Source organism: Pseudomonas sp. UBA5706 (genome assembly GCF_002419965.1).
In the GTDB taxonomy this organism is placed as follows: Bacteria; Pseudomonadota; Gammaproteobacteria; order Pseudomonadales; family Pseudomonadaceae; genus Aquipseudomonas.
The window spans coordinates 175462-227634 of the sequence record NZ_DIHC01000028.1 but is presented as its reverse complement, the minus strand read 5'-3'; the positions used below and the strand labels follow the sequence as shown (position 1 = coordinate 227634).

Genomic DNA, 52173 nt, shown 5'->3' with positions numbered 1-52173 from the left:
AAGAGCTGAAGGTTGCCCAAGGCAGCCTTCAGCTATGACAAATTTTCCCCGGACACTAGTGACGCTCCGCGTGGTAACGGGAGCTGGATGCTCAATGTCCATATGTCCATGACGCTGAGCGTCAAAGGATGCATGCCCACGCAGAGCGTGGGAATGATCAGGGGCGGATGTGATTGTGAGATCGTTCCCACGCTCCGCGTGGTAACGGCGGCTGGATGCTCAATGTCCATTCCATGACGCTTAGCGTCAAAGATGCATGCCCACGCAGAGCGTGGGAACGATCAGGGGCGGGTGTGAGTGTGAGATCGTTCCCACGCTCCGCGTGGTAACGGCGGCTGGATGCTCGATGTCTATTCCATGATGCTTAGCGTCAAAGGATGCATGCCCATGCAGAGCGTGGGAACGATCAGGGGCGGATGTGATTGTGAGATCGTTCCCACGCTCCGCGTGGTAACGGCGGCTGGATGCTCAACGTCGATATTTCCATGACGCTTAGCGTCAAAGATGCATGCCCACGCAGAGCGTGGGAATGATCAGGGGCGGATGTGATTGTGAGATCGTTCCCACGCTCCGCGTGGTAACGGCGCCCGGATGCTCCGCGTCCATGCTTAACCGCAGGCTTATACGGTCTTGCTGGGCTATCAAGCCACATCCACCAATACAATTTCACTGTCCTCGATGGCTGTCACCCGCAACACCCGCTCATCCTCAACAGCCACACCATCGCGCGCTTCGGCACGCAAGCCGTTGACGTCGATAACGCCCGTCGCCGGCACCAGATAGGCCCGGCGGCCTGCATCCAGCGTGTACTCGGCCGTTTCCCCTGCCTTGATAGTTGCCGCCACCACACGCGCATTCGCCCGGATTCGCAGCTCGGTATCGTCATCCGCCTTGCCACTGGCCAGCGTCACGAAACCCTCGCGATGCCCCTTCGGGAATGGCTTGGCACCCCAGGACGGCGGCGCACCTAACTCGTCGGGCATGATCCATATCTGGAAGATCCGCGTTTCCTTTGACTCCAGGTTGTACTCGCTATGGGCCACGCCAGTGCCGGCACTCATGACCTGCACATCGCCCGCTTCGGTGCGGCCACGGTTTCCCAGGCTGTCCTCGTGAGTAATGGCGCCTTCGCGCACATACGTAATGATCTCCATATCCCGGTGCGGATGACGTGGAAAGCCGGTGCCCGCTTCGATCACGTCATCGTTCCAGACGCGCAGTTGACCCCAGTTCATGCGATTGGGGTCGTAGTAGTTGGCGAACGAAAAGTGATGGTGGGCATTCAGCCAGCCGTGGTCCGCGCCGCCAAGGGATGTAAAAGGACGAAGTTGCAGCATGATCGGTTCCTTCATTAACAGCGCCGGCCTAGGCAGCAGCGCCGCGGGTGATGACTGTGCAGTCGATGACGCGATGATCGCGCAAAGTCATATCGACAAAAAGCGTAAGTTTTGCGTTATTCCTATCAAGTTATCGAATGTTTAACGGTTCTGAAAGCTGCGCGATTACTTGCAGTTGATCGGCTAACCCCATGACCGATCTGCATTTCGCTGGAGCTTGAAGGCAAATGCGGCCACCATAGACGCCTTCTCGTAAACGCTGATAGACGGAGCCTGCGTGTCGCACGATTTCCCTGCCGAGCCACCTTTTGACCCCGCCGCTGATTTGCCTCCCGACCTGACGGTCCCCGAGCGCTTGCCGTTGTTCAAGCGCCTGCTGGCGCGGATGATCGGCCGGGGTCTGTCGCGCATGCAGGCGCAGCATGTGCCCTCATGGCGGCAGGGGCATGCCGACGGCTTTCTCAACGGTCATGCCGAGGGAATGAACGAGGGCTACGCCGAAGGGCATCTGGACGGCGTCGAGGAAGGCCGTCGGGTACTGGTGATCCGCGACACCCGGCCGCTGGAACATCGCGGGCCGCGGGTCGATGATCATTTGTTCGATGACTGGCGACTGCCGCTGAGCAACGAGCTGAAAAAGCGCATCAAGGCCGATGTTGCCGAAAAGCTGCCGGCCCATGCACAGCCCACCACCGCGCAATGGAAGATGATTTTCAGCGACACGCCGTCAACCTACGTTATCGCTGGGGCCGGGGCCGGCAAGTCGACCTCGCTGGTGCTGCGCGTGCTGTTGCTTAATCACTACCTGGGGTTCGAACTGGGTTCCATGACCGTGGTCACGTTCACGCGTGAATCGCGCAAGGATTTCATCAACAAACTCATCGAGATCATGGGCCTCTGGGGGCAGGACCTGACGCTGCGTCAGGCCCGTGACGTGGTGCGCACCTTTCATTCGCGCATTCTGCCCCTGGTCCGCAGCCTGCCGGGTTTCGAGCAGTTGCAGGCGTTTGAAAACCTGTCCAGTCAGCAGGGCGGCGATCTGTCCGGCGGCGCGTTGCTCGACGACGGCGCTGACAGCAACCCGTTCGACCTGCGCATCAACGATGCCCAGCGTCAGCAGATGAACCTATGCTACCGCGACCTCTATGCGGCCAACCCGCGTTTCCGCGAGGTGATGGCGCCGCTCTATCGCCATTCATTGCAGCTTAAGGAACTGGATCGCGATCACCCCGATGTGCAGAAACGCATCACTGTGATGGGCCTGTCGTCCCGGCGCGACGAGGAGTTGTGCGACGTGATCGAGGACCTGTGGATTCGCGCAGGCGCCTGGCCGATTCAGGGCGTGGAGCCGATGCGTCACACGGTTGAAGTCAGCGGCCTGACCTTTCACGTGCATGGTTACGCCGCTGAACTGGATGCGTGGATCGTGCTGGGTTTTGATCCGAGCGAGGACCAGCACCTGCGTCGTCCGGACGCCAAGTTGCCGGTCTGGGCCGAGTGGGTGATCAAGCGCACGCTGTTTCAAGCGTTCTGCCGAAAACCGGTCATCTGGCTGGAGAATTACGAGGCATCGCGGGGCATGATGCAATCGCTGTCCGGGGCTGCCGTGGCGGGGCCGGGGTTCGATTACAAGGTCAAGGGCGAGCTGAGCGCCGCGCCGTTGCTGGATTGCTTTGTCGCCGCCGCCGGGTTCATCGAAAACCTCGGCCTCGATGTGCCTGACGCCGTGTCGCAAATGAGCTTTTCCGACCAGGACCCGGACCGTTTCTTCTTCGAGGCCTTGAGCCTGTTCTGGAAAGCGTTCGAGGACCACCTGCTGGAGCAGACCCCGCCGGTGATGACTTATAACCGGATGTTCTCGCTGTTCGGCGAGAAGTCACCGGAGAACCTCAAACTGGTCAGCGATGACGGATTGCGCCCGCTGTCGCACTTGATGATCGACGAGTTCCAGGACGTATCACCGCAGATCGTCTCGTGGATTCGCGCCAGCCTGCGCGAGGTGCGCAGCCGTGGTCCGGCATTACACGTGGGACGTGGCGCGCAACGCTCGTCACTGCTGTGCGTGGGCGATGACTGGCAGTCGATCTACGGCTGGCGTGGCAGCTCGCCGAAATTCTTCATGGAGTTCCCCAAGGAGTTCTCGTCGCCGGCGACCACTAAAGTCATGCTCAGCGACAACTTCCGCAGCCATCAACACATCATCGATGCCGCCGAGCACATCGTCCGCGCGGCGCCGGCGATCAGCGGCAAGAAAGCCCGCGCCAGCGGTAACGAGCAGGAACTGTTACCGGTCACCGTGCTGGATCGGGATGACGACCGGCTGGTAGCGACCCTGATCGAGCACTATAACGCCGGGGATTCGGTGCTGTTGCTGTACCGCAAGGGCAGCGAGCGCAGCAAGTTGCCCGAAGCACTGCAAGCAGTGATGCAAGCCGATTACGCATTGCCAGCCCAGCAGCGGCGTCTTAAGGCGCTGACCTATCACAGCGCCAAGGGCTTGCAGGCCGACGCGGTGTTCCTGCTCGGTGATTGCCAGCACCTGACACAATCACCGTACAAGAATCAGGTGTATCAGTTGGCCGGACTGGGCAGGGAGGGCGATCTGGAAGCGTTCGACACCGCGCAAAAGGACGAGGTGTTGCGTCTGGCCTACGTCGCGATCACCCGGGCGGTGCGGCATTGCTACTGGCTCATCGAGGCGACGGGCAACGACGACGCGGCGGTGCCCAAAGCGTCGTCGAGGATTGCCGCGGACAAGGCATTTTTTGCGGACCAACGTGGGGCAGTGCTGGAATCGTCATGAAGGCTTCGAGTTGCACGGCTTGCCGACGATAACTTCCGGGCAAGCCTGCCAAAGGCTCAAGCCCGCTGCAGGTACAAGCTGCGCTGCGGCGAGAAGGTCTCCAGTTCAAGCTCGATCGCTTCGATGATGCGCTCCACATCCATGGCGTTCATCACCGTGGAGCAAGGGATCCCGGCAATCGCGATGACCGTCTCGCCGCTGGCACGGTCGAACAGGCGCGCGATCATGCTGCTGGGCGCATCCATGCTGGCTTCGAAGCCCACAGGATGAAAATGCCAGCGCATCAGCTGGCAAGCGTTGGGGAATGTGACTTTGTTCATGAGGCCCACCTCGTTTGATCGAGCAATGCCAAAGCTCCGCAGGGCAGGGAAAAGGTGTCCGACTACCTGTTTCGAGAACGGCACAGCACGCATGTCAGGGCACCGTGCAGCTTTATGTCATTCCGAGTGGGTCGAAGCATGGATCCGAAGACCGCGAGTGAGATAAAGGTAGCACCGACGTCTTACAAAAATGAGAAAAAAATCCTACATGAAGCAAGATTTCATGCATCCATGACCCATGTCATGGTTCGTAATCGCTAAACGATCTTTCTGTCATTTGCTAAATCGTTATTGGTTAATAAGCGCTCCACGCCGCCCGGCTTGTTCAGGGCGGCTCCTTTGACATCGGGGTCGTCGGCGAACCGTAGCCCTAAGGTCTTGGTGTCCAGGCCTGGGTGTTCACCAAGTCCTTGGGCTGTTCTCCAGCCAGTGCACTCAACATATTCTCCACTGCACACTGCGCCATGGCCTCGCGTGTTTCGAACGTGGCCGATCCCATGTGCGGTGTCGCCACGACGTTGTCCAGATGCCGCAAGGGTGAATCTGCCGGTAGGGGTTCGCGCTCGAACACATCGAGTCCCGCGGCGCGAATCTGCCTGCTACGCAGGGCTTCGATCAGTGCAGGCTCGTCCACCACCTTGCCCCTGGCAATGTTGATGAAAATGGTCTGCGCACGCATCAACGCGAATTGTTCGGCGCCGATCAAGCCTTCGGTTTCAGCCGTCAGAGGCAAGGTCAAGCAGACGAAATCAGCTTCCCGTAGCAGCGCCTCAAGGCTGCGGTACTGCGCATCGAAACGGGCGTCGACAGCGGGCTTGGGTGAGTGGCTGTGATAGATCACCGGCATGCCGAAGCCAAAGTGCCCACGCTGGGCCAGCGCTTCGCCAATGCGGCCCATGCCGATGATGCCCAGGGTTTTGCCATGCACATCCGTGCCGAAGTGCCGTGGCCCGATGTTTTCTTGCCACTGGCCGTCGCGGACCATGCTCGCCAGCTCCACCACGCGCCGCGCCGTGGCCATGATCAGCGCAAAGCCGGTGTCGGCGGTGGTCTCGGTGAGTACGTCCGGGGTGTTTGTCAGCAGGATGCCACGCTGGGTCAGGTAGCCGATGTCGTAGTTGTCGACCCCCACCGAGACGCTGGACACCGCTTCGAGCTTCGGCGCGAGATCGAGCAACTGCGCGTCCAGCTTGATGCTTGCGCCCAGCAGACCGTTTGCCTCGGGCAGGGCGTCGCGCAGGCGGGCCATGCCATCCGGGCTTTTCGGGTCTTCGATCAGTGTCACTTGAGCGGCCGCTTCGAGGCGCGCCATCAGTGGCGGCGAGAGTTTTTTGTAGAGAACCACATGCTTGTTCATTAAAGATCTTCCAGATCAGGGGTGCGCAGGGCTGCGACGAACGTCAGGGGCGTCGCCGACTGGCTTTGCAGTGGTGTCCGGCTTGAGCAGCAGCGTCAGCAGCACCGACACCAGCAAGGCGCCGCTCATGAACAGGTACGACGCGCTCAAGGTGCCGGTGACGCCATTGAGGTAGCCCACCAGGTACGAGCCTGCGAACGAACCCAGCGCGCCCAGGCTGTTGATCAGCGCCATGGCGCCGCCCGCGACATTGGATGGCAGGATCTCCGGAACGATGGCGAAGAACGGCCCGTAGGGCGCGTACATGCAGGCGCCGGCGAGCACCAGCAGTGAGTAGGACCACCAGAAGTGTTCGGTGCCCAGCGCATAGAAGCCATAGAAAGCAAACGCGGCCAGAAGCAACGGCGGCCAGACGAACAGTTTGCGCTTCTGCAGTTTGTCCGAGGCCCACGACACCAGCACCATCCCGATGACAGCGGCCAGGTACGGCATGGCCGACAACCAGCCGGCTTCGACCATGTCCATCTGCATGCCTTTTTTAATGATAGTCGGCAGCCACAGCACGAAGCCATAGACGCCGATGCTCCAGCAGAAATACTGAGCCGCCAGCAGCAACACCTTGGAAGAACGGAAGGCCTCGGCGTAGTTTTTCACCGGCTTGATGCCGACCTGTTCAGCCTCCAGACGGGCCTGCAGCTCGGTCTTTTCGTCAGCTGTCAGCCATTTCGCCTGGGCCGGGCGCTCGTCCACCAGACGCCACCAGATGAATGCCCAGATCACCGCAGGTATGCCTTCGACGATGAACATCCAGCGCCAGCTGAAATGCGCCACCAAATACCCGGACACCACCGACATCCAGAGCATGGTGGCCGGGTTGCCGAGGATCAGCACGGCGTTGGCCCGCGAGCGCTCGGCCTTGGTGAACCAGTAGCACAGGTACACCAGCATGGCCGGCATCACCGCGGCTTCGACCACGCCCAGCATGAAGCGGATGCCGATCAGCATGTAGGCGTTGGAGACGATGCCGGTCAGGGTCGCCAGGCCACCCCAGAGAATCAGGCTGACGAAGATCAGCTTCTTGACGCTTTTCTTCTGCGCGTAGAGGGCACCGGGTACCTGGAAGAAGAAGTAACCGAGGAAGAACAGTGCCCCCAGCAATGACGACATACCAGGGGTGATGTGCAGGTCTTCGGCCATGCCCGAGGCGGCGGCGAAGCCGTAGTTGGCGCGGTCCAGGTAGGCCAGGCTGTAGGTGATGAACACGATCGGCATGATCAGCAGCCAACGGCGTTTGAGGCCTGCGTGTTTCACGGTTTCGAGTAGCTTTTCCATGTCGGGCTCCCTGAGGATGTTGTTTTTGTCACAGCAGGTAATAACAACGGGCGTGTGTGTCTTTGATAGGGCGAGTGACTGCTCAGACGGTCTGTCGTCGTGAAGCCGAGGCCGACTCCGCCTCCCGGAGCGCTGTCAAGGTCGGCAGTCCTTCCATGTCACCGCGACTCTGCACCGCCTGGCTGCCTACCCAGTTGCCGCGGGCGGTGGCTTGGGCGAAATCGAGGTTTTCCAGCAACGCACTGATTACGCCCACGGCAAAACCATCGCCGGCACCCACCGTGTCGACGACCTTGGCCACCGGCACGCCTGGCACAAACGCTTGAGTAAGATGAGTGCGGTAATACGCGCCTTTCGCACCGAGCTTGATCACCACGGCTTCGACGCCCAGGTCCAGGTAAAACTGTGCGATGTCGGCCGGGGTGTCGAAACCGGTCAGCAATTCGCCTTCGGCCATGCCCGGCATCACCCAGTGGGCGAGGCTGGCAAGGTGATTCACTTCGCGGATCATCAGCGCCTGACTCGACCACAGCGAAGGACGCAGATTGGGGTCGAACGACACGCTGCGACCGGCGTCGCGCATCCGTGTCATCAACGCCCGAGACAGCTCGCGGCAGGTGTCCGACAGCGCCGCCGGAATGCCGGTGGCATGCAGGTGCCTGGCGTTGAGCAGGTCAGCCGTAATATCGCTGACCGCCAGATGACTGGCCGCCGAACCCCGGCGGAAATACTCGACCACCGGGTCTGCGCCCTCAAGCTCCAGCGACTTGAACTGAAAGCCGGTGGGGTGCGCCGGGTCAACCGTCACATGGCGACAATCGACGCCTTCCTGTTGCAGGCTGTCGGTGACGAAGCGGCCCAGGGAGTCGTTGCCCACCCGGCTCAGCCACGCCACGTTGAAGCCAAGCCGCGACAGGCCAATGGCGACGTTGCTATCGGCACCGGCAATGCGTTTTTCGAAGTGGCGCACGGCGGCCAGGTCACCGGTCTGCTCGGCGACCAGCATGGTCATGGTCTCGCCGAAAGAGAGGATGTCGATCTTAGACATGGCTCAGGTCCTCGGAGGGGGGTTGTGCGGTGTCGGGTGCAGGCAAGCGTTGCCCGAGGCGGGTGAGCACCTCGACCTGAACACGGGTCACCTCCAACAGATCATCGCCCTGCAGGGGGTATTCAACGGCGCGAGGCAAGCCGACGGGCATGTGCTTGAGTAACAACTCCCACCGTTCCAGGTCGGTCTGGCGCGGCGGCACGGCGACCAGCCTGTCAGCGGCATTGCGCGAGACGGCCTTGCAGTGCAGGTATTCGACGTAACGACCCAATTGTTGTGCGGCAGCACTGGCCGATTGTTCCTGCCACTGCCAGTTGCCGATATCGAAGGTCATGCCGATGGGCATCTGCAACGCCTCGACACGGGCGAAGAAGTCAGCCAGAGGCTCGATGCGTCCGCCTTGTGGCGTCTGATCGTTTTCGACCAACAGGTGCACGTCATAGGGGGCCAGACGCTCGGCCAGTGCAGCGACATCGCTGTCTTCGCTCAGGTGCCCCAGTGACACCTTCAACCAAGCGGCGCCACACGCGGCTGCCCGCTGCAGGGTGGGTTGCAGTTGCGGATTGGGCAGACGCTGGCCTTCAAGCCACAGTTCCAGCGGCGCCGAATAGAGGCATTCAAGGCCTTGGGCACCGATGGCCTGGGCCAAAGCAGGGAAGTTCTGGCGAGCGAGGTCGCCGGTGAACAACTCTTCGCGCAGCTCGATGCGGTTGACGCCAGCTGCAACCAGCAGCGGGATGAAGCTGGCCTGGCCGCGCTCACGCACGAAGTCGGCACCGAAGGCGCCCAGGCTGATGGCAACGGGGAATCGGTTCATTGTTCTTGTCCTCTGAAACCGGTTTCATTTTCGTTCGAACGGACGAACTCTGGAAAAGTTCGCGGAAAAACCGGGCTGCTGACCTGCGGTCCTGATCACCGGATACAGCCCGTATGCCTTATGCAATGATCAGGGTTGCTGTCGGGTGGAGCCTCGCACGATCAGGCGCGCCGGGAAGTCGTACAGCTGTGCGGGTTGCTGATCGCCACGCAGCCGATTGAGCAGGCACTCGAAGGCCGTGACGCCGATGTCGTGGGTGGGTTGGGCCAGCGACGTGATGCCGCTGCCGACCAGCGGGTACCAGTCCAGTTCGTCGAGCGCGATCAGGCCAATGTCATCGAATAGATGGCAACCCAGCGCGTGCAACTGGCGGGTGGTGCTCAGGGTTGCTACGCCGTTGGCGGTGAACAGGGCCTTGGGGCCGGGCCCGCTGTGGCCGAGGAAGGTGTGCAGCGTATCGCGCAGGGCCGCACCGGTTTCGCCCACCTGACCGCGCATATCGGCGCGATCGGCGATCCCCGCCTCGAATGCCTGGACGCGCTCGATCCGCGAGCTGGTGCCGTCCCGGGGTTCGGTGACCATGAGGATGTCGCGATAACCCGCCGTCTGCAGGTGATCCAGCGCCTGCCTGACGGCGGCAGTGTTATCCAGCCCGACCCGATCGGTTGACAGCTCATCGATCTTGCGGTCCACCAGCACCATCGGCAGTTCGCTGTGCAGTGCGCGCAGCTCGTCCAGATGATGGCCGAGGGTGTTCACGATCAGGCCTTCGATGTTGTATGAACGCAGGGCCGACAGGTGCAGGCGCTCCTGCTCGTCATCGCGATCGGTGTTGCACACCACCAGGCTGTAGCCGTGCTTGCGGCAAGCCGTTTCGACGCCGTGCATCACGGCGATGGAGTAAGGGTTGCGGATGTCGGCCACCAGCATGCCGATCAAGCGTGTGCGCCCGCGCTTGAGGCCACGGGCCATCTGGTTGGGCCGATAACCGAGGGTGTCGATCGCCTGTTCGATGCGTCGGGCGATGGCCTCGGAGAGCAGTTGACGATCTTCGCCAATGAAGCGCGAGACGCTGGCTTTGGAGACCCCGGCCATATCGGCGACGTCGTTCATGGTGACGCGGGTACGCGTCGTTGTCGGAGTACTGTTCACGGCCTGAACCTTATTGGATTTATCAGCAGGCTTTTTTCGAAGAGCCTATGAGGCTCTGAAACCGGTTTCAGGAAACACCAAAGCGTGAACGTCGTCAACTCGGGATGGGATGAAAGGTGATATTGGGGCTGATGCCATCAGCAGTTGCTTGACGCGATCTGCTTTTGATTCTGGGCGAAGGCCACAGCCGCTGCCGGGCTGACGCCTCATCTTGCCGACGACCTGCCGGGACCGGCAGTAAAAACCAGGCACCGTGGCCGATACCGGATGTGCTGCCTGGCGACAGATTGCTGACAGGGCGAACTCTCACGGCTGCCCGAACGTTGCACAGGGTTGATCAGGCTCCGGTCAGCCTTGACCCTTGAACGTATCCCGCCAGGCCAGCAAGCGCCTTTCCAGCATTGCCAGTACGCCATCGCTGAGTTTGCCCAGAAGCGCGAGGACGATGATGGCGGCCAGCACGATGTCCGGGCGCGACGTCTCACGCCCGTCGCTGAGCAGATAGCCAAGCCCCTTGGTGGCGGCGATCAGCTCGGCGGCCACCAGAAACATCCATGCCAGGCTCAATCCCGAGCGCAACCCGGTGAACAGGCCGGGCAGGGCGGCGGGCAGGAACAAGTGCACGACCATCTGCCGTTGGCTGAAGCGATACATCCTGCCGACTTCGACCAGCTTGCGATCGATACCGCGAATGGCTGCGACGCCGTTCAGATAGACGGGAAAGAATGCGCCGATGGCGATCAACACGATCTTCGAAGTCTCGCCAATGCCTAGCCACAGCAGCAACAAAGGCACCCAGGCCAGGCTCGGGATCGAGCGTAGGCCGGCGAACGTTGGCTCCAGATAGGCTTCGGCCCCGCGACTGAGCCCCACCCATGCAGCAAACAGCAGCGCCAGGCTCGCACCGATGGCAAAGCCGCTCAGCACTCGCAGCACACTGGCGCTGATGTGTTTCCACAGCGCGCCATTGGCCAGGTCCGTCAGCGTTGAAAAGATCTCGCTGGGCGCGGGCATCTGATAGGACTGCACCCAACCGATGCGTACGAGGATTTCCAGCAACAGCAGGATCGCCACCGGCACCGCCAGCCCCTTAAGCCTTATGCGCCAGCGAGGAGGTGCCGCAGGCCGCGCCGACGTTGCGGCCTTTTCGGATTGCAGCGGTTGGGCACTGGAGTTGCTCATGGCGTGCCGATGACTGCTTTACCGAAGGCAGGATCAATCAACTGGTCGATGACCTGATCCACATTCGTGCCTTTGCGCACCAGTTCTTCGGAGACCAGAATCGGCGCTGCGGCCTTGGACGCCGTTACATCTTGGTCCGTCAGTTGCGGGCTGCTGAGGTCGGTCCGGGTCAGTTGCAGTTTGGCAACGTCCAGCGGCAGGCCTGATTCAGTGGCCAGCAGTTGCGCGAACTCCTCGGGGTTTTTCAGCGACCACTGACGGGCTTTTTCATAGGCGCCGATCACCGTCTTGATTGCATCCGGGTGTTCCTTGGCATAACGCTCGGTCACGCTGACTACGCCGTAGCTATTGAAGTCCTTATTGCGATACAGCAGGCGCGAACCGGCCTGGATCTCACTGGCGGCCATGTGCGGATCAAGACCGGCCCAGGCATCGACATCACCTTTTTCCAGCGCGATACGGCCGTCGGAATGTTGCAGGTGCAGCAGCTCGACGTCGTCCTTGGTCAGCTTGGCCTGTTGGAGCGCGCGCAGGGTAAACAGATAAGGGTCGGTGCCTTTGGTGGCAGCGATTTTCTTGCCTTTAAGGTCGGCGACGGTTTTCAGCGTCGAGTCCTTGCGCACCACCAGCGCGGTCCATTCGGCCCGGCTGTAGACGTAGACCGATTTGATCGGGCTGCCATTGGCACGCGCCAGTACCGCAGACAAGCTGGCCGAGGAAGCGAAATCGACGCCTGCGCTGTTTAGGTATTCCAGCGAGCGGTTACTGCCCTGGCTGAAGACCCAGCTGACTTTTGTATCCGGGAGGGCTTTCTCCAGCCAGCCGAAATGCTTGAGCACCAGGCTCACCGGCGAGTAATAGGCATAGTCCAGATGGATTTCGGTCGGCGGCGCTTCGGCAGCCTGGGCAAACGGTTGCAGCGTCAGGGCAAGTGCCCCGGCGAGGCATTTCAACGAGGTGAGCAGGCGAGGGAACGCGGTCATGATCAAGTCCATTCAAGAGGCGAAAGCTGCACGGGGCTGCTTATGTCGAAATTTGCAGTCATCGGGAGTAAGCCTGCGTAAATGGAATAATGCAGGCTCTGTGCCATGAGCGGTTTCATGGCTGATCGAGTGACTTCACGGGGGGAGTAACGGTGTTGCAGAAGTTGCCTGGACAACGTTCTGCTGAATCGCTGTTGCGCAGCAAACAGCAGGGCTCGGGCGTGCGAATGCTTGCCTGACAGCGCAGAGCAGGCGCCGCTTTGTGTGCAGACATGGAGACCGGCGAAGCGGTATCAAAACAGTTGTCAGCGGCACCCGCCATCTGCATCCTGCATCTTTCATTTTTGTTACAGGAATTGCCTGCGCATGTCCGCCACTGTCCAAGATGCCGATTCAGCTTCCCGCCGTTCGGCGACCGTGCTCAGCCTTTGCCTGCCAAGCGATGTCCTGCTTTACCTGCTCTTGCCAATGAACGCCGATGCTTTTGGCATCAGCCTCGCCGAGGCCGGGGTGCTGCTGGCGGCCAACCGACTGGTGCGCATTTTTGGTTACAGCTACGTGGTGCGCTTCTACGCGAGTCGCGGTGACAGGGCGGCGGTGATGCTGGCGGCGGCCGTGTCGATGATCTGCGCATTGGGTAATTCCTTCATCTCGGGCTTCTGGTGGTTACTGATCCTGCGGCTGGGCTGGGGGCTCAGTTATGCCGCGCTGAACCTGTCGACTCAGGCGCTGGCGACTTCTGAAGCTGGGGGTGCAGCCCGCAGATCGGGCACCTCCCGGGCGATCATCGCAGTCGGACCGATGCTGGCATTGCCGCTCGGGGCGTTGGTCAGCCTGCACTTCGGGCCGCGTATGATCTTCCTGATCCTGGCCTGCTGCTCGCTGCTCGGGCTGCTGATCGCCAAGGGCTTGCCCGCCATTCCCCATGCCATGCCGAGTGATAACGGACGCCGTTTCAAGGCGCCGGACAGTGTCGCCATGTGGTCTTTCATCGAAGGTGTTGCGCTGGACGGGCTGTTCATTTTCGGTCTGTCGTTGCAAGCGCAATCGGTGCTCGGCGGCAACGCGGTGTTCATCGCCGGTGTACTGCTGGCGCTGCGTTACGTGTCGGAAATGCTCCTCAGCCCGTTGGGCGGGCGTGCTGCCGCCAGCTACGGCGCGGTGCGCATGCTTGTGCTGTTTTCGGCGCTGACCACGCTGGCCCTCACCGCATTCGGTTTCCACTGGCTGATCGTCGGCGCAGGCGGGGTCCTGATTTTGCGCGCGCTGCAGCTGCCGCTGGTGACGACCCTTGTCGCTGAGCGCAATCCGGGGGTGGGGCGGGTTCAGGCGCTGGCGGGCAATGCCGTCTGGCGTGATGTCGGCGCCGGCGTAGGCCCTTTGCTGGCCGGGGTGCTGCTGCCCATTGCGTCGCCATCCTGGGTTTACAGCCTGGCCGGTATCGCGGTGGTCGTCAGCGCCTTGGTGTGCAGCCGGTACAAGGCGCCCGAGGTCACTGCCTAGTGGCTTTGACACATTCGCTTACATACCGTTGGGCGATTAATCCGCTAAATCAGCAGGTTGCATGCAACCTCTGAGGCAACTTCACATCTGATGGTCATTCTTCATACGGACATAATGCTTCGCTACGCTGCACCCGCTAGCGAAATGCCAGTTCACAGGGACGTTGCACAGGGCAGTACGCCCCTCACGCACCATCAGAACCCGGGCCATCATGACCTTTTTCAAACCACCTGCTTGCTCTTCTACTCTGCAGCGTGTCGCCTATTTCCTCCTGCCCATGCTGCTGATCTGCTCTGCGCTGTTCTGGTTCAGCGTCGGCAGGTCGGTTCACGCAGATCCCAAGAACGGTACGCAGACTCTGGTCTTCCTGCGTCACGCCGAGAAGCCTGATCCGGGCCTGGGACAGCTGAACTGTCAGGGCCTGAACCGCGCGATCGACCTGTCTACCGTCCTGCCCCAGACCTTCGGCAAGGCTGACTTCATCTTCGCCGCCAACCCAAGCCGTCATGTGGAGGAAGGCGACGGCGATCAGTCGTACAGCTATCTGAGGCCCTTGATGACCGTCGGCCCGAGCGCGATCAAACTCGGCCTGCCGATCAACATCGATTTCGCCGCCAACGACACCAGCGACCTGGCCGACGAGCTGATACGCGACAAGTACCACGACGCCACCATCTACACTGCCTGGTCCCACGGTTACCTGCCAGAGCTGATCAACAAGGTCGCTGAAGAGGCCTCCGGTGAGGATCTCAAGCTGGTCAAGGACTGGATGGGCGACGACTTCGATTCGGTATTGGTGCTGACGCTTAAGTGGAACAACGGCAAGGCCACGCTGCAATACGAGAACTACAAACAGAACCTGAACGACGGCGCGGTGGGATGTCCGACATGACCCGGCGCGCACGCGCACAATGGCCCGCCTTGGCAGACTGACGATTGCATAAGTCGCGGTTCAAGGCAGCAGCGAAGGCGATGCGGCTGATGGCACCGATATAACCGGTCTGCTTTCCGAGCATCTTACGCAGCCACCCGCGTGCCCAATGACTTTTGTATTGATCCGGCAACTGCGCTAGCGTGCAGCCTATCCGATCGCTGCCGAAGCTAGCCCATGCCACAAACCACCCCCCTGCAGGCCACACGTCTTCTACCCTTCAATCCCCCCTTCGACTGGCAGCGCATGCTCGATTTTTTCGCGGCGCGCATGACGGCGGGCGTCGAGACAGTGATCGACGGGGCGTATAGGCGCAATATCGAGTTCAAGGGCAGCCTGGGCATCCTGTCGGTGGTGATGGCGCCGCAGGGCGATCATTTGATCGCCACGGTGCATGGCGAGGTCAGCCGGCATATCGATGATCTGGTCGACCCGATTTCGCATATGTTCGATCTGTACGCCGTGCCGGATGAGATCGATGCTTGCCTGTCCACTGATCCCTGGCTGGCATCGCTGGTGCAGCGGCGTCCCGGGCTGCGGGTGCCCGGGTCGTTCTCGGGATTCGAGTTGATGGTGCGCACCATCGTCGGCCAGCAGGTGAGTGTGAAGGGCGCCACTACCATCGTCGGCCGGTTGGTGCAGCGGGCCGGGGTTCAGGTTCCCGACAGTCCGTTCGATCAATTGGGTTGGCGCTTTCCTACCCCCGATGCGCTGGCGCGGGTCGATCTGGACAAGATCGGCATGCCCGGCAGGCGGGTGGAAACCCTGCAACGCGTGGCGGCGGCTGTGGCCAGTGGGGAAATTTCAACACATGTCAGTCAAGGCGATGTGGCTGAGCTGCGCCGTCAGTTATTGGCCATGCCCGGCATTGGCCCCTGGACGGTCGAATACATCGCCATGCGTGCCTGGCGCGACCCGGATGCCTGGCCCGGATCGGACCTGGTGCTGATGAACCTGATGACCTTGCAGGACCCGAGCCTCACGCGTCTGGCATTGCACCAGGTGCGCGCGCAAGCCTGGAAACCTTGGCGCGCCTATGCCGCCATGCATATCTGGAACTCGGCCGCTGACGTGGCGGGCAAGGCCAAGGGCGGGTAGACGCGAATTCGAACACAAGAACCGGCTGGATCTAAATCTCAGGGCCGTTAGTATGGGCTCATCGCGAAGACAAGGAGCCTTCCCCATGACCTTCACTTACCGCTTCATCGACTCTCCGGTGGGCCAACTGAAACTGATCGCCAAGGGGTCGGCACTGGCTGCCATCCTCTGGGAAAATGATCGGCCCAACCGCGTGTTGCTTGGCGCGATGAGTGAAGACCGGGGCAGCCACATCCTCGAGCAGACCGAGCAGCAACTGGCGGAATATTTCGCCGGCGCTCGTGATCGCTTTGATTTGCCTCTGGATTTTCACGGCACGCCGTTCCAAAAGAAGGTTTGGGAAGCGCTGCTGACGATTCCCTTTGGACAAACCCGCAGCTACCTGGACATTGCCATCCAGATCGGCAACCCGACCGCGGTGCGCGCAGTGGGCGCAGCCAATGGCAAGAACCCGATTTCCATCGTCGCGCCCTGTCATCGAGTCATTGGCAGCTCTGGGGCGCTGACCGGTTTTGCCGGCGGGCTGGCGGCCAAGCAGCTGCTGTTGACGCTGGAAGGCGGCATGCCCACGCTTTCGAAAAAAACCAGGCAAACCGGTCTCTCTGCCCAAGCCTCACTGTTCTAGACTCCAGCCGGGACCTGATCATCAGGATGCGCCGTAGCCACCGCGCTGCCAGCGGTCGCGGTGTTATCCAAGTCACCGCTGCCTGGCAGGGTGACAGAGTGATGACAGCAAGTTCCGAAAAAACCACATGGAGATGACAATGCCTACTTCTGCCAAGATCTTTCGCGACCTGCACCACCAATCCACCGTTCTGCGCTTGCCCAATGCCTGGGATGCTGGCAGCGCGCGCCTGTTCGAAAGCCTTGGCGCCACCGCCATTGCGACCACCAGCGCAGGCGTAGCATGGTCTCGGGGCTATGCCGATGGCCGGGTGTTTCCGATTGAGGTGGCGGTCGACGCTGCCGCGAACATCGCCCGGCTGATCAAGGTGCCGCTGACGGTGGACATCGAAAACGGCTATTCGGACGATCCGCGTACGGTCGCGGAAAACGTCAAGCGGGTACTGGACGTCGGCGCGGTGGGCATCAACCTGGAAGACGGCTCGGACGATCCGCAACTGCTGGCACGCAAGATCGAGGCGATCAAGAACAGCGCGGCCAACAGCGGGCTGGAGGTGTTCATCAACGCTCGCACCGACGTTTACCTGGCAGGTCTGGTGGCCGAAGGGCTGCGCGTGGAGGAAACCTTGAAGCGTGGTCAGCTGTATCAGCAAGCCGGTGCCGACGGGCTGTTCGTGGCAGCGCTGGTCGAGGTGGAGGCAATCAGGACCATCGTTCAGGGCATCGGCCTGCCGATCAATCTGCTGGCACGGGCAGGGCTGCCGGCGGCGGATGAACTGGCGAAACTGGGCGTGCGCCGCCTGAGTGCCGGGTCCGGTATCTCGCAGAGCGTGTTGGGCCTTGCCGAACAGCTGGGTCGTGATTTCCTTGAAAATGGGCGCTCGGAGACAGTGACCCAGAGTTCACTGGGTTACCCGCAGATTCAGGCGTTGTTCGGTTGACTCAACACATCGTTACAGGCGTGCGCGCGCTCACGCCTACGCGGTGTTCATGCAAGCCCTTGCTCGTCGTAATGCCCCAGATCCCTGCTGAGACGGGCGCCGCACGCCAGCAACCGCTCAAGAGCCGCTCGAACGTCACCGAGCGGGTGCCAGGCATACGCACGTTGCCAATTGGTCGCAAAAAAAATGGTACAGCCGGCAGGTGTTCTGGCGTCTGAATAACCCCCTCGCGAATAAATTCGCTCCCGCAGGGGCATCGGCAGCGTCCTCTGTGAGCTTGCTGATGACCTTCATGATCGTCACTTTTACTGGCAACTCCGCTCTCACCAAGGTAAATCTGCTCGCCACAAAAAAGCCCGGTCTTTGACCGGGCTCTGCAATCTGAATCGATCAACGAAACGCTGGCACCACGTGCTTGATAAACAGCTCCAGGGATTTCTTCTTCTCGGCATGGGGCAGGCTGTTGTCGCACCAGAAACTGAATTCATCAACGCCCAGTTCCTGATAATACTTGATGCGCGGAATGATCTCTTGCGGCGTGCCGATCATCGCGGTCTTGTGCAAGCTTTCCAGGGCGAACTCGGGACGCTCGGCGAACTTCTCTTCCGGGCTTGGCGCGAGGAAGCCGTTGACCGGCGTGGTCTTGTTGCCGAACCAGGCGTCGAACGTGCGGTAGAACTTCGAGATCGCCCTGGCGCCGACTTTCCAGCCTTCAGGGTCATTATCCGCATGCACGTGAGTGTGCCGCAGGACCATCAGTTGCGGGCGCGGGACGTCAGGATTGTTCGCCAGCGCAGCTTCGAACTTGTTTTTCAGATCGACGACTTCTTCGTCGCCTTTCATCAGCGGTGTAACCATCACGTTGCAGCCGTTCTTGACCGCAAAGTTGTGCGAATCCGGGTCGCGGGCAGCGATCCACATCGGTGGAGTCTTCACCGGTTTGGGCACGCTGGTGGAGGTGGGAAATTTCCAGATCTCACCGTCGTGGGCGTAGTCACCTTGCCACAGCGCCTTGACCACCGGGACCATCTCGCGCAGGGCCTGGCCACCGGCTGAAGCGGGCATGCCGCCGGCCATGCGATCGAACTCGACCTGATAGGCACCACGGGCCAGCCCGACTTCCATGCGGCCATTGCTGATCACGTCCAGCAACGCACATTCCCCGGCCACTCGCAGCGGGTGCCAGAACGGCGCGATGATGGTGCCTGCACCCAGGTGAATGGTGGTGGTCTTCGCCGCCAGGTAAGCGAGCAGCGGCATCGGGCTCGGGGAAATGGTGTACTCCATGGCGTGGTGCTCGCCGATCCACACGGTGCTAAAGCCGCCTTGTTCGGCCATCAGCGTCAACTCGGTCAGGTCCTCGAACAACTGGCGGTGGCTCACTGACTCGTCCCAGCGTTCCATGTGTACGAACAACGAAAATTTCATGACGCTTACCTCGGATTTATTCTTGCCGTGCGCTGCGAAACGGTCCGGCGTTTTCGGTATACCGTAATGCCTGGTGTCGCTGGGCTTCAAGCCAGCGCGGGCAGGGCGCCCATTTTGCCCCGGCAGTACACCATCGGGCTGGCGGGTTGCTCGGGCAGGATAAGGTTCTTCACCGCCCCGACCATGATCGCGTGATCGCCGCCTTCGTATTCTCGCCACAACTCGCATTCGATGATCGCCGTGGCGTTTGCCAGCAGCGGGTTGCCCCGTTCACTCAGCGTCCACTCAAGACCGGCGGCCTTGTCCTTGCCCTTGCGGGCGAAGGCATAGGCTTCGCTTTGTTGGGTGCCGGACAGCAGGTGAATGGCAAAGCGCTTGTTCTTGATCAGCGTCGGGTAGGAGTCGGAGCTGTAGTTGGGGCAAAACAGCACCAGCGCGGGGTCCATCGACAGCGAGCTGAAGGCGCTGGCGGTCAAGCCGACCACTTCGCCCTCGTCGTTGAGCGTGGTGATCACTGTCACGCCGGAAGGGAAGGAGCCCATGACGTTTTTATAAATGTTTGCGTCAATCATTTTGCTACCTCTGCGGGCGTTGGCCTTGTCGAGAAGAGTCATCGGTTTTATGTGTCTGATGGTATACCGTAATACCTATGTTGCAAGCGTTTTTTGTTTTTGCTGCGCTGTCGGGATAAGCAGTTGAAAAAGGCTCCAAGCCTTGCAGAACGGCGTTCCAGACAGTGCTGAACCGGTTTTTCAAGTCGCATCTGCCTCTTTCAATTACTGCAAAATACCTGTTCTACCCGTTGTAAAATGTTGGCATACCATAATATGGTGGTCGCGCTCGTGACAGCATGGAAGTGTTTACGACGTCGAAAGCGGCATCGGGATCTTCGGTTCACCGGCTTCGCTTCATGGTTTTAGCTACGCACAAAGACAAGAAATAGGCGAAACGATGACTACTTCCGATTCAAACGGCGGCAACGCTGCACCCCTGATTGAGAATCACACCGTCGACTACGTGCCTCTGGCCGAACGTCATGGCAAGGCGCGCGACCTGTTCACGTTGTGGTTCAGTACCAATATCGCGCCACTGCCCATCGTCACCGGGGCGATGGTGGTCCAGGTCTTCCACTTGAATCTGCTTTGGGGCCTGATCGCAATCGCGCTCGGTCATATGATCGGTGGCGTGGTGATCGCACTGGCTTCCGCGCAGGGCCCGCGCATGGGCATCCCGCAGATGGTCCAGAGCCGGGGCCAGTTTGGTCGCTATGGGGCATTGCTGATCGTGTTCTTTGCCGCACTGATTTACGTGGGCTTCTTCATCTCCAACATCGTCCTGGCCGGCCAGTCGATACACGGGATGCTGCCTGCGGTGCCGCTGCCGGTGGGCGTGGTCATCGGCGCACTGAGCGCCACCGCCATCGGGGTGATCGGCTATCGCTTCATCCATACCCTCAACCGCATTGGCACCTGGGTCATGGGTGCCGCGTTGCTGGCCGGGTTCATCATGATGTTCAGCCAGGACCTGCCGCAGGACTTTTTCATCCGCGGCAGCTTCAACCTCTCCGGCTGGCTGGCGACGATTTGTCTGGGGATCATCTGGCAGATCAGCTTTTCGCCGTACGTGTCGGACTATTCGCGGTATCTGCCGTGCGATATCGGCATCGCCAAACCGTTCTGGGCCACGTATTTCGGCGCAACACTGGGCACGATTCTGTCGTTCAGCTTCGGTGCGGTGGCGGTGCTCGCGACACCTGAAGGCACCCAGGCGATGGATGCAGTGAAGCAGGCCACGGGGTTTCTCGGACCGATTCTGATGCTGCTGTTTCTGCTCAACATCATCAGCCACAACGCGCTGAACCTGTACGGTGCGGTGCTTTCGATCGTGACTTCGATCCAGACCTTCGCCGGCAACTGGACGCCGAGCATCAAGGTGCGTGTGGCGCTGGCCAGTGTGATTCTGGCGGGTTGCTGCATCACCGCGGTCGGCGCGTCCGGCGACTTCATCTCGCAGTTCATCAACCTGATCCTGACCTTGCTGATCGTGCTGGTGCCGTGGGCGTCGATCAACCTGATCGACTTTTACCTGATCAAGCGCGGCAACTATGACATTGCCTCGATCTTCAGTGCCGACGGCGGGATCTACGGACGCTTCAACCCCCATGCGATCATCGCTTACTTCGTGGGCATCATCGTGCAGTTGCCGTTTGCCAATACCGCGCTGTATGTCGGGCCGTACGCCAACTACCTGGAAGGCGTCGACCTGTCATGGCTGGCAGGACTGCTGGTGACTTGCCCGCTGTACTACTGCCTGGCGACTCGCGGGCGCGTGGAGCAGGGCAAAGCGAAGCCATTGGGATTTGCTGACTGAGGCAAGGTTTGAGGCGGCGGCATTTGAAACACCTCCGGTGGGAGTGGGCATGCTCACTCCCACTGTTTTTATGGCCCTTGTTTAAGTTCATCCTTACCCCTGATCCTCAAGTGTCAGGGACATTCAGGGCATGTGCGGATGAAGAAGCACAACGCCGCTTTCTCATGTCGAGATAAGCGGCGTTCGGTGGTTCGTGAAGGCTATTATCTACCTGCAGCTGCGTACGATTCAGGGATCAGTGTGCGCCGGCGGCCTTGTTCAGGTCGCTTTCGGCCCATTGCGTATACACGCACGCATCGGCAGTGGCCCAGCGTACGCGCACCTGATCGCCGGTCTTCAGTGGCAGGCCAGCGGCGGACAGCGTCTTGACGGTCATGCTCACTGCGCTTTGCGTGAGCACTGCGCAGGTCTGGCTCTCACCGAGGAAAAGCACTTCTGCAACCCTGGCGCTGACTTCGTTCCAGCCTGTCTGCAACGGTTGCGCAGCGGCCTGTTCGACACTCAGCGCCTGGGCTTTTTCGGGGCGGATCATCAGCAGCACGTCCTGACCGGTTTGCAAACCGGCAGTCAGCCGAATCGACAAAGGTTGGCCTTCGAACGTCGCTACAGCATTGCCTTGAGCTTTGAGCTTGAGGAAGTTGGAGTTACCTAGAAACGAGGCCACGAAGGCGTTTGGCGGGTTCTGGTACAGGTCATAGCCACTGCCCAGACCGACGATCTTGCCATGGCTGAAAATCGCGATGCGCTGGGACAGGCGCATGGCCTCTTCCTGATCATGGGTCACATAGACGATGGTAATCCCCAGACGCCGATGCAGTTGGCGCAATTCATCCTGCAGGTCTTCACGCAGCTTTTTGTCCAGTGCACCCAGGGGCTCGTCCATCAGCAAAATGCGTGGCTCGTAGACCAGCGCCCGGGCGATGGCGACCCGCTGTTGCTGGCCGCCGGACAGCTGCGAGGGGCGACGGTGGGCGAAGGCGTCCAGCTGCACCAGTTTGAGCATGGCGTCGACGCGTTTGTCGCGCTCGGCCGCCGCCAGTTTGCGGATGGCCAGCGGGAAGGCGATGTTGTCGCGCACGGACAGATGCGGGAACAGCGAATAGCGCTGGAACACCATACCGATGTCGCGCTTGTGCGGTGGCACGTTCACCAGGGACTTGCCAGACACCAGAATCTCGCCGGAACTGGGCGTTTCGAAACCGGCCAGCATCGACAGCGTGGTGCTCTTGCCCGAGCCGCTGGAGCCGAGGAAGGTCAGGAACTCGCCGTCCTGGATGTCCAGCGAGATATCGTCCACTGCAGCGAAATCGCCGTAATGCTTGTTCAGGTGGCGCAGGCTGACCAAGGGTTGGGCTTGCTGCGCGGGGTCTTTGATCACGGCACTCATGAAGGCATCCTCGCTTGGTTGCGGCGACGCAGGGTCGCGGCGATAAACATGACCAGCACCGACAGCGCGATCAGCAACGTTGAAGCGACGGCGATGACCGGCGTCAGGTCCTGGCGCAGGGTGGTCCACATCTTGACGGGCAATGTCTGCAGGTTCGGGCTTGCCATCATCACGCTGAGTACCACCTCATCCCACGACACAAGGAAGGCGAACAGCGCGCCGGCGACCATGCCCGGACGGATGCCCGCAAACGTCACCTTGAACACCGCCTGCATCCGTGACGCGCCGCAGATCACGGCGGCGTCCTCAATGGACTGATCGAACAGCTTCAGCGAATTGATGATCGAGATGATGGTAAACGGCAGCGCGACGATCACGTGGCTCACCACAAAGGAGAACAGCGTGCCGGTGTAACCCAGTTTGAGAAACAGCGCGTACACCGCGACGGCGATGATCACCAACGGCACGATCATCGGCAGGGTGAAGACGCCGTACAGCATGTCGCGTCCCGGAAAACGTCCGCGGACCAGGGCAAAGGCAGTCGGCAGGCCCAGCGCCACCGCGAAGATCGTGGTCAGTACCGCGACCTTAAGACTGGCGAAGGCAGCGGCCATCCATTCCGGGTTGTTGAAGAACTGCTGATACCACTTCAGGGTCCAGCCGGGCGGTGGAAACACCAGCCACTGCGAGGAGCCGAACGACAGCAGGACGATGAACACAATCGGCAACAGCAGAAACAGCGCAATCAGCCCGGTGGCCGAATACAGCCCCCAGCGCAGGCGCGGGCTCATGGCATTGGGTGTCAGGAGCATGGGCGTTTACCTCGCGTGGTGGGCGCCGACCGGGGACTCCGGTTGCAGCTTGAGGTAGAAATAGAACAGCACCAGCGTGATCAGGATCAGCAGCGCGGCGGCAGCGCTAGCCAGGCCCCAGTTCAGGAACGACTGCACCTGCTGGACGATGAACTCAGGCAGCATCATGTCCTGCGCACCGCCAAGCAGCGCCGGGGTCACGTAGTAACCCAGGGACATGACGAAGACCATCAAGCCGCCCGAAAACAGCCCCGGACGACACAGCGGCAGGAATACCCTGAAAAAGTTGGTCCATGGACGGGCGCCGCAAATGGAACCGGCCTGCAGCACCATCGGATCGATGGCCGCCATGGTCGCCTGCAACGGCAGCACGATGAACGGAATCATGATGTAGCTCATGCCGATCACCACGCCGGTCAGGTTGTGCACCATTTCCAGCGGCTGATGGATGATGCCCACTGCCATCAGTACCTTGTTGATCACCCCGGAGGCCTGCAGCAAAACCAACCAGGAATAGGTGCGCGCCAACAGGCTGGTCCACATCGAGAGCAGCACGATGTTGAGCATCCAGCGGCCCCAGCCACGGGGCACCAGGGTGATGGCCCACGCCAGCGCAAAGCCCAGCAGCAGGCTGAACACAGTTACTAGACCGGCCACCGAAAAGGTGTTGAACAGCACCCGCGCGTAGGCCGAGTTGGCAAACAGTTGCTCGTAGTTGCCAAGGCCTGGTGTCGGTTCCAGCACGCCACGCAGCAGCAGGCCAATCAGCGGCGCGAAGAAGAACAGCCCAAGAAAGATCAGCGCAGGCAGCAGATTGCGGCTGCCTTTCCAGCGCTGGGCCAGCGGCACGTAGAGTGTATCGGTCACGGGTTGTGCCGCGCCGGTGGTGCTGGACGCACCACCGGCCGGGTCGGATGGACGGGAAGTGACGGCCGTCATTTTTATTTGACCAGCCATTCGTTCCACCGTGTCGCGATGGCCGGACCGTTCTTGGCCCAGTACGCGAAGTCGAGAGTGATTTGATCCTTGCCATAGGCGGTTGGCAGGTTGGGCGCGAGCGTCGAATCCAGGCGTTGCACGCTGTCCAGATTGACCGGGGCATAAGCGGTGAGGTTGGAGAAGTCGGCCTGGCCCCTGGCGCTCGACGCGTCAGCGATCAGCTTCATCGCCGCGTCCTTGTTCTTCGCGCCTTTTGGTACGACCAGGAAATCCGCCATCACCAAATTCTGCTTCCAGCTCACGCCCACCGGTGCCGCGTCCTGTTGCAGCGCGTAGATGCGACCGTTCCAGAATTGCCCCAACGACACTTCGCCTGAGGCCAGCAATTGTTGCGACTGCGCGCCACCGCCCCACCAGACGATGTCCTGCTTGATGGTGTCGAGCTTCTTGAAGGCGCGATCCAGGTCCAGTGGATAAAGCCTATCGGCAGGCACGCCGTCGGCCAGCAGGGCCAGTTCCAGTACGCCCGGGCTTGGCCACTTGTACAGCGCGCGTTTGCCGGGGTAAGTCTTGGTGTCGAACAGGGCGGCCCAGTCATCTGGCTTGGCCTTGCCGAGTTTGCTTTCGTTGTAGCCGAGCACGAAAGAGAAGTAGAACGAGCCGACGCCGTGATCGGAAACGAAGCGCGGGTCGATGCGATCTTTCTTGATGACACTGAAGTCCAGCGGTTCGAGCAGGCCCTCGCTGGCCGCACGCAACGCGAAGTCGGCTTCGACGTCCACCACGTCCCACTGCACGTTGCCGCTCTCGACCATGGCCTTGAGTTTGCCGTAGTCGGTCGGGCCATCCTGAACCACGGCGGTGCCAGTGCTTTTACTGAAGGCGTTGCCCCAGGCCTGCTTCTGCGCATCCTGAGTGGAGCCGCCCCAACTGACGAAATTCACGCTATCGGCCGCCATTGCCGCGTGACAGGAGAGCGCCAACACGCCCGCCGTCAGAACCGCTGTTGCACGTCGAATCAACACCATTTTCACGCCCTCATTTGTTGTGTTTTTGAGCGGGCTGCGTTGCCCGCCTGTCGGGAGCAGTGGATCCATTGGAGCTGGAAATCGGAGCCGGTCAGAGGCTGTCGTTTGTGCTGTCGCTTATGGGCACGCCTGACTGAAAATGTTCCGGCCTACGGAATGTCATATTATGGTATTCCAAGCTTTCTGCAAGCATTTGCCGTCCTTGGCGCCTGGTATTTTTTGAGTGTATGCAGAGCTAAAGCCCCAGGGTTTACGGGGCTGGACGCTGATTACCGTGAAGCGGGTCGGCGCGAATGGCGGGGGAGGTCAGCCAGGAAACGGAATACTTTCAATCACTTCCAGATCATAGCCAGTAAGGCCCGCGTACTTGAGCGGGGGCCCGAGATGGCGCAGTTTGCCCACGCCAATGTCTTGCAGGATTTGCGCTCCGGTGCCGACTTCCGAATAAATGCGTGACTGCGAGCGGGTGTATTGCCGGGGCACCTGGGTCAGCTGCGGGATGCGTTCGAGCAGGGCTTGGGAGGACTCGTGATTGGCCAGCACCACAACGACGCCGCGACCTTCTTCGGCGACCTTTTGCAGGGCGGCCCACAGTGTCCAGTTGGTCGGGCCGTTGTAGTCGGCGCCGACCAGATCACGCAGCGGGTCGACCACGTGCACTCGCACCAGCGTCGGGTCGTCATGCCGCACCTCGCCCATGACCATGGCCATGTGCACGCCGCCTTCGATGCGATCTTCGTAACTGATCAGGCGGAAAGTGCCATGCACCGTCGGCAGATCGCGTTCGCCGATGCGCACAATGGTGTGTTCGGTGCTCAGGCGGTAGTGGATCAGGTCGGCGATGGTGCCGATGCGGATGCCGTGCCGGGCGGCGAAGCGCTCCAGGTCGGGACGACGAGCCATCGTGCCGTCGTCGTTCATCACTTCGACGATGACCGATGCCGGGGTAAATCCGGCCAGCCGTGCCAGGTCGCAACCGGCTTCGGTGTGCCCGGCGCGGTTCAGTACGCCGCCTTCGCGAGCGCGCAGCGGGAAGATATGGCCGGGCTGCACCAGGTCTTCAGGCCTGGCGTCAGCGGCAACCGCCGCTTGCACGGTGCGGGCACGGTCAGCGGCGGAAATGCCGGTGGTGACCCCGGTCGCCGCTTCGATGGATACGGTAAAGGCGGTCGAGAACACGCTGCCATTGCTGGGCACCATCTGCTCCAGGCCCAGGCGCTGACAGTGATCGTCAGTCAGCGTCAGGCAAATCAATCCGCGCGCTTCATTGGCCATGAAGCTGATGGCCTGAGGAGTGCAGCACTCGGCCGCGAGCAGGAGGTCACCTTCATTTTCCCGGTCTTCGTCATCGACCAGCAGGACCATCTTGCCTTGGCGGTAGTCTTGGATGATGTCTTCGATGCGGTCGAACGCCATACGCTGAGTCTCTGTTTTATTGTCAAAAATACTGGTATACCATAAGACAGAATATTTCACAGATTTGGCTGAGCTGAAACCCTATTCATTGATAAGAGCGAGCGTGCGATGAAGGCTTACTGGATTGCCCACGTAGACGTTACCAACCCGGTGCAATACGCCGAATACACTCAGCGCGGTCCGGCGGCGTTTGCCCGCTACGGCGGCAAATTCCTGGCCCGCGGCGGTCGTGCCGAGGCGCTGGAAGGGCGCAAGACGCCGCAGCGTACTGTGATCATCGAGTTTGAATCCTACGAACAAGCGCTGGCCTGTTACCACTCTGCCGAGTATCAGGAAGCGATGAGCCACAGGCAGGGTGTGGCGCAGGCGGAGATCGTGATTGTCGAGGCTTTTGAGGGATAGGGCTTATCCAGAAGGCTCAAATCTTCAAGGAGCGAACTCATTAGCGATGCGTGTTCATACGATCGAGAGATCTACTGGCTGAAATGGCCAATCGCGAATGAAACCACTCCCCACAGACTTGCCCGAGGCGTTGACGATCACCGAATGAAATGGATTTTCCCGGTGTCGTCATTGCCGACATAGATCCCGTACACCCCGGCCTGACGTTCGGTGATGTAACGCTCAAGGATCTGGCGAATGGCGGGATAGTAGATGCTGTCCCATGGGATGTCTTCAGGGGCGAAGAACTGGCAGGCCAGGGTCTCGGGGCCGAAAGCGCCGGTCACTTCCAGAGCGATGGCGCGGAACACGATATACACCTCGCTGATCTGCGGCACGCTGAAGATCGAGTAGGGCGAGAGGATTTCGGCGCGCACACCGCTTTCTTCCCAGACCTCGCGCAACGCTGCCTGCTCGGTGGTCTCACCGGCCTCCATGAACCCCGCCGGCAATGTCCAGGTGCCGGGGCGCGGGGGAATCGCGCGCTGGCACAGCAGGTACTTGCCTTCACGCTCGATGATGCAGCCGGCGATGATCTTCGGATTGACATAGTGGACGTGCTGGCAAGCTCCGCACATCAGCCGCTGGTGGGTGTCTCCCTCGGGAGTGCGCTGAGCCAGGTCAGTGCTGCCACATTGCGGGCAAAAGCGCGGATCAGGCATGTCAGCGTCCTATGCGCGGTTCCTTCAGAACCACGGGTTCGACGATGTCGCGCACCTTGGTGCCATCGTCCTGTTTGGATTTGAGGTAATCCAGCGCGACCTTGGCCGCGCTGCGCACGTGATCGACCGACGCCTGATGCGCGGCCAGCGGATCCCCGCTCTTTATCGCTGCGACGATTTTTTCCATTTCCCGATTGCTCGCGCCGCGGCGGTTTTCCTGGGAAACGGAAGTGGCGCGCAGGTAGCTGATGCGGGCCTGCAATTGCCGCAACTGGGTGGCGGCGATGTGGTTACCCGAGCCTTCCAGCAGCACGTCGTAAAAGCCCTGTACCGAATCGAGCACCTGTTGCAGCTCGCCGTCTTCCAGCGCCTTGCTGTTTTCGTTGAGGGCTTTTTCCAGGGCGCGGATGTCCTTGGCCTTGGCGCGCAGGGTGAACAGCTGCACGATCAGACCTTCGAGCACGCAACGCAGTTCATAGATGTCGCAGGCGTCTTCCAGGGTAATGATCGCGACGCGAGGGCCCTTGGCGTCGGCGAACTCCACCAGACCTTCGGATTCCAGATGGCGCAGCGCTTCGCGCACCGAGGTACGACTTACGCCGAGGCGCTCGCACAGATCGCGTTCGACCAGGCGGTCGCCGGGCAGCAGTTGAAAATTCATGATCGCGCTGCGCAGTTTATCCAGCACGATTTCCCGCAGGGTGACGGGGTTGCGATTGACCTTGAAGCTGTCGTCGAGTGGCAGGCGTTTCATGGAGTCCGCTCTGAAGATGGCTGTCCGTGCAAAAAAGCGGCTCGATGCTCAAGCGCGCAGTCATTTCAGGCAGCCATGTAGTTGACTGGGGTTGGCCCTGAGGCCAAAACGTGGCGCAGTTTATCACGCTGTGTGCCGCCAACCAGCAAGCCCATCACCGGGATGGACTTGATTTCAACTCTTTATCAGCGAATTTCACGCCAGAACCGGCAAGGGTCCCAGCTTGCCCCGGTGATAGACCATCGGCGTGACCGGCACCTCGGGCAGGATCAGGTGTTTCACCGCGCCGACGATGATCGCGTGATCGCCTCCGTCGTACTCGCGCCACAGTTCGCACTCGATGATCGCCGTGGCCTGCGGTTGCGACGAAGGGCCCAGCAGCGGGTTGCCCAGTTCGCTCAAATGCCACTCGATGCCTTTGGTTTTGTCCTTGCCTTTACCGGCAAACGCATAGGCCTCTGCGGTCTGCGCCGAGGACAGCAGATGAATCGCGAACTGCTTGCTGTCGCGCAGCACCGGGTAGGTGTCCGAAGCGTAGTTGGGACAGAACAGCACCAGCGCCGGATCGATGGACAGCGCGCTGAACGCACTGGCCGTGATGCCGACCATGGCGCCGTCTGGAGCCAGGGTGGTGACCACGGTGACCCCAGAGGGAAACGAGGCCATCACCTCTTTGTAAATTCCGGGTTCGATCATGTCGAAGGCCTCTTAACGCATCACGAAGGGGTCAGGCATCGGCGCTGGCGAAAGGTTGATCCACACCGTTTTCAGTTCGGTGTAGGCCAGTACTGAATCGATACCGCTCTCGCGCCCGTAGCCACTGTTCTTGAAACCACCGATCGGCGCCATGGCCGAGACGGCGCGGTAGGTGTTGACCCAGATGATGCCGGAGCGCACGTCCCGCGCCAGACGATGGGCGCGGCCCAGATCCCGCGTCCAGATCCCGGCTGCCAGACCGAACTGCGAGTCGTTGGCAATCGCCAGCGCTTCGGCTTCGTCCTTGAAGCGAATCACCGATGCCACCGGGCCGAAGACCTCTTCCTGCATGATCTTCATTGAATTGCGGTCGCACTCGAACAGGGTGGGTTCGTAGTACCAGCCATCGCCGTCCAGTTCAGGACGTTTGCCTCCGGTGCGCAGGCGCGCGCCTTCGGCCAGTGCATCGGCGACCAGGCCTTCGACCACGGCCAGTTGCTGGGCGGTGGCCATCGGCCCCATTTCGCTGGCCTCATCCTGTGGGTTGCCGATGCGGATACGTTGCGCGCGCTCGACCAGGCGCTCGACGAACTCATCGTAAACCTCGTCTTGCACCAGCAGGCGCGAGCCGGACACGCAGCTTTGACCCGATGCCGCATAAATGCCGGCGATCGCGCCGTTGATGGCGCTGTCCAGGTCGGCGTCGGCGAAGATGATGTTCGGTGATTTGCCGCCCAACTCCAGTGACAGCTTGGCGAAGTTTTCCGCGCTGCTGCGCACCACATGGCGGGCCGTGGCCGCTCCGCCGGTGAAGGCGATCTTGCGCACCAGCGGATGGCGGGTGAGGGCAGCGCCGGTGCTCGGACCGTAACCGGTAACGACGTTGACCACGCCCGGTGGAATGCCGGCTTCGAGGGCCAGACGCGCCAGCTCAAGAATGGTCGCCGAGGCATGCTCCGAAGGCTTGAGCACGATGGTGTTGCCTGCCGCCAATGCTGGCGCCAGCTTGATCGCAGTCAGGTACAGCGGGCTGTTCCAGGGAATGATTCCGGCGACCACGCCCATGGGCTCGTGCACTGTGTAGGCAAACAGATCGGGCTTGTCCAGCGGCAAGGTGCCACCTTCCAGCTTGTCGGCCAGGCCTGCGGTGTAGTGGAAAAATTCCGGCAGGTAGCTGACCTGACCGCGGGTTTCGCGAATCAGCTTGCCGTTGTCGCGGCTTTCCAGCTGCGCCAGTTGCTCTTTGTTCTCGGCGATCAGATCGCCCAGACGACGCAGCAGCTTGCCGCGTGCGGTCGCGCTGAGCGTGCGCCAGGCCGGGTTTTCGAACGCTGCCTGTGCTGCTTGCACCGCGCGCTCGACGTCGGCTTCATCCGCATCGGGCAGTTCGGCCCAAGGCTGGGCCAGCGCCGGGTTGAGGCTTTCGAAGGTCTTGCCGGACAGTGCATCTACCCACTGGCCGTCGATGCACATCTGGAAACGGGTAAGGCTCATGCAACGATCCCCTTTGCCGAAGTGTTTTGCGCGTCTGCCTGCTTGAGAAAGTCCAGCAGCACCTGATTGACCATGCGTGGTGATTCCACGGGCATCATATGCCGCTGCTCGGCCAGTATCGCCACCTGAGCGCCATGAATGCGCATCGCCAGTTGCCGGGCCATGTCCGGCGTCGAGCCGGGGTCCAGTTCTCCGGTGGCAATCAGCGTCGGTACGCGAATGTCGCCCAGATCGTCGGCACGATACATGTCCTGGGTGGCAAACAGCTTGTAAGTGGTCAAGTAGCCCTGCGGGTCATTGTTGGCCAGCACCTGCCTGAGCGCATCGATCTGTGCCGGATTGGCCGCCTGATACTCACGACTGAACCAGCGCGTCAGCGCTTCGGCGGCATTGGCATCAGGCCCGTGCTCGGCAGCCTGGCTGGTGCGGGCAATGACGCCTGCACGCTGCTCGGCGCTGCGATTGAACACGCTGTTGAGGATGACCATGCCCGACACCTGCTCAGGGAAGTGCAGGGCGAAGGCCCGCGCCACCAGGCCGCCCATGGAGAAGCCGATGACCGTGGCGCTGGCCAGGCCCAAGTGCTCCAGCAACTCACGCAGTTGTTCGGCGAAACCCGGCAGCCCGGTTTCCGGGTCTGGGCGCGGGCTGGCACCATGGCCGAGCATGTCGTAAGCAATGACTCGATAGTGCGGGGACAGGCCGACGATCTGTCCTCCCCACATTTCCTTGTTCAGGCCAACCCCGTGAATCAACACCACGGGGTGGCCCTGGCCGGTCGCCAGATAACTGGTGCCGGCCGGGGTGCGTTCAGCGATGAGCCGAATCATGGATCGCTCCTGCAAGCCTTATAAGTAGTCGCAGCTGTCATCACTGAGCTTTTTCGGCCGCCAGTTCTTCCAGGTCGATATAGCGGTTGCCGATGCGCGGGTGCAGACGACCGCCATTGGCAGCGCCCAGCACGACAATGATTTCGTCGGCGCGTGGCGAGTCTTCGATCTGCATTTCCAGGGTGACGTAGTGCGAACGCAGGCCTTCGTCGTCCTTGTGCATCATCGGAATCTGGATTGAGGTGCCCGGACCGCCACGCTTGTTGGTGAAGCTCAGGTAACTCTTGGCTTGCACCGCTTCGCGGTAATGATTGCCGAAGCGCAGGGTGTGGATGACGGCCGAGGCGTGCTCGATTTCGCCTTCGGCACCGACCACCGCAGCCTTGCCATAGGCCTGGATCTTGTCGGCCCCACCGATCAGACCGGTCAGGCGTTCGACCATCATGGCGCCCAGATCGGAGCAGTTGGCGCGGATCTCCGGCTTCAGGTCCTCGACGAAGCCACGACCCAGCCACGGGTTCTTCATCACCACGGCCAGGCCAACCATGGTCACCGGCGTGTCAGTGGCTTTGCCGCCTTCGATCAGGGTTTCTTCGAGGTAGCTGACGATTTTGCGAATTTCGAAACTCATGAATGGCTCCCGGGTTCTTGATCGGATGGTTGATGCGGGTGTGTATTTGGTCTGATGGTATACCATAAGATCATTGATGCAAATATTTTGCATGAGGTCGTGACCAAATACCTCCCGCCAGGAGAGGCACTACGGGACGGCAATGGCTGGGCCTTGTTCAGATGCGTCGGTGTCTATGGCCGATGGAGCTTCAGGAAAACGGCATATTTGATGAACGGTTCTAGTCAACACCCAGCGCAAAGAGTACAAATGTACTCCATGACTCATTTATCTCCCAAACGCGCTGCCATTCTCACGTTCATCCGTGATCGCGTCGCAGACAATGGCCAGCCGCCCAGCCTCGCTGAAATTTCCGAAGCCTTTGGCTTCGCTTCGCGCAGTGTCGCGCGCAAGCACATCGTGGCGCTGACCGAAGCCGGCCTTATCGAAGTCACGGCCAATCAGGCCAGGGGCATTCGTCTCGTCGAGCATCAGCGCCGTGCGCAAATGCTCGAGATCCCGGTGCTGGGGCGGGTCGCGGCTGGCGCGCCGATCGGCCCGGATCTCGATATGCACGACACCTTCACCCTCGACAGCCGGACCTTCCAGCGCGTCCCGGATTACCTGCTGCGGGTCAAGGGCGATTCGATGATCGAAGACGGCATCCTCGACGGCGATCTGGTGGGCATCCTGCAAAGCGCCGAAGCCCAGGACGGGCAGATCGTCGTGGCCCGGCTGGACGGAGAGGTGACCATCAAACGCCTGCAGCGCGGGCATAACGTGTTCCGTCTGCTGCCGCGCAACCCGGCGTATGCACCCATCGTCGTAGGCCCGGATCAGGATTTCGCCATCGAAGGCGTGTTCTGTGGCCTGGTGCGGCGGGAATGATGGGCGCGGTGGTCAGCCTCGATGCGCTGCTGGACGAGCGTCGGGTCTGGAAAGGGCGTCCACAGGTTCAGCCGGTTGCCGCCCAACCCACCGGCCATCCCTTGCTCGATGCTGCCTTGCCCATCGGAGGCTGGCCACCCTCTGCACTGACGGAAATCCTTATTCCGGCCAACGGCAGTGGTGAACTACGCCTGCTGTGGCCGACCCTGGCTCGATTGGCCGACAGCGGCGAACGGATTGTGCTGGTGGCACCGCCCTATGTGCCTTACCCCCAGGCCTGGCAGTCGGCGGGTGTCGACTTGCGGCAGTTGTCGGTGATCAACGCCAGCGATACCGATGCCTTGTGGGCGGTAGAGCAATGTTTGCGTTCCGGCAGTTGTGGCGCGGTGCTGTGCTGGCCTGCCAAGGTCGATGACCGGGCGCTGCGTCGTTTGCAGGTGGCGGCGGAAACCGGCGAAACCCTGGCCTTTGCCTGCCGCGGACAACACGCGGCGGCCAATCCGTCGCCTGCTGCCTTGCGCCTGGCCATCGATGCACGGCCCAGTCAGTTGCGGGTGCTCAAGTGCCGTGGCGGGCTGGCGCCTTCATCGCCCATTCCTTTCACTGCCGACGCTTGAGGTTTGCATGCTCTGGGCCTGTATCCTGTTGCCCCAATTGGCACTGGACGGCGTCGTGCGTCGACGTGCCGAGCCGGACCGCCCGCTGGCATTGATCAGCGGGACGGCCCAGCGTCGGGTACTGCAAACCGTTAACGCCGCTGCCCGGGAACTGGGCTTGCGTCCGGGCCAGTCCCTCACTGCGGCACATACCATGACCCGCGATTTCGACACGGTCGAATACGATCCGAAGCAGACCGAGCACTGGCACCGGTTGCTGGCGGCGTGGGCCTACCGTTTCAGCTCCCAGGTCAGCCTGAAATACCCGCGGGTCTTGCTGATGGAGGTCGAATCCAGCTTCGGCCTGTTCGGCCCCTGGCCGGTATTCGAAGCCCGTCTGCGCCAGGAGCTGAGCGCCATGGGCTTCAGTCATCGCATCGTGGTGGCGCCCAACCCGTTGGCGGCGCGCATGCTGGCCAACGCCTACGATGGCGTGGCAGTGACCTGCAACGACAGCCTGCTGCAGAGCCTGGAACAGATGCCGGTCAATCGCCTCGGTTTATCGCAAGAGGTCTCGACCGCTTTTACGCGCATGGGCCTGCAACGCTTGCGACAGGTGCTGGCCTTGCCCCGCGACACGCTGGCCCGGCGCTTTCCTGCCCAGGTCCTGCAGCATCTGGACACCTTGCTCGGGCGCAGACCCATGGCGCTGGAGTGTTATGTGCCGCCGGATCATTTCGAGACCCGGATCGAGCTGAATTTCGATGTGGAATCCCATCAGGCGCTGCTGTTCCCGCTCAAGCGCATGATCGCCGATCTGGCCTTGTTCCTCGGCGGGCGAGACAGCGGCGTGCAGCGCTTCGTCATTCACCTGGAGCATGTGCCCAGTGTCGGCAGCACCGTTCCGGATACCCTTATTCCCGTGGGCCTGCTCAGCGCCGAGCGCGAGGCCAACATGCTCTTCGAACTGGCTCGCGGACGGTTGGAGCAAGTGCTCGTGCCTTCGCCGGTACGTGCCCTGAAGCTGCAAGCCAAGGACCTGCCGGCGTTCGTGCCGTCCCATCGCGAATTGTTCGATGAGCGCCCTCAGCAGAGCATGCCCTGGGAGCAGCTACGCGAACGGCTGAGGGCGCGCCTGGGCGACGAAGCCGTCAGCGGTTTGAGTTTCCATGCCGATCATCGTCCCGAATGTGCGTGGCAGCCGACTACGCTCGGCAAGGCAGCGGCAGGTTTCAGCCCGACGCCGCGTCCCGGCTGGCTACTGCGCGAACCCGAGCCACTGGCGGACCCGGGATTGCGCGTGCTGGCCGGTCCCGAACGTATCGAGTCCGGCTGGTGGGACGGCGGGGATGTGCGCCGCGATTATTACCTGATCGAAACCCGCAGCGGCCAGCGTGGCTGGGCCTATCGCAGTGTGGGTCACGACAGCGGCCTGTTGCTGCATGGCTGGTTTGCATGAGTGGTGACTACGCCGAGCTGCACTGCCTGTCCAATTTCAGTTTTCAACGGGGGGCATCCAGCGCCAAGGAGCTGTTCGAGCGGGCGAAACTGCATGGCTATCAGGCCTTGGCGGTCACCGATGAATGCACGCTGGCGGGCATCGTGCGTGCGTGGCAGGCCGCCAGGGAGTGCGAACTGCCCTTGATCATTGGCAGTGAAATGACCCTTGAAGACGGGCCGAAGCTGGTCTTGCTGGTGGAGAATCTGGCCGGCTATCAGGCCTTGTGCCGCTTGATCACCCAGGCACGACGGCGCAGCAAGAAGGGCGAGTACCGCGTGTTGCGAGAAGACTTCCAGCCACCTGTCGCCGGGCTGCTAGCGTTATGGGTGCCTGATCTGCAGCAGCCTGACGCAGTTCTGCAGGCGCAGGGCCTGTGGCTTCGGGAAGTCTTCGGCCCGGATCTCTGGTTGAGCGTGCAGCTGCATTGTGGTCCGGACGACCAGAAACGTCTCTTGAAGCTTCTGGCGCTGGCCCGACAACTGGACATTCGCCCCGTGGCCAGCGGCGACGTGCACATGCACGCTCGCGGACGGCGTGCGTTGCAGGACACCATGACTGCAATCCGTCATCACACCACCGTGGCCGAAGCCGGTCACCGGCTGTTTGCCAATGGCGAGCGGCATCTGCGCCCGCGCGCGCTACTCGCCGATCTCTACCCGGCAGACTTACTCCAGCAAACCCTGACCATCGCCCGGCGCTGCACGTTCGACCTGAGCCAGTTGCGTTACGAGTACCCCCGGGAACTGGTACCGGCCGCACATACCCCGAGCAGCTGGTTGCGTCATCTGACCGAAGAGGGCGCGCGCAAACGCTGGCCGAACGGCATCCCTGAAATAGCCCGGCAGAATATCGAGTATGAGTTGGGGATCATTGGCAAAAAGGAATACGAGAGTTACTTCCTCACCGTTCACGACATCGTTCGCTTCGCCAGAGAACAGGCGATCCTGTGCCAGGGACGCGGCTCGGCAGCCAACTCGACCGTTTGTTTCGCCTTGGGCATCACCGAACTGGACCCGGCCAACGGCAAGGGCAATTTGCTGTTCGCGCGTTTCATCTCCGAGGAGCGCAACGAGCCACCGGACATCGACGTCGATTTCGAGCACGAACGGCGCGAAGAAGTGTTGCAATACGTATTCCGCCGGTATGGCCGGGGCAGGGCAGCGCTCACCGCCGTAGCCAGCACCTATCACGGCGCCGGGGCCCTGCGCGATGTGGCGCGGGTACTCGGTCTGCCGCCCGATCAGATCAACGCGCTGGCTGATGCGTGTGGACGCTGGACCGACAATCTGCCGCCCGCCGAGCGCCTGCGTGAGTGTGGCTTCGAGCCCGACAGTCCGGTGTTGCGCCGGGTCCTGACCCTGGCTGGGGAGTTGATCGGTTTCCCCCGGCATCTGTCGCAGCACCCCGGCGGATTTGTGATTTCCGAACACCCATTGGAGACCCTGGTGCCGGTGGAAAACGCAGCCATGGCCGACCGCACCATCATTCAGTGGGACAAGGATGACCTGGATCTGGTCGGCCTGCTCAAGGTCGATATTCTGGCCCTTGGAATGCTCAGTGCACTGCGCCGCACCTTCGATCTGGTCACCCGATATCGCGGCTGTGACCTGACCATTGCCAGCATCCCCAGCGAAGACAAAGCCACCTACGACATGATCAGCCGTGCCGACACCATCGGCGTGTTCCAGATCGAATCCCGGGCGCAAATGTCGATGCTGCCACGGCTTAAACCCCAGACGTTTTATGACCTGGTGATTGAGGTCGCCATCGTGCGGCCGGGGCCGATCCAGGGCGACATGGTGCATCCGTACTTGCGCCGCCGGAATGGAGAGGAGCCCATCACGTACCCGCCCCGCCTCAAAAAGGTATTCGAGCGAACCCTGGGCGTGCCGCTGTTTCAGGAGCAGGTGATGGAGGTGGCCATCATTGCGGCGAACTACACACCGGGCGAAGCGGATCAGTTGCGCCGTTCAATGGCTGCGTGGAAACGCCACGGCGGGCTGGAGCCGCACAAGGAACGGCTGGCGACCCGAATGAAGGCCAACGATTATCCTGAAGACTTCATCACACGTATCTTCGAACAGATCAAAGGCTTCGGCAGCTATGGTTTCCCCGAATCCCACGCCGCCAGTTTCGCCTTGCTGACCTACGCCAGTTGCTGGCTCAAATGCCACGAACCGGCAGCCTTCACATGCGCCCTGATCAACAGCTGGCCCATGGGTTTCTACAGCCCTGACCAGTTGTTGCAGGACGCTCGCCGCCACCAAATCGATGTGCATCCGGTCGACATACGTTACAGCGACTGGGATTGCTCGCTGGAGCCGGTAGCAGGCCGCGACTACACGCAGAACCTGGCGATACGCATGGGCATGCGCATGATTCGCGGCTTTCGCGAGGAGGACGCGCGACGCATCGAACACGCCCGCCAGCAACGAGAATTCAAGGACGTGACCGACCTGTGCATACGCGCCGACCTGGACAACCGGGCGCGGGCGTCGCTGGCCGATTCCGGCGCCTTGCGCGGGCTGGTGGGCCATCGTCATCGTGCGCGATGGGAAATGGCCGGGGTCGAGGTGCAACGGCCGATGTTTGGTGATGACTGCTTCGCCGAAGAAGCACAGGTGGCATTGCCGCTGCCCAGCGTGTCGCAGGATCTGATGGCCGATTACGACACCCTGGGCACCACGCTGGGCCCGCATCCCTTGTCTTTGCTGCGCAACAAACTGGCGGCCAAGCGCTTTCGCAGCTCAAAGGATTTGCTGGGTGAAGAGCACGGGCGCAACTTCAGCGTCGCCGGACTGGTGGTCGGCAGGCAGCGGCCCGGCACGGCCAGTGGGGTCACTTTCGTCACTCTGGAGGACGAGCACGGCATGATCAACGTTGTGGTCTGGCGCGACCTGGCCGAGCGTCAGCGCAAGGTATTGGTGGGTTCGCAATTGATGCAGGTGTTCGGCAAGTTCGAATACCAGAAAGGCGTGCGCCATATCATCGCGCAACGCCTGTTCGACCTGACCCCGCTGCTCACAGGTCTTGATGTGCGCAGCCGGGATTTCAGGTGAGCATCTGCATGGCGCAGCCATACCGCTGTATGGCTGCGCTCGGCTTCTGCGATCAGACCTTGAAAGCACTGACCAGCCCGTGCAGATGCACGCCAAGCCGCGCCAGTTCGATACTGGACGCAGCCGTTTCCTTACTCGCGGCAGACGTCTGCTCTGAAATGTCACGCACGTTCAGTACGCTGCGATTGATTTCATCTGCCACTGCAGCCTGCTGTTCGGCGGCGGCGGCGATCTGCTGGTTCATGCCCTCGATCGCTGAAACAGACTGGCTGATATTCAGCAACGAAGTGCCAGCGCGGCGGCTTAGTTCTACGCTGCTGTCGGCCAGGGTCCGGCTGTTATCCAGCGTGTCGGCAACCTGTTGGGTGCCGTTTTTCAAACCGCCAATTAAACCCTCGATCTCCTCGGTGGAGGCCTGAGTCCTCTGCGCCAGGCTGCGTACCTCGTCGGCCACCACGGCAAACCCGAGTCCGGCTTCACCCGCTCGTGCGGCCTCGATGGCGGCGTTGAGCGCCAACAGGTTGGTCTGTTGCGCCACGGATTTGATCACGTCCAGCACGGTGCCGATCTTGTCGCTCTCAAGCTTCAGCTGTGCCATGGCGTCGGTAGAATTGCCGACTTCGGTGGCCAAACGTTCGATCTGGGTCATGGCCTGAGCCACCACGTCGTCGCTGTTGCGAGCGTCATTGCTGGAATTCACGGCGGCTTGCGAAGCCTGCTCGGCATTACGGGCCACCTCTTGCACCGTGGCGGCCATCTCATTCATGGCAGTGGCCACCTGATCGGTTTCAACCTTCTGGCTGTTGACGCCGGCACTGGTCTGCTCAGTGACTGCGGACAGTTCTTCGGCCGCACTGGCAATCTGCGTCACGCCATCGCGGATGCCTCCGATGACCCCGCGCAGGCTGCCGGTCATGCGTTGCATGCTGGCTTGAAGCTGGCCCAGTTCATCCCGGCGCGTCACGCTCAGGTCTTGGCTGAGATCGCCATCGGCAACCCGCTCGGCCGCCTGAACGGTCTGCATGAGCGGACCGACAATCAGCCGGGTGATCAGCCACGCCGCAAGAATACCGAGCAACAACGCCAGGCCCGTGGCGCCGCTCAATAGGAGGTTGGCATGACGGATGTCTTCGTCGCGCTGGGTGCTCTGTCGGGCAGCCAATTGCTTGCTGGCCTCAAGCAAAGAAGCGATGTCGACGTTCAAGGCATCCTGCACCTGCAGCGATTTCCCTTCACCGTCCGGCGTGCTGATCGCCCGGGAGAAATCATTGAAATGGCCACGATATTGATCTAAGGCCCGCTCAGCCTGATCCAGCCAGCGCTGACTTTCAGGCGTTTTAAGTTGTGCACGGATCTCCGTGATCTGGCGCTCAGCGATATTGGCTGCCTGGGTGACCGCCGTCGCGTGCTCGCCATCCGCCTTGAGGGCGAACAACAGGCGGTTGATGCGCATGTCCCGGACCTGCTCGTTGAGCTTTGCAATGGTGATCAGTTTGTTCCCGCGCTCGCCGAGGGACGAGAGCCCGTGCCAGCCGGTATAGGCGATCAGGAGGGTTAATGCCAGCACGGTTGAAAACCCCAGGGTCAGTTTTGCTCTGACGGTGATATTTCCCAGCAGCTGTGTGATTGATCGAAACATTGGATTGCCCATCATTAAGTGTCGGTGTGTGGAGCTGCGCGACGTGACTAGCCTCCTCAGGGGCTTGCATATCTACAAGGTGTCGCGCTCATGATATCAAACTGACACTATCTGTCCGGGATGGTTCCGGTTGCCTCTGAATTGAGGGCTGACATCCAAATAAAAAAATCGGGCGCAGGGCGTAGCACAGCGCGCCTCAAGCCCGATCTTTTTGCAGAACAGACCGCTTACGCCAGGCAAATGGACTGCACTGCGAGCGGTGTTCGGTTACAACTCGACCTTTACCGCCCGTGCGGTCTTGATCGACTCCAACGCGCAGTTGGCCAGGTGCAATGCTTGCAATCCGTCGCGTGCGTTGGTTGGCAGGGGCTGACCGGCGTTCACCGCATCGATGAACTGGTTGAGTTCGTTGCGATAGGAGTCGGCATAGCGCTCCAGGAAAAAATTTTCCAACGGCTCACGCACTTCGGTCTGGGTCGCGCTGTAGCTGCGCACGGTGCTGGGCCGATGGTTGTCGTTGAGGATCATGCCCTTGGCGCCGAACACTTCCAGGCGCTGGTCATAGCCATACACCGCTTCGCGGCAGCAGTTGATGTGGCACTGCTTGCCCGAGGCGGTGCGCAGCAGGACCATCACGCTGTCATGGTCGTCCAGTTGGGCCAGGGCAGGCTCGACCAGTCGGCTGGCCATGGCAAAGACCTCGACCGGCTCTTCCCCGAGCAGGGTGCGCGCCGTGTCGAAGTCATGAATGGTCATGTCCCGGAAGATGCCGCCGGAGTGCTTGAGGTTGTCCAGCGACGCCAGGCCCGGATCGCGACTGGAGATCACCACCTGACGCACCTCACCGATGTCACCTCGGGCAATGGCTTTGCGCATCTGCAGTGTGTCGGGATCGAAGCGACGATTGAACCCCAGCATGACCCTGCCGTTGAGCCGTTCGACCTCTTCCACCGCTCTGGCGGCTTTGGTGAAATCCAGATCGATCGGTTTCTCGCAGAGCACCGGCTTGCCCAGCTTGACTGCCCGCAGCATGTAGTCGATGTGGGTGTCGGTGTGGGTACCGATGACCACGGCGTCGACGTCATCCCGTTCGATGGCTTGCGCGCAATCGTAAGCAGCCTTGCACCCCAGTCGGGCCGCCAGTTTGTCGACGCCTTCGCGCCAGGGGTCGGCGATCACCGACAGTTGCACATCGGGGTTGGCCGCGACGTTGGCGGCGTGGATGTTAGCGATGCGGCCTGCGCCGAGGACTGCGATACGTAGCATGGGGAACTCCTGGGATTGTTCTTGTGGGGTTTGTCGGGGCGACGGTTGATTGACAAAGGTCTTCAGTGCGCCAGGTTGAACGGGGTGACGATCTGCACCGGCGATGCAGGAATCGGATCGACCTTGCACAGCCGATGGAATTGCAGGATGTGCAGAAACGCATGGCGTGCGTCGACCTGCAGGTTGTGATCGATGAGGGCGGCAATCTTTTCTTCGGCCAGCAGTTGGCGGTTTTCCTGGTCCAGATCGTGGCCGATGAACACCGCAAGCGGCCGGTTCAGGGCGGCGAACGCATCGACAATGGCGCGATTGCCGCCGCCGACGCTGTAGATGGCCTTGATCGAAGGGTAGGCCTGCACTGCCTGGCTCACGCGTTCGAGGGTCGGCCCATACACCCCCATGCCACCGCTGATGTCGATCACGCGCAAGTGCGGCGCACGGCTGCGCAGCCAGGTACGGAAACCCATTTCGCGCTCCTCCTCGCCGCGAAACAACTCGCTGCCGATGACCACTGCAACGTCTTGCGCGTCCTTGTCCAGCCAGCGCGACATCAGGTAGGCGGCGGTCTGCCCGGCGGTGCGATTGTCCATGCCGATATAGCCGATGCGCTCGCTCTGCGGCAGGTCGGAAACCAGGGTCACCACCGGCACCCCCGACGCCGTTACCTGATCCACCGCCTCGTTGATCGGCGGTTCATCGGCGGCCTTGAGAATCAGCCCCTGGCTGCCCTTGTCCATGCAACGCAGGATCAGGTCGCTCATCTGCTGGGTGTCGATCTCTTGATACAGATGAAAACGCGGGAAGATGCGAAACGGTGCCAGGCTGCCCAGTTGTGCGTGGATGGCCTCCTGTACCGCGTCGCTGAAACGTTTGGGGGTGTGCAGCACGATGTCGATGTGAAAGGTACGACCCATTGCCGGGCCTGATTTCTCCTGGGCTTCGAGTTCTTCCAGGGCTTGCTGGATACGCCTGTGGGTCTGGTAATGCACGCTGCCCCGCGCGTGCAGCACACGATCGACAGTTGCTTTGCTGACGCTAGCCTGAGCGGCGATCTGCTTGATGGAAAAACGTCTGGCGCGGTCGAGCATCCAATCCCCTTAGCCTGTGATTGAGGTCTTGTTGAGGTCGATTCGGGTCTCTGTGAGGTGAGCGCAATGCTAGTCTCTGTTCCATTCGTTGTACAGATAGAATTTAAATTCTATTGTGGCGACGATCATCCGCAGCCAAAAACAACAAAAGCAGGAGAAGGGCATGTCAGGTCTAGATCTTTCCACCTCGTTCACGGGCCAATACTTTGTCGTCACCGGCAGCACCCAAGGGCTGGGTGCCGCCGTTGCACAGACCCTGGCCAGACGCGGCGCCGCGGGCCTGATCATCTGTGGACGCAGCCGGGACAAGGGTGAGCAGCAGGTTCGGCAACTGGCCGAACTGGACTGCCAGGCATTTTTCGTTGAGGCCGATATGGAAAATGTCGAGGACTGCCGCCGGGTCGTCGCAGCGGCCGAAGCGCACTTCGGCACCGTTCATGGGCTGGTCAACTGCGCGGGGATGTCCGACCGTGGCAGCATCATCGACACCTCGCCGGAGCTGTTCGACCGCCTCTTCGCCGTGAATGTCAAAGCGCCGTTCTTCCTCATGCAGGAATGCATCAAGTTGATGATCGCCACTCACGTTGAGGGCTCTATCGTCAGCATCCTCAGCGTATCCGGGCACGGCGGCCAGTCGTTCCTGACGGCCTACGCGGCGTCCAAGGGCGCGCTGGCGGTTCTGACCAAAAACGTGGCGTTCAGCACCTTGCGCAACCGGATTCGGGTCAATGGCCTGAACATCGGCTGGATGGACACCCCTCACGAAGACCAGATCCAGCGCCAGTACCACGGTGCCGATGACGGCTGGCTGCAGCGCGCCGAGGCGCAAGCGCCGTTCGGCCGGCTGCTCAAACCCCAGGAAGTGGCCAACAGCGTCGCCTATCTCTTGTCCGAGCAGTCGGGCATGACCACCGGATCGGTCATCGACATGGAGCAGGGCATCATGGGCTGCGGCGACGGATCCACACCGCGCCCTGATGCGCCGCTGACCCTGAACGGGGTGACCGGAGCAGGCCAGTGAGCCTGTTCGCCAGCGCGGCAGAAATCGACGTTCAAGCCTTCGCCGCGCTGTGCGAACAGCCGGTGAACGTCGCTGACTACCCCCATGCGCAGGAAGTGCTCAGCCGGGTGGTGATCTATCACGCAGAGACGCTGCGCAGCGCCATGCAACAGCATCGCGTCGAACTGATGAGCGAGCTGCACGGCCTGTTTCGCGACGGTCCCGGGGTGCTGGTGGTGCGTCAGGCTTACGCTGATCCGGCGGTGATCGACCGGCATAGCGAGGTGTTTCGGCAGATCCTCGCCGAGGAGGCAGCGAATGTGGCGCGTGCCGATCACTTCGCCAAGGCCGGGGCCAATCAGCGAATCTGGAATTCATTGCAGAAGGTCGCCGAGCGTTCGCCGGATTCGTTCATCGAGTACTACGCCAACCCATTGCTCGGGTTGCTGGCCGAGGCCTGGCTGGGACCGTATTTCCAGGCCACGGCGCAGGTCAATGTGGTGACGCCGGGCGGACAGGCGCAGCAACCCCATCGCGATTACCACCTGGGTTTTCAACGTGATGAAGTGGCTGCGCGTTTCCCGCTGCCGCTGCATCGCCTGTCGCAGAACCTGACCCTGCAAGGCGCCGTGGCCCATACCGACATGCCGCTGGAAACGGGGCCGACCCTGCTTTTGCCATACTCGCAACTTTATGAGCCGGGCTATCTGGCCTGGCGCGATCAGCGTTTCATCGATTACTTCGACGAACAAGCCGTTCAGCTGCCGCTAAACAAGGGCGATCTGCTGTTCTTCAACCCGGGGCTATTCCATGCGGCAGGCACCAACCGAACGGCCGATCAATACCGCATCGCCAACCTGCTGCAGATATCCTCGGCATTCGGCAAACCCATGGAAACCGTCAACCGCGAACGCATGATGCTGGCGCTGTATCCACCGTTGCTCAAACGTGTTGAGCACGGCGAACTGGACGAGCAGGGGTTGCAGGCGGTGATTGCGATGAGTGCCGACGGCTATTCGTTTCCGACCAATCTGGATACTGACCCGCCCCTGCACGGCATGGCGCCGCAAACCGGGCAACAGGTGCTGGAGCAGGCCGTGCAGGAGCGCTGGACAGCCCCGCGGTTTGCGCAGGCGGTTGAGGCAATGCAGGTCAAGCGACTGGCTTGACATTGACCGTTTGGCAATGCGCACTCGCGTAGCAGCGCGGCTGGGCGGTGCAGACGTCAAGCACGCTCGCTGTTAGCACGTGCAGGCGCATTAGATATTCTCCGGCGTCACAATCTGCAACGGCACGCACACGCGATGGCGTTGCGGATCGATGTTCGGAGCGGTGGGCAGTTCGACCATCAATCGGATCAACTCCTTGGCGATCAGTTGCGGTTGCGAGTCGAAGACCAGCGTCACCAGCCCCTTGCGCATGGCTTGGCGCGACTCCACCGTCGTCTCGTTCAGGATCACGCACAGCTGCGGGCGTTGCGGGGTCGCGGACAGGGCGCTGATCACGCCTTCGACGCCGCCACCGGCCACGTAGATACCGCGTAGATCAGGGTAGCGGGCGAGCAGATCCAGGGTGGCTTCTTCGGTGATCGCGCCGTTGTCCAGAGTGACGATGGCCGGTAACACGCGAAACCTCGCTGCTTTTTCTTCGAAGAAGCTGCGCAGGCCAGCCTCGCGCTGCTCATGCCCCAAAAACCGATGCCCGCCGAGCATGACCGCCACCGTGCCGCCCCGATCCGGGCAGCCATGCGCAATCAACCAGCCGGCGGTACGACCCACTTCATGGTTATCTGTGCCGACGTACGCCCCCGGCGCCAGGGTGCGCAACTCGGTCAGCAGCGACACCACGTGCACCCCTTGGTGACGCACTTGCTCGATGGCTTCGAGAATCAGCGGATGCTCGAAACTGACCAATGCCAGGCAATCGCATTGCTGCGCCAGTTGATGAATCTGCCCGACGATCGACAGCGGCGAGCGGTCGTGGATCAGCTCGACATGGCAGACGATGTTCGCTGCTCGCGAGTCGCGCGCCTGCTCGACGATAGCGTCGCTGAGCGTCTTGTAGAAAGTCTGCGAGGTGCCCAGCAGCAGGATGCCGAAGTGGTAGGCAGGCTTCTTTTCGTTGATGCGTTGCGAGATCAGCCGAGCAGCAAAATAGCCCACCGCTTGAGCCGCTGAATGGACTTTTTCCGCCGTCTGCGGATTGACCGGTGCGCGTGCGTTGAGCACCCGGTCGACGGTAGCGACGCTCAGGTTGGCATGGCGCGCAACCGTCGCGATGGTCGGACGTTTTTTATTATTCATGAGGCCTCTTCTACACGGCGCCCTGGCCACTTCGAGGCACCGATTGTTCCAGCCTTGATAGAAAACCATCAAGTGTAATCAGGGCTGGATGATAGCTTGAGAGAGAATACTTTCAAGCGCTTGTGGCGGGCATTGCGATCCCTATAGTTTGGAGCACAGGTTTGAATCAGTGCGGTCGATAGCGTCGCGATATTCATCATCCGGAGAACAATAACAATGTCCCAAATATTCTCTGATCCCGAATGCGGAAAAGACTACAGCCTGACCGGCGAACAGGCGCGATTGGCCCAGGAGGCGGGGTTGGTGTCGGCGGTCTGGTACCAGTCCCCCGTGCCACGCAAACGCATGAAAGAGTTGATGCAGCGCAGCGACGGGCGGGCGATTCGCGACACCGCCCTCTGGCTTGGCCTCATGGTTCTCAGTGGCTGGGGTGGCTATGTGTTTTGGGGCAGCGCTGCCTGTGTGCCGTTCTTTCTGGTCTACGGTGTGCTGTACGGCTCGGCGGCGAACTCACGCTGGCATGAAACCGGGCATGGCACGGCGTTCAAGACCCGCTGGATGAACGATGTGGTCTATCAGATCGCCTGCTTCATGGTCATGTACGAGCCTCAGGTCTGGCGCTGGAGCCATGCACGGCACCACACCGACACCATCATCGTCGGTCGCGACCCGGAGATCGTCGAGCCCCGTCCTCCACGCTTGAACGTGATGTTCCTCAAGCTCTTCTCGCTGCCCCACGTCTACACCATCTTCAAGTCGTTGGCCTTGCATGCAACCGGGCAGATGAGTGCTGAGGAGAAGACCTTCGTTCCCGAATCCGAATACCCGAAGGTGTACCGCACAGCGCGCATCTGGCTGACCCTGCACGCTGCGGTCATTGCCCTGGCGCTCTACCTCAATTCCTGGTTGCCGATGATGTACGTGCTGTTGCCGACGATGTACGGCGGCTGGTTGAGTTATGTATTCGGCCTGAGCCAGCATGTGGGCCTTGCCGAAGATGAACTGGATCATCGCAAGAACTGCCGCACGATCTACATGAATCCGGTGTTCCGTTTTTTCTATTCGGACATGAACTACCACCTGGAACATCACATGTTTCCGATGGTGCCTTACCACGCCCTGGCCAAGCTTCATGAAGAAATTAAAGACGATTGCCCACCGCCCTATAAAAGCATCATCGAGGCGTATCGCGAGATCATTCCGACCTTGCTCAAGCAGCGCAAGGACCCCTCGTATTACATCCGCCGTCCGATTCGCGAACATGCGGCGCCACAGTCAGAGCCCCGGCAATCGGCGCTCAGTTAAAGATCACGAAGTACCCACTCGCCAGAAGAACAAGAGAGCACTGCCATGAGCAATCAATGGGTAGAGGTTTGTCATGTCGACGACATTGATGAAGAGGATGTCATCCGCTTCGACCATCAGCACAAAACCTACGCGGTGTACCGGTCGCAGAACAGCGAATTTTTCGCCACCGATGGCCTGTGCACCCACGAAAAAATCCACTTGGCCGACGGCTTGGTGATGGACTTTGTGATCGAGTGCCCCAAACACAATGGCCGTTTCGACTACCGCAATGGCAAGGCGCTGAACGCTCCGGCCTGTATCAACCTGAAGACCTACCCGGTGAAAGTCGAAGCGGGCAGGGTGATGCTCGATATTCAAGGGCAGGGCCAGGCATGAGCCCCTCAGACCCGATGGTGATCGTCGGCGCCGGACACGCGGGCGGACGTGCCGCGCTGACCTTGCGTGAGGCCGGATATGCCGGGCGCATCGTGCTTATAGGAGACGAAGCGCACCTGCCGTACGAGCGTCCGGCGCTGTCCAAGGCGCTGCTCAAGGGCGAATGCTCGTTGGACTCCTGCAGCCTGTTCAGCGAGGCCAGTTACCTCGCGTCCGGTATCGAGCATCTGAGCGGCGTGCGCGTGACCGGCATCGACACGGTTGCGCATTGCGTAGCCCTGGATGACGGCGCGTCGCTGGTCTACCGCAAGTTGTTGCTGGCGACAGGCGGGGCGTCTCGTCGCCTTGATCTGCCGGCGCATCAGCTCGGCAATGTGCATTACCTGCGCACCGTTGACGAAGCGCTCGAACTGCAAAACAACCTCAGCCCCGACACCCGTCTGGTAGTGGTCGGCGGCGGCTTCATCGGGCTGGAAGTGGCCTGCAGCGCACGCGATCGAGGCTGTGACGTCACAGTGCTGGAAGCCGGGTCGCGGCTGGCGGCCCGTGCACTGCCCGAACGTGTGTCCGAGGCATTGCTGACCCTGCATCGACGCAAAGGCGTGGTCGTTCATCTCGGTGTACAGATCGAAGCTTTCCACGGCGAAGACCGCGTCGAGGCGGTGCAACTGAGCAGCGGCGAGCGAGTGCCCTGCGACGTGCTGCTGGTGGGCATCGGCATGCAGCCGAATCTGGCACTGGCACGTCAGGCCGGTCTGGATACCGGCAGTGGCATCAGGGTGGACGCGTTTCTGCAAACCAGCGTGGCGGATATCTACGCAGCGGGCGACGTCTGTGAGTCCGCTCGTGATGACGGCACGTTCCATCGGCAGGAAACCTGGCGCAATGCCGAGGCCCAGGGACGATTGGCGGCGTTAAATATGCTCGGGCAGCAGCAGCCGTTCAATGGCGTGCCGGGTTTCTGGTCAGACCATTACGAATTCGGCTTGCAGACCGTCGGGGTGCTGGCAGCGGATGCGCAGATCATCGAGCGCGAAAGCGCGGAGGGCGGGTTTCTGCTGTTATATCTGGATCGGCAATCGAGGCTGGCTGGCGCCTGCGGCTGGGGTGTCGGAAACAGCATCGCCAAGGACATCAAACTGTGCGAGCGCCTGATCGAAAGCCAGGTGGCGCTTGGGGCTGAGCAACTCTGCGATGCCAGCATCTCGCTCAAGGGTTTACTGCGGGGTGCCCATGCCTGACAAACCATCGAGTCGAGAATTTGTGGTGTTCCAGTCGATGTGGGCGATGCAGAACGAGCAGGGTGTGTTGCCTTCGTCTCTCGAATCGCAACTGACGAAAATTGCCGAAGCCGGGTTTGACGGGATCACCGATCATTTCCATGAGCCCGAGGCGGCGCGCACGTTGTCCGGCCTGGCCAGCAGGCTCGGGTTGCAGATCGAGGGCCAGGTGTTTCCGCAAACCGTGGACGAGCTGCAGCCCGCGCTGGACATCGCCAGCCATTACGGCTGTCATCACCTGACGATCCAGGCTGACAGTCGACCTCGTACGTTGAAAGAGGCGGTGATTCTGGCACAAGGCTGGCAGCGCCTGGCCGAACAGGTGGATTTCCCGGTGTTGCTGGAAACCCACCGTTATCGGCTCACCAGCGATCTGCATTTCACCCTGGATCTGCTCGCGGAGTTGCCCGATCTCAAGCTTCTGGCCGACCTCTCGCATTACGTGGTGGGCCGGGAGATCCCCTTGCCACCGGGCGATGATGATCAGCAGCAGATTCGGCAGATCCTGCGTAACAGTTGGGGATTTCATGGCCGGGTGGCCAGCTGCGAACAGGTGCAGGTGCCGATCAGCTTTGCCCGGCACAAGCCATGGGTCGAGCTGTTCAGCGATTGGTGGACGCTCGGAATCGAGGATTGGCTGGGTCGCAGCGCGGTGCCGGGCAGCCTTTCATTTACCTGCGAGTTGGGCCCACCGCCGTATGCCATTACCGATCGGTTGGGCAAGGATATTACCGACCGTTGGCAAGAATCGCTGCAGATGAAGGACCTGGCCCGACAGCTCTGGGCTGGCTGTACCCAACACCTGTAGCTGTCCGCCTTGCCGTGGGTGGCGCCGTCAACACGGTACCGCCGGCAAGCCATGTGATTGGAGAGGGCCGAACAGTGAGCGCTAGGTTTGTCGCCCCGGCGTTCAAGGTTCTTTTTGAACAGCGTCGATGCCGGCGCGGAACTGGCACGTCCTATGCTGTGCTCCTGGGACATCCAATGCGCTGGAGTTGCTTGCCAGCGCTGCACGCCATTAAGCCAGGAGATTGCAATGCACAAAGACTACCCAGCGGCCTACCAAGTCAGCAAAGGCGCAGCGCTGCAGGTGGACACGGCATTCTACGAGCGTATTCGCCAGCACGCCGAACGCCGCACGCTGGCTGAACGGTTCGAGGTGCCGATCCGCACCGGCCGGGCCTGGCACGTCAAGGCCGGGCAGGTGTTTCGCGTGACCACACCGATTGGCCCGCAAGTGGGTGACTTCAACGTGTGGAACGCTCACGACCCGCGGGAGCGCCTGTGGGCCGCACGCACTCGCCAGCTGCAAGGCGCCCATGTCACCACCCACGACCGGCTCTGGTCGAACCTGCCGTTCCTGCGGCCGCTGCTCACCATTACCGACGACAGCCTGGCCGGCTACGGCATCGATGAACATGGTGGGCGCCTGCACGATCTGCTCGGCACGCGCTGCGATCCTTACGTGAACAAAATGCTCACCGGCGAGGATTTTCACCATCACTGCCATTCCAACCTGACCCGCGCCGTGCTGCCCCATGGCCTGACCGAGTTCGACGTGCATGACGTACTCAACATCTTTCAGTGCACCGGACTGAACCACGACGACAGGTATTTCATGAAGACCTGTCCGGCGCAGAAAGGCGATTATCTGGAATTCTTCGCGGAGATCGACCTGCTGTGCGCGCTGTCGACCTGCCCGGGCGGTGACCTGTCGCTGCCGATGTGGGGCCCCGAAGCGCAGGATCCGCTAAGCGTGTGCCGACCCTTGGGGGTCGAGATCTACGACCTTGATCCGGCGCTGCTGCAAGGATGGGAACAGCCGAAACGCGCCGGGTATAACGGCCTGCACGGGCTGAAAATCGCCAAGGCGGATTGGGAAGTTTAAATCACCGATCGTATGACTGACCTGCAGCAGCACGGCTCGTCGGAGGGGCGGTCTCGATGACGCTGTCGCCGGCAAGCCATGCCCGACACTTGTTAATTGGCGAGGGGTTAAGCATCGCGAAGCAGGTCATGAGCATTGAGCAAGCTCCAGGCGATCTCCGGCCGTTTTTCAAGGCCTCTGCGGATCGCGGCGGGGATAGCGGCTCGGGTCTTGCGGCACATGCCGGGCAGCTCGGCGATCTCGATGACGATGCCGCGCATGCTGCGTACTTCATTGAAGCCCGGGGCAATGTGCAGACGGATGCCCAACTGTTCGTACATGCGCCGTTGCATGTGCTCAAGGTCGGTCAGACTGGCGATGTCTTCCAGGCGATCGAGCAGACGTTTTTCCTCCTGTCGTGTCAGGCAGAGGATGCGCTGATCGGTGGCGGCGCTCTCCAGCAGGCGTTCGCGGTCACAGACGCAAGCGCCGGGCGGGCAGGGTGAGCGGATGGGCAGGGTGGCAGTCATGGGCTCCGATCATACCCGATGCGGCCTGCCCGGCGCCGCTGTCTCGACCGACGCCCGGTTGCTGCACCAGAGGTGCGCGGGTGTATCCCCAATGCTGTTAGGATTGCCGTTTCGCACACGCGCACCCCGATGCATATTCCCTCGCACGCGATCCAGATCACCGACGTTCAACCTGCTGACATCCCCGAGGTGGTGGGATTTGTCATGCAGGCGCGCAAGGCGATGTTTCCAATGCTCGATCCGGCCGCCCTGCCTGACGATTTGCGCCACTTCCAGCGCACCTATCTGGAGAGTGAGGGTGGCCGGTTTTTCATCGCCCGTCTTGCCGGGAAGCTGATCGGCGCCGTTGGCTACCTGCCTTACGACGGGCGATTTGCACACCTGCACTTCGGCGCCCGGCACGTGGTGGAAGTGGTGCGGCTGTTCGTCGACCCTGGCGTCAGGCGCCTGGGCCTGGCAGCTCGGCTGGTTGCGCTGTTGAAGGCGGCAGCGCTGAGTGAACGGGTCAAGGTCCTGTACCTGCACACCCATCCTTTCCTGCCCGGCGCAATTGCCTTCTGGCAGCGTCAGGGGTTCGACATCGTCAATACCGAGGATGATCCGGTGTGGCAGACGACGCATATGCAGTGTTTGCTCTGATGCGGCCATCTCTTTATGCACGCATCTTGATGTGCGCGTCTGCGCAAGCCACTGTGTAAAAAAACGAACGCTGGCGTGGACCAAGCCTCGAAAGAACACAGTCCCGGCTACTGGACGGACGTTCCATTCTGGAGAGACCCAAATGATGAGTTCGCGCAAGACGTTGATGCCTCTGTTGTTTGTCGCAGCTGCGGCTGCATCGGGCGGCGCGCTGGCTGACTATCCCGCTTCCGCGTCCATGATGCTCGCGGCGTCCGGCATTGGCGGTGCCGGCGGTGCGAGCGCCGGCTCGGCAACAGGAGGCGGCGCGGCCAGCGGTGGAACGCGGGGTGCTGCGGGCACCGGCGCGGCAAGCACCAACGGCAGTAACAGCGGCAGTACCAACGCGACGGGCACCAATGGCACGAATGCCAATGGCACCGATGCCGCGCACAGCAATGGCAGTAACAGCAGCAGTACCAACGCCAACGGGACTAACGGTACCAATGCCAGCGGCACCAATGCCGCCCACACCAATGGCAGCAACAGCAACAGCAACA

General features: G+C 61.2%; 47 protein-coding genes and 1 pseudogene. 21 read left to right on the top strand and 27 right to left on the bottom strand.

Features of this window, described 5'->3' with window-relative positions; all coding sequences use genetic code 11:
* Positions 1-641 precede the first annotated feature (641 nt).
* A complete protein-coding gene (locus B3I26_RS13285) occupies positions 642-1337 on the bottom strand; it encodes a pirin family protein (RefSeq protein WP_296258231.1) in 696 nt (231 codons plus the stop codon).
* A 385-nt stretch (positions 1338-1722) separates the two neighbouring features.
* Between B3I26_RS13285 and B3I26_RS13280 the strand changes: the two genes are divergently transcribed.
* Entirely contained in the window at positions 1723-4140 is a 2418-nt protein-coding gene (locus tag B3I26_RS13280) for a UvrD-helicase domain-containing protein (protein WP_296258240.1), read from the top strand.
* A gap of 56 nt (positions 4141-4196) precedes the next feature.
* Here the strand turns inward: B3I26_RS13280 and B3I26_RS13275 are convergent, their stop codons facing one another.
* The 8 genes from B3I26_RS13275 to B3I26_RS13240 form a co-directional block, all read right to left on the bottom strand.
* Positions 4197-4460, bottom strand: coding sequence for a DUF1652 domain-containing protein (locus tag B3I26_RS13275; RefSeq protein ID WP_296258229.1), 264 nt, complete (start codon positions 4458-4460; stop codon positions 4197-4199).
* 370 nt (positions 4461-4830) lie between these two features.
* Positions 4831-5817 carry a 2-hydroxyacid dehydrogenase gene (locus B3I26_RS13270; RefSeq protein ID WP_296258228.1) on the bottom strand — a complete coding sequence of 329 codons (987 nt, stop codon included), beginning with the start codon at positions 5815-5817 and terminating at the stop codon, positions 4831-4833.
* A 15-nt stretch (positions 5818-5832) separates the two neighbouring features.
* Positions 5833-7149: an MFS transporter gene (locus B3I26_RS13265; RefSeq protein ID WP_296258226.1), complete on the bottom strand. Its 1317-nt coding sequence runs from the start codon at positions 7147-7149 to the stop codon at positions 5833-5835.
* An 82-nt stretch (positions 7150-7231) separates the two neighbouring features.
* On the bottom strand, positions 7232-8197 hold the full coding sequence (locus B3I26_RS13260) for a sugar kinase (protein ID WP_296258225.1): 966 nt from the start codon (positions 8195-8197) through the stop codon (positions 7232-7234).
* Positions 8190-9014, bottom strand: a complete 825-nt coding sequence (locus B3I26_RS13255; RefSeq protein WP_296258224.1) for a sugar phosphate isomerase/epimerase family protein — start codon at positions 9012-9014, stop codon at positions 8190-8192. Before B3I26_RS13255 ends, B3I26_RS13260 begins: the two co-directional genes overlap by 8 nt.
* A 129-nt stretch (positions 9015-9143) precedes the next feature.
* Positions 9144-10127: a LacI family DNA-binding transcriptional regulator gene (locus B3I26_RS13250; RefSeq protein ID WP_296258238.1), complete on the bottom strand. Its 984-nt coding sequence runs from the start codon at positions 10125-10127 to the stop codon at positions 9144-9146.
* 387 nt (positions 10128-10514) lie between these two features.
* Positions 10515-11348 (bottom strand): ABC transporter permease, encoded by an 834-nt coding sequence (locus B3I26_RS13245; protein WP_296258223.1) that lies wholly within the window; start codon positions 11346-11348, stop codon positions 10515-10517.
* Positions 11345-12331 (bottom strand): aliphatic sulfonate ABC transporter substrate-binding protein, encoded by a 987-nt coding sequence (locus B3I26_RS13240; RefSeq protein ID WP_296258222.1) that lies wholly within the window; start codon positions 12329-12331, stop codon positions 11345-11347. Before B3I26_RS13240 ends, B3I26_RS13245 begins: the two co-directional genes overlap by 4 nt.
* Positions 12332-12697: 366 nt before the next feature.
* Between B3I26_RS13240 and B3I26_RS13235 the strand changes: the two genes are divergently transcribed.
* The 5 genes from B3I26_RS13235 (at position 12698) to B3I26_RS13215 (ending at position 17428) form a co-directional block, all read left to right on the top strand.
* Positions 12698-13834 carry an MFS transporter gene (locus B3I26_RS13235; RefSeq protein WP_296258221.1) on the top strand — a complete coding sequence of 379 codons (1137 nt, stop codon included), beginning with the start codon at positions 12698-12700 and terminating at the stop codon, positions 13832-13834.
* Between the two features lie 277 nt (positions 13835-14111).
* Positions 14112-14726: a hypothetical protein gene (locus B3I26_RS13230; RefSeq protein ID WP_409522024.1), complete on the top strand. Its 615-nt coding sequence runs from the start codon at positions 14112-14114 to the stop codon at positions 14724-14726.
* Between the two features lie 216 nt (positions 14727-14942).
* Positions 14943-15863, top strand: coding sequence for a DNA-3-methyladenine glycosylase family protein (locus B3I26_RS13225; protein ID WP_296258219.1), 921 nt, complete (start codon positions 14943-14945; stop codon positions 15861-15863).
* Between the two features lie 85 nt (positions 15864-15948).
* Entirely contained in the window at positions 15949-16488 is a 540-nt protein-coding gene (locus B3I26_RS13220; RefSeq protein ID WP_296258218.1) for a methylated-DNA--[protein]-cysteine S-methyltransferase, read from the top strand.
* 139 nt (positions 16489-16627) lie between these two features.
* Positions 16628-17428, top strand: coding sequence for an isocitrate lyase/PEP mutase family protein (locus tag B3I26_RS13215; RefSeq protein WP_296258217.1), 801 nt, complete (start codon positions 16628-16630; stop codon positions 17426-17428).
* Positions 17429-17818: 390 nt separating this feature from the next.
* On the opposite strand, the gene B3I26_RS13210 is transcribed toward B3I26_RS13215, so the two are convergent.
* Positions 17819-18856: an LLM class flavin-dependent oxidoreductase gene (locus B3I26_RS13210; RefSeq protein ID WP_296258216.1), complete on the bottom strand. Its 1038-nt coding sequence runs from the start codon at positions 18854-18856 to the stop codon at positions 17819-17821.
* Between the two features lie 86 nt (positions 18857-18942).
* Positions 18943-19428: a flavin reductase family protein gene (locus B3I26_RS13205; RefSeq protein ID WP_296258215.1), complete on the bottom strand. Its 486-nt coding sequence runs from the start codon at positions 19426-19428 to the stop codon at positions 18943-18945.
* 379 nt (positions 19429-19807) lie between these two features.
* Between B3I26_RS13205 and B3I26_RS13200 the strand changes: the two genes are divergently transcribed.
* Entirely contained in the window at positions 19808-21226 is a 1419-nt protein-coding gene (locus B3I26_RS13200) for a purine-cytosine permease family protein (protein ID WP_296258214.1), read from the top strand.
* A 235-nt stretch (positions 21227-21461) separates the two neighbouring features.
* On the opposite strand, the gene B3I26_RS13195 is transcribed toward B3I26_RS13200, so the two are convergent.
* From B3I26_RS13195 to ribBA, 5 genes are all read right to left on the bottom strand, one after another.
* Positions 21462-22613, bottom strand: coding sequence for an ABC transporter ATP-binding protein (locus B3I26_RS13195; RefSeq protein WP_296258212.1), 1152 nt, complete (start codon positions 22611-22613; stop codon positions 21462-21464).
* Positions 22610-23425: an ABC transporter permease gene (locus tag B3I26_RS13190; protein WP_296258211.1), complete on the bottom strand. Its 816-nt coding sequence runs from the start codon at positions 23423-23425 to the stop codon at positions 22610-22612. The genes B3I26_RS13195 and B3I26_RS13190 overlap by 4 nt, the downstream gene beginning before the upstream one ends.
* A 6-nt stretch (positions 23426-23431) precedes the next feature.
* On the bottom strand, positions 23432-24382 hold the full coding sequence (locus B3I26_RS13185; RefSeq protein WP_296258210.1) for an ABC transporter permease: 951 nt from the start codon (positions 24380-24382) through the stop codon (positions 23432-23434).
* Positions 24367-25392, bottom strand: a complete 1026-nt coding sequence (locus B3I26_RS13180) for a polyamine ABC transporter substrate-binding protein (protein ID WP_296258209.1) — start codon at positions 25390-25392, stop codon at positions 24367-24369. The genes B3I26_RS13185 and B3I26_RS13180 overlap by 16 nt, the downstream gene beginning before the upstream one ends.
* A gap of 306 nt (positions 25393-25698) precedes the next feature.
* Positions 25699-26808 (bottom strand): bifunctional 3,4-dihydroxy-2-butanone-4-phosphate synthase/GTP cyclohydrolase II, encoded by a 1110-nt coding sequence (ribBA, locus tag B3I26_RS13175; protein ID WP_296258208.1) that lies wholly within the window; start codon positions 26806-26808, stop codon positions 25699-25701.
* Between the two features lie 108 nt (positions 26809-26916).
* Here ribBA and B3I26_RS13170 point away from each other — a divergent pair, with 108 nt between their 5' ends.
* Positions 26917-27210 (top strand): DUF1330 domain-containing protein, encoded by a 294-nt coding sequence (locus B3I26_RS13170; protein WP_296258207.1) that lies wholly within the window; start codon positions 26917-26919, stop codon positions 27208-27210.
* 137 nt (positions 27211-27347) lie between these two features.
* Here the strand turns inward: B3I26_RS13170 and B3I26_RS13165 are convergent, their stop codons facing one another.
* The 6 genes from B3I26_RS13165 to B3I26_RS13140 form a co-directional block, all read right to left on the bottom strand.
* On the bottom strand, positions 27348-27911 hold the full coding sequence (locus tag B3I26_RS13165; RefSeq protein ID WP_296258205.1) for an NUDIX hydrolase: 564 nt from the start codon (positions 27909-27911) through the stop codon (positions 27348-27350).
* A 1-nt stretch (position 27912) separates the two neighbouring features.
* Positions 27913-28665, bottom strand: coding sequence for a GntR family transcriptional regulator (locus B3I26_RS13160; RefSeq protein WP_296258204.1), 753 nt, complete (start codon positions 28663-28665; stop codon positions 27913-27915).
* A 195-nt stretch (positions 28666-28860) separates the two neighbouring features.
* Entirely contained in the window at positions 28861-29361 is a 501-nt protein-coding gene (locus B3I26_RS13155; RefSeq protein WP_296258203.1) for a flavin reductase family protein, read from the bottom strand.
* Between the two features lie 12 nt (positions 29362-29373).
* Positions 29374-30855, bottom strand: a complete 1482-nt coding sequence (locus tag B3I26_RS13150; protein WP_296258202.1) for an aldehyde dehydrogenase — start codon at positions 30853-30855, stop codon at positions 29374-29376.
* Positions 30852-31685, bottom strand: coding sequence for an alpha/beta fold hydrolase (locus tag B3I26_RS13145; protein WP_296258201.1), 834 nt, complete (start codon positions 31683-31685; stop codon positions 30852-30854). Before B3I26_RS13145 ends, B3I26_RS13150 begins: the two co-directional genes overlap by 4 nt.
* Before the next feature lie 40 nt (positions 31686-31725).
* Positions 31726-32316 (bottom strand): amino acid synthesis family protein, encoded by a 591-nt coding sequence (locus tag B3I26_RS13140; protein WP_296258200.1) that lies wholly within the window; start codon positions 32314-32316, stop codon positions 31726-31728.
* A gap of 249 nt (positions 32317-32565) precedes the next feature.
* Here B3I26_RS13140 and lexA point away from each other — a divergent pair, with 249 nt between their 5' ends.
* From lexA to B3I26_RS13120, 4 genes are read left to right on the top strand one after another with little or no spacing between them, the layout of a single operon-like run.
* Positions 32566-33183: a transcriptional repressor LexA gene (gene lexA, locus B3I26_RS13135; protein WP_296258199.1), complete on the top strand. Its 618-nt coding sequence runs from the start codon at positions 32566-32568 to the stop codon at positions 33181-33183.
* Complete coding sequence (gene imuA / locus B3I26_RS13130; RefSeq protein ID WP_296258237.1) at positions 33183-33800, top strand: translesion DNA synthesis-associated protein ImuA; 618 nt, start codon at positions 33183-33185, stop codon at positions 33798-33800. Before lexA ends, imuA begins: the two co-directional genes overlap by 1 nt.
* Positions 33801-33807: 7 nt before the next feature.
* The gene (locus B3I26_RS13125) at positions 33808-35238 is read left to right on the top strand and encodes a Y-family DNA polymerase (RefSeq protein ID WP_296258197.1); all 1431 of its coding nucleotides are present in this window, start codon (positions 33808-33810) and stop codon (positions 35236-35238) included.
* Positions 35235-38339, top strand: coding sequence for an error-prone DNA polymerase (locus B3I26_RS13120; RefSeq protein WP_296258195.1), 3105 nt, complete (start codon positions 35235-35237; stop codon positions 38337-38339). Before B3I26_RS13125 ends, B3I26_RS13120 begins: the two co-directional genes overlap by 4 nt.
* A 52-nt stretch (positions 38340-38391) precedes the next feature.
* Here B3I26_RS13120 and B3I26_RS13115 read toward each other — a convergent pair whose 3' ends face one another.
* From B3I26_RS13115 to B3I26_RS13105, 3 genes are all read right to left on the bottom strand, one after another.
* Positions 38392-39978, bottom strand: coding sequence for a methyl-accepting chemotaxis protein (locus tag B3I26_RS13115; RefSeq protein ID WP_296258194.1), 1587 nt, complete (start codon positions 39976-39978; stop codon positions 38392-38394).
* A 267-nt stretch (positions 39979-40245) separates the two neighbouring features.
* Positions 40246-41244 carry an inositol 2-dehydrogenase gene (iolG, locus tag B3I26_RS13110; RefSeq protein ID WP_296258192.1) on the bottom strand — a complete coding sequence of 333 codons (999 nt, stop codon included), beginning with the start codon at positions 41242-41244 and terminating at the stop codon, positions 40246-40248.
* Between the two features lie 62 nt (positions 41245-41306).
* Positions 41307-42332: a LacI family DNA-binding transcriptional regulator gene (locus B3I26_RS13105; protein ID WP_296258191.1), complete on the bottom strand. Its 1026-nt coding sequence runs from the start codon at positions 42330-42332 to the stop codon at positions 41307-41309.
* Between the two features lie 163 nt (positions 42333-42495).
* On the opposite strand from B3I26_RS13105, the gene B3I26_RS13100 reads away from it, so the two are divergent.
* Together B3I26_RS13100 and B3I26_RS13095 are read left to right on the top strand one after the other, a co-directional pair.
* Positions 42496-43353, top strand: coding sequence for an SDR family oxidoreductase (locus B3I26_RS13100; protein ID WP_296258190.1), 858 nt, complete (start codon positions 42496-42498; stop codon positions 43351-43353).
* Positions 43350-44501: a phytanoyl-CoA dioxygenase family protein gene (locus tag B3I26_RS13095; RefSeq protein ID WP_296258189.1), complete on the top strand. Its 1152-nt coding sequence runs from the start codon at positions 43350-43352 to the stop codon at positions 44499-44501. Before B3I26_RS13100 ends, B3I26_RS13095 begins: the two co-directional genes overlap by 4 nt.
* A gap of 90 nt (positions 44502-44591) precedes the next feature.
* Here B3I26_RS13095 and B3I26_RS13090 read toward each other — a convergent pair whose 3' ends face one another.
* The gene (locus B3I26_RS13090; RefSeq protein WP_296258188.1) at positions 44592-45635 is read right to left on the bottom strand and encodes a LacI family DNA-binding transcriptional regulator; all 1044 of its coding nucleotides are present in this window, start codon (positions 45633-45635) and stop codon (positions 44592-44594) included.
* Between the two features lie 216 nt (positions 45636-45851).
* Between B3I26_RS13090 and B3I26_RS13085 the strand changes: the two genes are divergently transcribed.
* From B3I26_RS13085 to B3I26_RS13065, 5 genes are all read left to right on the top strand, one after another.
* Entirely contained in the window at positions 45852-46940 is a 1089-nt protein-coding gene (locus tag B3I26_RS13085) for a fatty acid desaturase family protein (protein WP_296258186.1), read from the top strand.
* A gap of 45 nt (positions 46941-46985) precedes the next feature.
* The gene (locus B3I26_RS13080) at positions 46986-47318 is read left to right on the top strand and encodes a MocE family 2Fe-2S type ferredoxin (RefSeq protein WP_296258184.1); all 333 of its coding nucleotides are present in this window, start codon (positions 46986-46988) and stop codon (positions 47316-47318) included.
* Positions 47315-48559, top strand: a complete 1245-nt coding sequence (locus B3I26_RS13075; RefSeq protein ID WP_296258183.1) for an NAD(P)/FAD-dependent oxidoreductase — start codon at positions 47315-47317, stop codon at positions 48557-48559. Before B3I26_RS13080 ends, B3I26_RS13075 begins: the two co-directional genes overlap by 4 nt.
* Positions 48552-49406, top strand: coding sequence for a sugar phosphate isomerase/epimerase family protein (locus B3I26_RS13070; protein ID WP_296258182.1), 855 nt, complete (start codon positions 48552-48554; stop codon positions 49404-49406). The genes B3I26_RS13075 and B3I26_RS13070 overlap by 8 nt, the downstream gene beginning before the upstream one ends.
* Positions 49407-49634: 228 nt before the next feature.
* The gene (locus B3I26_RS13065) at positions 49635-50486 is read left to right on the top strand and encodes an urea carboxylase-associated family protein (RefSeq protein WP_296258181.1); all 852 of its coding nucleotides are present in this window, start codon (positions 49635-49637) and stop codon (positions 50484-50486) included.
* 107 nt (positions 50487-50593) lie between these two features.
* On the opposite strand, the gene B3I26_RS13060 is transcribed toward B3I26_RS13065, so the two are convergent.
* Positions 50594-50995: a hypothetical protein gene (locus tag B3I26_RS13060; protein ID WP_296258180.1), complete on the bottom strand. Its 402-nt coding sequence runs from the start codon at positions 50993-50995 to the stop codon at positions 50594-50596.
* 129 nt (positions 50996-51124) lie between these two features.
* On the opposite strand from B3I26_RS13060, the gene B3I26_RS13055 reads away from it, so the two are divergent.
* On the top strand, positions 51125-51634 hold the full coding sequence (locus B3I26_RS13055; RefSeq protein ID WP_296258179.1) for a GNAT family N-acetyltransferase: 510 nt from the start codon (positions 51125-51127) through the stop codon (positions 51632-51634).
* Between the two features lie 142 nt (positions 51635-51776).
* A pseudogene (locus B3I26_RS13050) lies at positions 51777-52173 on the top strand (hypothetical protein); the annotation flags it as partial.

Excerpts from the sequence above, each read along its gene's own strand:
- B3I26_RS13285 (WP_296258231.1), bottom strand. The coding sequence starts at position 1,337 with ATGCTGCAACTTCGTCCTTTTACATCCCTTGGCGGCGCGGACCACGGC.
- B3I26_RS13280 (WP_296258240.1), top strand. The coding sequence starts at position 1,723 with ATGATCGGCCGGGGTCTGTCGCGCATGCAGGCGCAGCATGTGCCCTCA.
- B3I26_RS13275 (WP_296258229.1), bottom strand. The coding sequence starts at position 4,460 with ATGAACAAAGTCACATTCCCCAACGCTTGCCAGCTGATGCGCTGGCAT.
- B3I26_RS13270 (WP_296258228.1), bottom strand. The coding sequence starts at position 5,817 with ATGAACAAGCATGTGGTTCTCTACAAAAAACTCTCGCCGCCACTGATG.
- B3I26_RS13265 (WP_296258226.1), bottom strand. The coding sequence starts at position 7,149 with ATGGAAAAGCTACTCGAAACCGTGAAACACGCAGGCCTCAAACGCCGT.
- B3I26_RS13260 (WP_296258225.1), bottom strand. The coding sequence starts at position 8,197 with ATGTCTAAGATCGACATCCTCTCTTTCGGCGAGACCATGACCATGCTG.
- B3I26_RS13255 (WP_296258224.1), bottom strand. The coding sequence starts at position 9,014 with ATGAACCGATTCCCCGTTGCCATCAGCCTGGGCGCCTTCGGTGCCGAC.
- B3I26_RS13250 (WP_296258238.1), bottom strand. The coding sequence starts at position 10,127 with ATGAACGACGTCGCCGATATGGCCGGGGTCTCCAAAGCCAGCGTCTCG.
- B3I26_RS13245 (WP_296258223.1), bottom strand. The coding sequence starts at position 11,348 with ATGAGCAACTCCAGTGCCCAACCGCTGCAATCCGAAAAGGCCGCAACG.
- B3I26_RS13240 (WP_296258222.1), bottom strand. The coding sequence starts at position 12,331 with ATGACCGCGTTCCCTCGCCTGCTCACCTCGTTGAAATGCCTCGCCGGG.
- B3I26_RS13235 (WP_296258221.1), top strand. The coding sequence starts at position 12,698 with ATGTCCGCCACTGTCCAAGATGCCGATTCAGCTTCCCGCCGTTCGGCG.
- B3I26_RS13230 (WP_409522024.1), top strand. The coding sequence starts at position 14,112 with ATGCTGCTGATCTGCTCTGCGCTGTTCTGGTTCAGCGTCGGCAGGTCG.
- B3I26_RS13225 (WP_296258219.1), top strand. The coding sequence starts at position 14,943 with ATGCCACAAACCACCCCCCTGCAGGCCACACGTCTTCTACCCTTCAAT.
- B3I26_RS13220 (WP_296258218.1), top strand. The coding sequence starts at position 15,949 with ATGACCTTCACTTACCGCTTCATCGACTCTCCGGTGGGCCAACTGAAA.
- B3I26_RS13215 (WP_296258217.1), top strand. The coding sequence starts at position 16,628 with ATGCCTACTTCTGCCAAGATCTTTCGCGACCTGCACCACCAATCCACC.
- B3I26_RS13210 (WP_296258216.1), bottom strand. The coding sequence starts at position 18,856 with ATGAAATTTTCGTTGTTCGTACACATGGAACGCTGGGACGAGTCAGTG.
- B3I26_RS13205 (WP_296258215.1), bottom strand. The coding sequence starts at position 19,428 with ATGATTGACGCAAACATTTATAAAAACGTCATGGGCTCCTTCCCTTCC.
- B3I26_RS13200 (WP_296258214.1), top strand. The coding sequence starts at position 19,808 with ATGACTACTTCCGATTCAAACGGCGGCAACGCTGCACCCCTGATTGAG.
- B3I26_RS13195 (WP_296258212.1), bottom strand. The coding sequence starts at position 22,613 with ATGAGTGCCGTGATCAAAGACCCCGCGCAGCAAGCCCAACCCTTGGTC.
- B3I26_RS13190 (WP_296258211.1), bottom strand. The coding sequence starts at position 23,425 with ATGCTCCTGACACCCAATGCCATGAGCCCGCGCCTGCGCTGGGGGCTG.
- B3I26_RS13185 (WP_296258210.1), bottom strand. The coding sequence starts at position 24,382 with ATGGCTGGTCAAATAAAAATGACGGCCGTCACTTCCCGTCCATCCGAC.
- B3I26_RS13180 (WP_296258209.1), bottom strand. The coding sequence starts at position 25,392 with ATGGTGTTGATTCGACGTGCAACAGCGGTTCTGACGGCGGGCGTGTTG.
- ribBA (WP_296258208.1), bottom strand. The coding sequence starts at position 26,808 with ATGGCGTTCGACCGCATCGAAGACATCATCCAAGACTACCGCCAAGGC.
- B3I26_RS13170 (WP_296258207.1), top strand. The coding sequence starts at position 26,917 with ATGAAGGCTTACTGGATTGCCCACGTAGACGTTACCAACCCGGTGCAA.
- B3I26_RS13165 (WP_296258205.1), bottom strand. The coding sequence starts at position 27,911 with ATGCCTGATCCGCGCTTTTGCCCGCAATGTGGCAGCACTGACCTGGCT.
- B3I26_RS13160 (WP_296258204.1), bottom strand. The coding sequence starts at position 28,665 with ATGAAACGCCTGCCACTCGACGACAGCTTCAAGGTCAATCGCAACCCC.
- B3I26_RS13155 (WP_296258203.1), bottom strand. The coding sequence starts at position 29,361 with ATGATCGAACCCGGAATTTACAAAGAGGTGATGGCCTCGTTTCCCTCT.
- B3I26_RS13150 (WP_296258202.1), bottom strand. The coding sequence starts at position 30,855 with ATGAGCCTTACCCGTTTCCAGATGTGCATCGACGGCCAGTGGGTAGAT.
- B3I26_RS13145 (WP_296258201.1), bottom strand. The coding sequence starts at position 31,685 with ATGATTCGGCTCATCGCTGAACGCACCCCGGCCGGCACCAGTTATCTG.
- B3I26_RS13140 (WP_296258200.1), bottom strand. The coding sequence starts at position 32,316 with ATGAGTTTCGAAATTCGCAAAATCGTCAGCTACCTCGAAGAAACCCTG.
- lexA (WP_296258199.1), top strand. The coding sequence starts at position 32,566 with ATGTACTCCATGACTCATTTATCTCCCAAACGCGCTGCCATTCTCACG.
- imuA (WP_296258237.1), top strand. The coding sequence starts at position 33,183 with ATGGGCGCGGTGGTCAGCCTCGATGCGCTGCTGGACGAGCGTCGGGTC.
- B3I26_RS13125 (WP_296258197.1), top strand. The coding sequence starts at position 33,808 with ATGCTCTGGGCCTGTATCCTGTTGCCCCAATTGGCACTGGACGGCGTC.
- B3I26_RS13120 (WP_296258195.1), top strand. The coding sequence starts at position 35,235 with ATGAGTGGTGACTACGCCGAGCTGCACTGCCTGTCCAATTTCAGTTTT.
- B3I26_RS13115 (WP_296258194.1), bottom strand. The coding sequence starts at position 39,978 with ATGTTTCGATCAATCACACAGCTGCTGGGAAATATCACCGTCAGAGCA.
- iolG (WP_296258192.1), bottom strand. The coding sequence starts at position 41,244 with ATGCTACGTATCGCAGTCCTCGGCGCAGGCCGCATCGCTAACATCCAC.
- B3I26_RS13105 (WP_296258191.1), bottom strand. The coding sequence starts at position 42,332 with ATGCTCGACCGCGCCAGACGTTTTTCCATCAAGCAGATCGCCGCTCAG.
- B3I26_RS13100 (WP_296258190.1), top strand. The coding sequence starts at position 42,496 with ATGTCAGGTCTAGATCTTTCCACCTCGTTCACGGGCCAATACTTTGTC.
- B3I26_RS13090 (WP_296258188.1), bottom strand. The coding sequence starts at position 45,635 with ATGAATAATAAAAAACGTCCGACCATCGCGACGGTTGCGCGCCATGCC.
- B3I26_RS13085 (WP_296258186.1), top strand. The coding sequence starts at position 45,852 with ATGTCCCAAATATTCTCTGATCCCGAATGCGGAAAAGACTACAGCCTG.
- B3I26_RS13080 (WP_296258184.1), top strand. The coding sequence starts at position 46,986 with ATGAGCAATCAATGGGTAGAGGTTTGTCATGTCGACGACATTGATGAA.
- B3I26_RS13075 (WP_296258183.1), top strand. The coding sequence starts at position 47,315 with ATGAGCCCCTCAGACCCGATGGTGATCGTCGGCGCCGGACACGCGGGC.
- B3I26_RS13070 (WP_296258182.1), top strand. The coding sequence starts at position 48,552 with ATGCCTGACAAACCATCGAGTCGAGAATTTGTGGTGTTCCAGTCGATG.
- B3I26_RS13065 (WP_296258181.1), top strand. The coding sequence starts at position 49,635 with ATGCACAAAGACTACCCAGCGGCCTACCAAGTCAGCAAAGGCGCAGCG.
- B3I26_RS13060 (WP_296258180.1), bottom strand. The coding sequence starts at position 50,995 with ATGACTGCCACCCTGCCCATCCGCTCACCCTGCCCGCCCGGCGCTTGC.
- B3I26_RS13055 (WP_296258179.1), top strand. The coding sequence starts at position 51,125 with ATGCATATTCCCTCGCACGCGATCCAGATCACCGACGTTCAACCTGCT.